This is a genomic window from Nodularia chucula CCY0103 (assembly GCF_963923915.1).
Taxonomy (GTDB): Bacteria; Cyanobacteriota; Cyanobacteriia; order Cyanobacteriales; family Nostocaceae; genus Nodularia; species Nodularia chucula.
The window spans coordinates 1-57671 of the sequence record NZ_CAWUOL010000021.1 but is presented as its reverse complement, the minus strand read 5'-3'; the positions used below and the strand labels follow the sequence as shown (position 1 = coordinate 57671).

The following is a 57671-nucleotide window of genomic DNA, read 5'->3' as shown; positions in this document are numbered from 1 at the left end:
TCTGGGAATTTTTGAGATTCATCTTCCCTGTCTAAATATCTCGCCGATTTTGGCGTTTCGGGAATCTTTTCTGACTCTTGAGGTGGAGAATTGTTAGCACCATTCAGGGTTTGATCAGGTGTAGATAACAAAGAATCTTCTTTATATGAAGCACACACCTCTGGTAGCATCTTAACATTTTTCAGATGGGAATAATTATCTGAAGAAGTAGAGGAATGAGATAATAAAGCATCTACATGATCAAGCTGTTCACGTGCCTGTGTGTATAGGCTTTCATACTCTTTAACGAGGCTAGCATAGTAGTCTCGTAACTCTAATAGTGGAGATAGAAAGGCTTCCGGGGTTTCTAATGGTAATAGGTTATTCATCAAACTAGAAATCATCCTAAATCAATATCACTTTTGTAAGTCATGGCTCTAGGTTTGGCTTTTTGAGATGACTGATGGGATTTTTTAGGTGCTTGCGGTGGTCGGCATTGTTCGCAATATAATGGACGGGGGCCAAAAGTTTCCCGTTGTGTAGTTTGGTCACACTGCTTACAGACAAAATGGAAAACACGAGTATGAATCTGTCTTTTATGAGCGCGGACAGTATATTCCCTAACATCAATGAATTTACTAGGCATAATCCCAAAGAGTGAATTTTATTCCTATCAATATAGCTATTCAAGCAAATGAAATCTGATCAGTGTATCTTCTGTAAGTTTTATTCCCATAAGTAATTTAGATGAAGATAGTTTACAACTGAGCAGTAGAGTATCTATTGAAAATACATATAGTTAATTATCACCATTCAAGTGTCTATCTCTTCTATATCTTTGGGGTACTAAATAGATAAATTAGGCATATTTTTAGCAAAATTTATGACAAATTGGCTGCATTCTTCATGTTGCATTGGAATTGATTGGTTTTTGTGCTGGTGATATAGCTAGGGAGTGGGGAGTAGGGAAAAAGCCTTTCAGTATAATAAAAAACCGCCTGCTGCGATTGTGAGGCGGTGATTTCATTAAACATGATTGTTTCGTAGCCAAATGTCTTTCCCATTACAGTAAATAGCTGAACTTAACAACTGTTATTAGGGTATTCCCGATTTCTTCAGGAAATGGGGGAGCTATAGGACTCCTATTTGATTTCTGTTGGCGTAGTCTGCGCTTTACGCTTACAACTGAAAAAGCTGTTTTCTATTCCCTACTCCCCTGCGATCACAGATGTTTAGGTTTCATCGGCAAAATTGCCAGTTTCGGGGGTTAATGTTGATGACTCCGCTTGTATTTTAGTCTCGGTAGTAGAGATATTTTCTTCTACTATATCTGTCTGTGGTTTTTCCTTGCCTTTCACTTTCTCAATAGCTTTCTGAAATCCTGATTTAACATTTTCTAATTCCTGTTTAGTGCGTTGATAATCTTCTTGGATAAATTCCGTAGCTTGACTAATTTTTTCATTGAAATTAACCTGACCAACAGCTTTTTGTAATACTGGTTTCACACCTTCTAAATCTTTTTTGGTGCGTTCGTAATCTTCTTGCACAAATTCTGTAGCTTGAGTAAATTTTTCACCCAATCCCTCATGATACTTCTGAGGATTATCCACAGCTTTTTCTAAAACAATAACGCGCTTATCGCCTACACTGGAAATCATAATTGGCGCAAGTAAATATGTACCTTCCATTAATCCTTGCCAACCATTGGGGGAAAACATATAGTTAACCACTTCCCCTGTTTCTTTATGAAATAGCAAGTCGATAATTTTTCCGACTTTGTTACCATTATTAGTCCACACTTCACTACCCAGGACTGGGTTGATTGATTCGGTGATAGTTGAGGTGTGATCGTCTTTATGTTTAACTATCAGGCTATCAGCACCAATGGCTTCAATTTCTTTCCAGGCGAAGGTTTTTTTTTGATTACCCAATAATCCTGATTTACAGGTAAAGCCTACAACTCTTTGTCCCTGACTATCTAGTAAAAATCTTGACACACGACCAACTTCTTCCACTGTTTCACGGTCAAGGACTAAACGATTTAACACTTCACTGTGCTTGACAACTTGAGATAGTGTAGACATATTAAAAATACCTACCAATGATTAATAATTTATGATAACATTATACTCGCAATTTAATACTGATGTATTTTGTATTAAGTTCTGAGAATTTTGGGTAAAACAATTGCCAAACTAGTCACTATAGCTAGAGGTCATCATTAACAATGCAGGTATTTTCGATTATTGCCGTCTTGGTCGCCTTATTAGCTGTAGTTTTTGCATTTCAAAATGCTGTTCCTATTGCTGTAACTTTTTTCGATCTTAATTTTCAGGCTTCATTAGCAATTATACTAATTTGGACTTTGGGGATTGGGATTCTCATCGGGTTATTAGTGTCAATTCCCAGTGTGGTGCAACGAAATTTAAAAATTTCTAAACATAGGGCAAAAGTTGCAGAACTAGAGAATGAGGCGAATAAATATCTAGAGACAATCAACCATCAAAGACAAAGAATTGAAAATCTGGAAAGGCATTTAAGTTCCCAGGAGAATAGCTAAATATTATACCAAATTAATATGAAGTTGCACATTATTTTCACCCCTCCCAGCCTCCCCTTACCAAGGGGAGGAGCCGAAGGCCGTGGGGTTCTTTCTATGCGTCTTTATATAAAACAGGTATTAGCTATGATGATGTTGTGAATAATTCAACTATGAATGGTATTTTTTGTCTTCAGTTCTTTAGCAGTTGCTATAATTGGCAATTATCGGGACAATAGTTGATAGTTGATTTGAGCTTTGTCTAGTAGTTCACGAACTTGAGCATCTGTAGTTTGGGGAAAGTCTTTGTACCATAGACCAACACTATAGAAGGGTTCGGGTGTGGTGACACAGAGGATTTCGTCTACTCTAGTTTGTAATTTTCGACAAGTGGTTGGAGCGGCTACGGGTACAGCAATGATGATGCGGGCTGGGTGTTGTCGTCGTACAGAAGCCACGGCGGCCCACATAGTTGCACCTGTGGCTAAACCATCATCGACTAAGATGACTGTGCGTTTTTGTAAATCAGGGAAAGGGCGATCGCCCCGATAAAGGTGTTCCCGACGTTCTAATTCTCGTTCTTCTTGCGCCGCTACTCTGGCAATTTTTTCTTCTGATATCTTCAATGAGTTAATAATATATTGATTAATAATCCGCACGCCACCAACTGCGATCGCACCCATTGCTAATTCTTCTTGCTCAGGTACACCCAGTTTCCGCACCACCAGCACATCTAAGGGAGCCTTTAATGCTTGAGCAACTTCAAAGGCGACGGGTACACCACCCCTGGGAAGACCTAATACAATTACATCTGAGCGATTGGTATAGTTTGTTAATTTCTCAACTAACATTTGACCTGCTATTGTGCGATTTTGAAATAGCATGGTGGTTTTCTCCTGATATTTGTCTCAGAAACGATATTGTAGAGCGATCGCCCTCAACAAAGGTTAAGATTTTGCTCAAGTTTTGCTCTGATTCCTTAATTGATCCTAAAAAGCTATACGTGAGATGACATCTGACTAACGAGACGACATGATCAATGTCTTGATCTATCTAATGGAAGATATAGCTGGGGACTGGGGATTGGGGATTGGGGACTGGGGATTGGGGATTGGGGACTGGGGATTGGGGATTGGGTAGCCGCAAACCCTAAGTATTAAAACGGACTTGATATAAAAATTTAAAGTTGAACAAAAAAACCCGACTAGGAAAATTTAGCTAGGCTGATTTTCATAATCGGGGGAGTTTAAAAATTTGTTTGAGAAATGGGGAAGGAGTAAATTTGCGATTTTTTACCCCTAATACCCGTGATATTACGGACGTTCTTCAATTACACGGTCAATCAAACCGTATTCCTTAGCTTCAGCAGCAGACATGAAAAAGTCCCGATCCATGTCTTTTTCAATCTTCGATATATCCTGACCAGTCTTTTCAGCATAAATACCGTTAAGCTGGTGACGGATTCGCAGAATTTCTCTAGCTTCAATTTCGATATCGCTAGCTTGTCCACGAGTCCCACCAGAGGGCTGGTGAATCATAATCCGAGAATGGGGTAATGCCATGCGTTTACCCTTGGTGCCGGCTGCTAGGAGGAATGATCCCATTGAGGCGGCTAAACCTACACAAATTGTCACCACATCTGATTTGATATGTTGCATGGTGTCAAAAATTGCCATGCCGGAAGTCACCATACCACCAGGGGAATTTATGTATAAATAAATATCCTTACCTGGATCATCGGAATCCAGATACAGCATGACGGCAATAATTTGGTTAGCAATTTCGTCATCAACATCTCGTCCCAAGAAAATAATCCGTTCCCGGTAGAGACGATCATAAATACTAATCCAATCTGTATATTGTCCTCCGGGCATCCGGTAAGGAACTTTAGGAACACCTATAGGCATCTTCGTTACTCCGTGTGTAATTTAGTTATGAGTCATTAGTTATGGGTAAATTTCCCCAAGGATAATGACTATCCACAGTTCTTAGAGAACACTGGCAGGTAATGGGGGATTGGCAAGTTCTTCTTTCTCAAAAACTCGGTCAATCAAACCATATTCCTTCGCTTCATAAGGAGTCATGTATAACAGACGATCCATGTCCTTGGTAATTTTTTCGGGTGCTTGTCCGGTAGTTTTACCCAGAATATCAACTAAGGAAGTTTTGTTGATCAGAACTTCCCTTGCCCGAATTTGAATATCCGTTGCTTGACCTTGGGCGAAGCTTTTTGGTTGATGCAGGATAATAGAGGAGTGGGGCAAACTAGCGCGGCAACCTTTTGTACCTGCACTGAGTATCATGGCAGACATACCCATTGCCGAACCAATGCAAATGGTGTGGATGGGAGGCTTGATGTATTTCATGGTGTCATAGATGGCGAAGGCTTCGGTTTCAAAGCCAACTGGTTCGCCACTGTATCCGGAAGTACCCGTGGAGTTGATGTAGATTTTGATGGGTTTTTCGGGATCTTCGGACTGTAAATAAAGCAATTCGGCGATAATTAATTCCGTAACCGCAGGCACTAATGGCATTCCCAGATATACAATTCGTTCCTTCATTAATAAGGAAGGTAAATCTGGCGGCGGTGTCCGGTAAAAACTATCACCTTGATAAGGGGCTTGCACAGCCTTGATTGGGGAATTGTCCATAGCAACTGATCGCCTGAAACTACGCCGTTAACTGTAATACATCCTAACGCGATGCTAGCGCACATCAAGTGTGGATTTCTCGCTAATTAGGGGAATGGGGACTGGGGATTGGGGATTGGGGATTGGGGACTGGGGATTGGGGACTGGGGATTAGGGACTGGGGATTGGGGAATGAGAACTGGGGAATGAGAACTGGGGATTGGGAAGTTACAATCTTTTCCCCCCTGCACCCTGCCCCCTGCCCCCCTGCCTCTTCTCCCCTGCTCCCTGCACCCTGCCCCCTGCCTCTTCTCCCTACTCCCTAATTTTTCCGTAGTGCTGATGTGGCGGTTTGAAGTTATTTATATAGATATGCTAACTAGGAATTTTAGGTTATGAAGGTCAATTTGCAGCCTATCTTGAATGATGGTAATTTGGACGCGCATCAACCCAGCAGTCAACGTCAGTTGTCAATATCGATTTCCGCGATCGCAGAAATTACAGATAGTCATGTCCCTCTGAATTTATGCTTAATTCTCGATCACAGTGGTTCGATGCATGGACAACCTCTGGAGACTGTGAAGCAAGCGGCCATTGGTTTGGTGGATAGACTTAAGCCGGGCGATCGCCTGAGTGTTGTGGCTTTTGATCACCGTGCTAAGGTCTTGGTGAATAATCAAGCCGTTACCAACCCAGATCAAATTAAAAAACAAATTAAAAGTTTATCAGCAGACGGTGGGACGGCTATTGATGAAGGTTTGCGTGTGGGAATTGAGGAATTAGCTAAGGGCAAAAAAGAAACTGTTTCTCAAGCCTTTTTATTAACCGATGGGGAAAACGAACACGGAGATAACCAACGCTGTTTGAAATTGGCTCAACTGGCCACTGGCTATAATTTGACTTTAAACACGTTAGGATTTGGTGACAAATGGAATCAAGATATTTTAGAAAAAATCGCTGATGCTGGCTTAGGTAGTTTGTCCCACATTCAAAAACCGGAACAAGCCGCAGATGAGTTTAACCGCTTGTTTAGCCGGGTGCAAACGGTGGGATTAACGAATGCTTATTTGCTGATTTCCCTGAAACCTTATATCCGCCTAGCAGAACTCAAACCCATTGCCCAGGTTGCCCCAGAGACGATTGAGATCCCTATGCAGCAAGAAGCAGATGGACGCTTTGCTGTGCGCTTGGGTGATTTAATGAAAGATGCAGAAAGGGTGATATTGGCTAATATTTATCTGGGACAGTTGCCAGAAGGTAGACAGGCGATCGCTGATGTGCAAGTTCGCTACGATGACCCGGCTCAAAATAAAATGGGTTTATTGACTGACAAAATTTCAGTATATGCCAATGTCACCCCGGCTTATCAACCACAGATAGATTCTCGTGTGCAGAAGTCGATTTTGGCATTAGCTAAATACAGACAAACCCAGTTAGCTGAGGCAAAATTACAGCAGGGCGATCGCGCCGGGGCGGCCACAATGCTGCAAACTGCCGCTAAAACTGCTCTGCAAATGGGGGATCAAGGCGCGGCCACAGTGTTACAAACCTCTGCCACTCAACTCCAATCCGGTGGTGACTTATCCGAGAGCGATCGCAAGAAAACCAGAATTGTCTCCAAAACCGTGTTGCAAGATACTCCTCCCCAATGAAAGTTCAATTGCTCTGTGCCTTAAATGATACTAATGTTGATGCGGCTCAAGCGAGCAACCAACGTCAACTATCTATTTCAATTTCGGCGGTTCCTGATGAATTGCACCAGCATTTACCATTGAACCTCTGCTTAATTCTGGATAAGAGTGGTTCCATGCATGGTAAAGCCATCACCACAGTAATTCAGGCAGTAGAGCAATTATTAGACAGGCTACAGCCAGGGGATCGTATTGCGGTTGTAGCTTTTGCTGGGTCTGCTGAAGTGATTATCCCCAACCAAACAGTACAGAACCTGGAAAGCATTAAAGCCCAGATTCACAAGAAACTCAAGGCTAGCGGCGGCACATCCATAGCCGAAGGCTTACAGATGGGAATCACAGAACTAATGAAAGGGACAAAAGGCGCTGTTTCCCAAGCATTTCTGCTCACAGATGGTCATGGGGAAACTGGCTTACGGATTTGGAAATTGCAAATTGGCAAAGATGACAATCAACGCTGTTTACAACTAGCACATAAAGCCACTAAAATCAACCTGACTATCAATACTTTGGGTTTTGGTAATGATTGGAATCAGGATCTATTAGAAAAAATTGCCGATGCAGGAGGCGGGACTTTAGCCTACATTGAAAGTCCAGAACAAGCAGTGGATCAATTTCAGCATTTATTGCGGCGGATTCAGTCTGTGCGGCTCACTAATGCCTACCTGTTGCTATCTTTAGTTCCTGATGTCCGCCTCGCAGAATTTAAACCCATAGCCCAAGTTTCCCCAGACACCATTGAGTTACCAGTAGAAACAGAAACTCATGGCGGCTTTGCCGTGCGCTTGGGTGATTTGATGCAAGATATACAAAGGGTGGTTTTAGCTAATATTTATCTGGGACAATTACCAGAAGGTAAACAGGTGATTGGACATTTACAAATTCGCTACGATGATCCCTTTGGAAATCAACAAAACTTAGTTTCACCAATGGTACCGATATATGCAGATATCGTCAGAGATTATCAACCTGCACTCAATTCCTTAGTGCAGCAATCTACATTGACATTAGCTAAATATCGACAAACTCAGTTAGCAGAAACCAAACTGCAACAGGGCGATCGCACCGGGGCTGCTACAATGTTACAAACTGCTGCTAACACAGCCTTACAAATCGGAGATCAAGCCGCAGCCACAGTGTTACAAACCTCCGCCACCCGGCTGCAAGCCGGAGAAAAACTTTCGGAAGCAGACCTGAAAAAAACGCGCATGGTATCCAAGACAGTCTTACAAGATTCCTAAGCATAGGGTGGGCATCTCGCCTGCCCTTTTAATATTGTATTGTATTCATCAACTAGTTATTGTTTATTCTGACTACAAATATTCAAACAAATTTTTACGTAAACGTTTGAGGATTTTTTATTCTTAATGAAAATTGCTCAAGAAATATCTTTAATTAGTGCTGGGGATTTTGAAGAATCAAATGATTGGTCTATTATTCGCAGTGAAATCCGTGATGCTATCTCTCTAATTGTGCATCCGCCTGGTACATCGAGCTTTAAAATTAACCCCACAAGGCATGGTAATGGTGTCAAGCCAATTAAGGAAGCATTAATTTCACCTTTAGTGCTTTAGCTTGAGTTTATATACTCTATTTACTATTGTCAACAGAGTTGCCACCAGAAGTTGTACTACGGGGTTGATAAGGTTTTCCTGTAGGCAGATTTTTATATCTCTCAACTTCAGCAACTTCTATGTAGTAATAACGCCCTAGTTTGGAAGCTATGATCTGTTCATTCTTGATTAAGTCATGTACTCGTTGACGAGTTATACCAAGTATCTGGGCAGTTTGAGTTATGGAGAGTAATTTAGAAATATTGTGAGAACCAGAGTCTGTCATAGGTATCTATTTATTTTTTAAGCGCTTTCCAAGTCCCACCGTAAACATAAAATGGGTTATTTTCACTCACACCCACCCAACATTGACGACACACAAAAATCCAGTTACCTGCTTTTTCCCACTTCACCCTAAACAAAATCGGTGCAGATTGACTACACCGATCGCACAACTTAACTCGATTTTTACCTGACATTGACCCTCACGCCAAAGCTGAAGCTTGGGGTTTAGCAAAAATCATCCGTCCGGCGGTGGTTTGTAAAGCACTTGTCACCACTACCCGAACTTCACCACCGACATAATTTCTACCTTCTTCCACCACAACCATTGTGCCATCATCTAGGTAGCCCACTCCTTGACTGGGTTCTTTGCCTTCCTTGAGAATCTTCAAGTCAAGATTATCACCGGGCAAGTAAGTAGAACGCACAGCATTCACTAAGTCATTGACATTTAAAACAGGGACTTTCTGCACACTGGCGACTTTCGATAAGTTGTAATCATTAGTCAGTAGTGTACCGTTAATTTCTTGGGCAAAGCGCACTAGTTTAGCATCTACTGTGGCTGTATCTTCGTAGTCAACGGGGTGAATTAAAATCCGGTCTGGGTACTCTTGTTTAATCCGGTTAAGGATTTCTAATCCCCGCCGTCCCCGTACCCGCTTTTGATCTTTACTCGCATCGGCGACTTGTTGCAATTCCTGCAAGACAAACTGCGGGACTAAAATTTGTCCTTCGAGAAATCCGGTTTCCAGTAGGGATTCTATGCGCCCATCAATAATGCAACTAGTGTCTAAAACTTTAGTATTGGCAGGTTTTAGCGTCCCTTCCACTACCATTGTCTCTACGGTGTTGGGATTAATGAATCTTAATAAACCGCGTCCGTGGGTGTCTGCTAAATTCATCCCCGTCACAGCCAGGATAATACTGCCAACAACTGCTACCAATGGCTTAATAAAGCCAAAATCTGTGGGGATAGGGAGCAAGAATAATGGGGCTAACATTAAGTTAGCTAACAATAACCCAATTACCAAGCCAATGGCACGAGTTAAAATCATTTCTAGGGGCATTTCTCGGACTTGTGCTTCTAAGCGCCGATAGGACGTTTGGAAACTTAAACCGACTGCGCCGCCAATAATAGAGGCAAATACGGCAACAACTAGGCGTAAAGCGTCTAAATTTGTTACCCCATCTAGGGAACCATCGGGTAGTAGTTCAATGCTATAGAACCCTATTCCCGCAGCAGCGAGGATGAATGAGATAATGATAATGGCATCAAGCATAGTTTTGTGGTTTTCCTGCGATTATGTGACCCTATAAAGTCAAGTATTTTTCATCGGTAAGAGTGATTAATCAATATTGACTTACACTAGGCGTTGCAGCAGGGAATATCTGCAAATATTATAACCAAAGTCATTTCTCTTAATATTTTTCATGATTTTGTTGTTAAACGATAAAAATTTGGAAAAAATTACTTATTTTGCCTGTTTCTAGTTTTTAGTTGAGTTATTTAATTCTGGCTCACAATGAATCACCAAGTTAATAGTTTTGGGATTGCTAGTTCTGCTTATATACACATTCCTTTTTGCCGACGGCGGTGTTTTTATTGTGATTTTCCGGTTTTTGTGGTGGGCGATCGCCTCCGGGGAGAAACATCTGGTACAATCTCTCAATATGTTGAGGTACTCTGTCAAGAAATTGCCATGACGGGGGGTACTGGTGAACCTCTGAAAACAATTTTTTTTGGTGGTGGTACTCCTTCTTTACTTTCAATAGAACAGTTACAACGGATATTAGCAACCCTAGAAAAACATTTGGGGATTGTGGCTGGTGCAGAAATTTCTATGGAAGTAGACCCAGGAACCTTTGACTTAGCACATCTATCTGGCTACTGTAGCGCGGGGGTGAATCGGGTTAGTTTGGGTGTACAGGCGTTTCAACCAGAATTATTGCAGCTTGCGGGGCGATCTCACACTGTTGAAAACATTCTCACATCTGTAGACTTAATTCACCAAGTCGAAATTGCCGAATTTAGCTTAGACCTAATCTCAGGTTTACCGCATCAGTCTTTAGAACAATGGCAAGATTCTTTAAATCAAGCTGTCAAGCTGATGCCTACTCACATATCTATATATGACCTTACCATAGAAGCAGGAACAGCTTTCGGTCGTTATTACAAACCTGGGGATCAGCCATTACCAACGGATGAAACCACAGTCAAAATGTACGAAACAGCGCAACAAGTTTTGACAAGTGCAGGTTATGAACATTACGAAATTTCTAATTATGCCCTTCCCAGTCATCAATGTCAGCATAATCGAGTGTATTGGGAAAACCGCCCTTATTATGCATTTGGGATGGGTGCGGCCAGTTACACAGATGGAAAACGCTTTACTCGTCCGCGCAAAACTCAGGAATATTACCAGTGGGTGAAAGCTGGAGGTGTAATTGATTGCGAAGTGACACCACCAGGAGAGGTATTATTAGAAACTTTAATGTTAGGGTTACGTTTGGCTGAAGGTGTGAGTTTGGCAATGTTGGCGCAGAAGTTTGGGGAAGGAAAGGTAAAAGAGATTCACCAATGTTTACAGCCTTATTTAGACAAGGGTTGGGTGGAAGTAGTTGGGGGAAGGTTGCGTTTATCTGATCCCCAAGGGTTTTTGTTTTCTAATGTGGTGTTAGCTGATTTATTTGAAAAGTTGGGTTAAAGAGAAACGAACCGCCAAGACGCAAAGGACGCAAAGAAAGAAATCCTCAGTAGGGTGTGTATTATGTTAACTACTCATCCAAAAAATTAAAAAAATATTTGATCGCGCCAAGCGCGAGACGGGAAGAAGGGCAAAGAAAAAAGAGCAGAGTGCATAGGGCTAAAGTATCCTCGCCGAGGCACCACTATAGACAACCCGAAAACCCATAAGGCTGCACGCGTGGACTGGGAAGTTGTAGCCGCGACTGGCAGAACGGCAGCAGGAAGGGTAGGAGTTCCACGAACCACCGCGCAGCAGATATTTATTATGATTACCAATTAACCAGGCGCTACCGTCTCTGGGTGGATTATTACTATAATATCCGTGCCACTCATCCCGACACCATTCACATATATTACCACACATATCAAATAAACCAAAGGGGTTGGCAGGAAATTTTCCCACATCGGTTGTTTGTTCTCGATATTCACCCTTTGGGGCAAGACCATAGGTGTAATTGCCGTCGTAATTTGCCAAATCTGTGGTAATTATTTCACCAAAATAAAACGGCGTAGTCGTTCCCGCCCGACAAGCATATTCCCATTCAGCCTCACTGGGTAAGCGATAGGTTTTTCCAGTCCTTTGAGATAGTCGGGCGCAAAACTCCACAGCATCGTACCAAGAAACCGTTTCTACAGGTCGATTAGCACCTTTAAACTCAGATTGGTCGTCGGGATTTAAATTAATTTTCACCTTATCAAAAGCCGCAACGACTGCCCATTGAGCTTGAGTGACGGGAAATTTCCCCATAAAAAAAGGTTGAATGGTGACGCTGTGCTGGGGACTTTCACTGTCACTTCGTCTTGGCTCATTTTCTGGCGAACCCATGAGAAATTTACCCCCAGGAATTGCCACCATATCTATAACTACACCATTACCCAAGTCTTCTGTAAAAAACTCCGCACGTCCCCGACTGCGGTTAATATCATAGCTTTTCCCTATCCCGAAAAAACCTTTACTTGTTACCGTTATGGTAGCCGTTTCAAATTCAAAAGGCTGAGTTTGAATACTTGGGCGAGAAGGAGTTTTATTTTGAATATTTGGGCGAGAAGGAAGTTTAGATGATTTTCCTTCCACTTGTTGTCTCACTTCTGCAACAGACTGAAAACGATGCTTGGCGATGGGATCGGCTAACTTTTCCAGAATCTTACCCAATTCATCACTGACCACATTCCCATTCAAGTAATCCCGCCATACCCATTCTCCTTCTAGAGGACTATATAAATCAAAAGGGCTAATTCCTGTTAATAAATGTAGACAAGTTACCCCTAAACTATATAAATCACTGATAAAAAAGGGTTTCCCCATAGACTGTTCAGGAGCGCAATATTCCGCCGAACCGATAATTGTTCCTGTAGCTGTGCGTTGCTGTTGCTGGACTACCTTAGCCGCGCCAAAGTCTACTAAAAATAACTTGTTGTCACTGCTGCGCCGGATGATATTCTCTGGTTTAATATCTCGGTGAATTACTTGTTTACTATGGACAAATTCTAAGATTTCTAAGATTTCTAATAATAATGCTCTAATCTGTTTTTCGGTAAATACACGATTGTGATTTAACTCAGCTTGTAGGGTGTTTCCTTCCACAAATTCTTGCACTAAATATTGGCGATTATCTACGATAAAATAAGCCATCAATTCAGGAATTTGCGGATGTTTTCCTAACTCTTCTAATCGTTGTGCTTCCTGTGCAAATAACTGAGATGCTTTTTCAATGGTATCTGTCCCTTGCGCCTGGGGTAAAAATTGTTTAATTACACAATAGGGTTGGGACGGTTTATATTGATCTGTAGCTAGAAATGTGCGACCAAAACCACCTTGACCTAAAATTGAGCGGGGTATATACCTTTCTGTCAGCACTAATTTACTTCCGCATTTCTGACAGTATTGAAAATTGTCGGGGTTGGGGTGCAGACAGTCTGGGTTCAGACAATAGATCATGTTTATCATGTCTGGGGGTGAGGATTTTGGGGATTCCGTGAGGGTGGTGATATTTTGATACCCAAAAACATTATATACACAATCTCAGTGATATTAGCTACCGCATTACTGCCAAAGCACTAGGCGAGGGGACTGGGTACTGGGGATTGGGGACTGGGTACTGGGGACTGGGTATTGGGAAGTAACCATCTTTCCCCTGCCTTTTCTTCCCACACTCCCCACACTCCCCACACCCTGCCTCTGCGCCTCTGCGTGAGATCAATTAAGGTTCAATTGGAGTTTCAGGAGGTGTTGGCGTTGGTTCTCGTGTAGGTTCTGGTGTGGGCGTTGGCGTTGGTGTAGGTTCTGGTGTGGGCGTTGGTTCTGGTGTGGGCGTTGGTTCTGGTGTAGGTTCTGGAGTAGGCGTTGGCGTTGGTGTAGGTTCTGGTGTGGGAGTTTCCGCCGTAATAGTGAGTTGATAACTGAGGGGTTCTGATGCTGTGGAAGCAATCACAAATTCATAAAATCCCGATTCTGGTAACTTAGCTGATAAATTCCGTTCTGTGGAATCTTCTAAGAGTTTGACTTGACCTGAAGGAGAATAAACGGAAAGCAAAATTTGAGAATTTGCTTGTAAATTAATTTCTAATAATTGATTTTGGGCGAGGTTAGCAATGAAAACTTTACCCCCAGCAGGGTGAACAGCAGGTTGGAGATTTCCGCTCATTGTTCTACTGGTAGCACCTTGATCAAATTGGATGCGTTCAAAAGCTGTCCCAGAAACAATAGCGTTGAGTTTATCGCTCACAAATCCGTGCCAAACTTGACCAATGGGTTGATTAATAAAGTCCTGGCCTCGCTGTTGGGGAAATTGGTTGAAAAAGGCTGCATCTCCTAAATCATATAAAGATGTACTACTAACATTGCGTTTGTTGACTTCTACTAGCCAACGTTCCCGTTCTGCTGCTGTGTAAGTTCCCAATTGCTGGCGCACATTACCACTTAATGGCGCGAGTTTTTCTAATAATTCGGCGGCTGTGTTGTCCCATTCGGCTCGCAAACTTTCATCTTGGGGTTCGTCGCTGAGAGTCTTTCCCCGTAAGTTGGGGTTATTATCCCAAAATATTTGATTGACTACGTTGACGTAAAATCTAGAGTCGATATTCAATTGTTGACGACGGGCGTTTAATCTGCGTTTGCGTTGTTGTTCTTCTGGGGAAAATTGATTGGAGGATTCTGTGGGTTGTTCGACTACGGGTGTATCAGTTTCGACTTGGGGGCGATTTCTGCTGAATCCCCACAAAATTCCGCCAGTTGTACCCACAATTAATAGTAATGCGATTAATCCTGTGATTGGTGTTAACCAAGATGATGGTTCGGGATCTGTGGGATAGGCGGGGGATGGGGAAGATGAACGGGGCGGCGGTGCGGGTGAAACTGCTACTGTGGCAGATGTAGTTGGTGGTTGCGGGTATTGGGTAGGGGGATGGCTGGCTGCTGTGGGGTTGAGGGCTGCTAAGACGTGACGGGCTGATTGATAGCGATCGCCTGGTCTGGGAGAAAGCATTTTATCTAATATCTGTCCCAAGGGCGGATTGAGATTTACTTCTCGTCGCCATTGCCAAGTTAAATTATAGTTATCAATTAGTTCTGCTGGTTGTTTCCCGGTTAATAACACCAGCATTGTCACAGCTAAGGAATACAAATCACTGTGAGTAGCAACTAAACCAGTTTGCATCTGTTCTGGAGGTGCAAAGCCAATTTTACCTAGCAGGGTGGGCGATCGCTGGGATGAAGATTGTTCTGGTTGATAATATTCTGAAGCTACTGTAGCGGCTACTTGTTTCACACCACCAAAATCAATTAATACTGGTAATTTGTCAATACTCCGCAGAATTAAATTATCTGGGGAGATATCCCGATGAATTACCCCCATTGAGTGGATATATTCCAACACAGGCAAAATTTGTAATAATAATTGCCTAATTTCTGGTTCTGTAAATCGCAAACCTTGCTGTTTACGTGTATCTAATAAGGAACTGTAATTTTGTCCTTCCACATAATCCTGGACTAAAAACAGGTATTCTTGACCTGCTAATTTCATCCGCAGTAGTTCCCGAAACCGGGGAATTTGGGGATGTTGCAGCTTGTAGAGAACACTGGCTTCCCGTTCAAATAATTCTTCAGCTTTTTGAACGACATACTCAGTTTGCACTTGGGGGGAAAATTCTTTTAAAACGCACAGTTCCCGAAAGCGGTTAATGTCTTCAGCTAAATAAGTCCGTCCAAAACCACCTTGACCAATTTGACGGATAATTACATAGCGATCGCCTAAATTTAAACCCGGTTGAATATTATTATTTATATGCATAAGTTATTAAGTTATTAGTTATTCGTCATTTAATTTTTACTTTACTGACTTGATCAGCTGCGATCGCATACCAAACTTGACCAAAAGTTTGCTGATTCAGTTTCCCACGGTCTTGTCCTGGAAACAACTGATCAAATTTTTGATTCGTATCCCTGTTCAGTTCATTGAATGTATATTTTCCCCACTCTCCCCTTCTGGCTTGTTCTCTCCAAATTTTCTCATTCTCTGAACCATAACGCCCTAATTGCTGACGAGCTGCTGTACTCAGATTAGCCTTTTCTATTTGATTCAATAAATTTCCCGCAATCCCAGCCCATTCAGCCCTTAATTTTGCGTCTTCAGCACCAGAACTCAAACTACGTCCCTTTAACTCTGGATTTTGACCATGAAATAAATTATCCACAAACTGAACAAAAAATCCTTCCGGAATGTCTAACTGTTGGCGACGGCGTAAAATTTCCGTAATATTTTCAGAACCCCTCTGACTAACTGGTCTCCCCAGAGGATTGGGAAAACTAGGAATTTCCGGGAGAGAAATAGTAGGAACACTAATAGAAGTCACAGTCCGAACAATAGAATTTACCACAGCCCAAGTTCCAGCGCCAGTTAAAACCACCAAAGTTGTCCCCCCAAGACTCACAGCAAAAGGGCGCAACCAAACTGGCATTGTCACATTTTGATTAATTAATTTAGTTTTACTGTGTAATTTACTGACAATATTAGAGGCTTGTTTTCGTCCCGGAGCCACCACCATAGTTTTCAGCTTAGTCACATAGTTATTCTGGGTTCTGACAGTTGTAGCCCCAGGTAAATCTGCGAGAATATCCGCCGCTTTTTCATAGCGATCACTCGGCTTGTAAGCAAGCATCTTTTTTAACACAGACTCCAACTTACTACTCACCTTAATTTCCTTACCCCAATACCAAACACCCTCATAGCTGTCATAGAGCTTTTGTGGTTCCTTACCCGTCAGCAACACTAAAACTGTAACCGCCAAAGAATATAAATCGCTATTAAAAAATACTTTACCCTGCCTGAGTTGCTCCTCTGGTGCATATCCTTTTTTACCCAACAAAGTATTATTTACACCCAACTGAGTAAACCAAAAACCTTCAGCAGCCGGTAACTGCTTCACACCCCCAAAATCAATCAATATTGGTAAATGGTCAGAACGCCGCCAAATCAAATTATCAGGAGAAATATCACGATGAACCACATCCCGTGAGTGAATATACGACAACACAGGTAAAATTTCCTGCAATATTTTCATGACTTCCTCCTCAGAAAAAGCCGTTCCTTGGGCTTGGCGTTTCTCTAATAACTCCTCATAACTAATCCCATCTATATAATCTTGCACCAAAAAGAAAAAATCCTTACTTCCTATCTCCACCTGTAGCGAAGCGTGAAACCGGGGAATTTGCGGATGTTCCAGAGACTGAAGTACACTAGCTTCCCGCTCAAATAACTCTTTAGCCTTAACTAGATCCTGCTGTGCTTCTACTTGAGGAGCAAATTCCTTCAGCACACAGCTTTGATGTGATTTTTGCTGATCTTCCGCCAAATAAGTCCGTCCAAAACCACCTTGACCCAATTGGCGGATAATGCGATAACGATTATTTACAACCTGTCCAGAAGCCAGAGGTAATGGTTCACCACAGTGGATACAAAAACGATTACCACCGTTGTTTCCGTGTTGTTTACTGCAATATACCTGCATCATAAAGGCTCAACTAAGGTTTTATCACGTTACTACAAGTTGTGCAGTTGCATTTACAGAAAAGTTTTAAACAATTAAATAATGGCTAAAATACTCGCAACATATAACTGCAACTCCATGTACAGCGAATCACCACAAACACGAGCCATAAAAGGATTTGAAGATTTTATATCAACTCCCCTAGAAACTTTACTACAACAACATCTGAATATTTCCACCCAATCAATAGCCCTAGACTTATTTTACGACGTAGCCAGCAAAGTACCTGCTTATAAAGCTTTTTTAGCAGCACAAAATATTGATCCTACAGCTATCCAAACACTTGCAGATTTTCAGCAACTACCTGTAATTGACAAAGAAAATTATATTTCCCGTCATCCCTTAGCCCAACTGTGCCGTTATGGGAAATTAGAAACCTGCGATATGATAGCAGCCTCCTCTGGTTCCACAGGTAAACCCACATTTTGGCCCCGTTTTTTCACCGATGAACTACAAATTACCACACGTTTTGAACAAATTTTTTATGATAGTTTCTACGCAGATACTAGACGTACCCTCGCTGTAATTTGTTTCTCATTAGGCACTTGGGTAGGTGGAATGTTCACCAGCAATTGCTGTCGTTATCTTGCCAGTAAAGGGTATCCCCTCACCGTAATTACCCCTGGTAACAATAAAACAGAAATTTTACGCATTGTCCAGGAAATAGGCGGGGATTTTGACCAAGTAGTATTACTCGGTTATCCGCCATTTCTCAAAGATGTCATTGATACTGGTATTGCTCATGGTGTGCAATGGCAGCAATATCAGATTAAATTAGTGATGGCAGGAGAAGTATTCAGTGAAGAATGGCGGACTTTAGTGGGTCAGAGACTCGGCGCGGAAAATCCCTGTTATAACTTTGCCTCACTTTACGGTACTGCGGACGCAGGTGTATTAGGTAATGAAACACCATTGAGTATTTGCATTCGCCGTTTCTTAGCAGCACATCCAGAAGCAGCTAAAGCGTTATTTGGCGAATCTCGTTTACCCACATTAGTACAATACGACCCCACCAGTCGCTTTTTTGAAGTTAGCGATCGCACATTGCTATTTTCTGGAGATAATGGCATACCCTTAATTCGCTATAACATTATGGATACTGGAGGCATAATTAGTTACACTGCTATGCTGGAGTTCTTAGCAGAGTTGGGATTTGATCCCGTAGCAGATTTGACTTCCCAGACTCAGGATTTACCTAGAGGAATGCATCCCTTACCTTTTGTCTATATTTTCGGACGCTCTAACTTTACAGTCTCCTACTTTGGGGCAAATATTTATCCCGAAAATGTCACCGTGGGATTAGAACAACCGACAATTACCGCCTGGGTGACAGGAAAATTCGTCTTACAGATCAAAGAAGATGTAGATCAAAACAGGATTTTATCCGTAGTTGTGGAATTAGCTCCAGGGGTAGAAGGTAGCGAAGAACAGCGACAAGCCATCACATCCTCCATTTTGACCCAACTTTTGCGCCTCAACAGCGAATTTGCTAACTATGTTCCCCCAGAATATCAAACCCCACAAGTCACCTTAGCCCCAATGGGTGATTCAGAATATTTTCCTATAGGCGTGAAACATCGTTACACCCGCAGATAGTGAATTAAAATCGTCACCGTATACGGTAATTACCTCATTGAAGGTAGAGTTTTTTATTGCATTTCCGTAAATATCTGTTACATTAGTTTACATACAACCGCAATTTTTGCCATATAAAAACTAGGAATACTAACTATGTCAGATACTAAAACTGCAACAACCAACGACCCTAACGCTTTACGTTGGGGATTCACTCCTCAAAGCGAAAACTGGAACGGTCGCTTTGCCATGATTGGTTTCATTTCCGCTATTCTTCTAGAAGTATTTTCTGGTCAAGGTTTCCTCCACTTTTGGGGTATCCTGTAAGTCTCTATAGACTTTTCTAATTCCAGAAACAGTATTAATTTTAAAAGCTCCGAACGAGGCCAAGGCCTTGTCCGGAGCTTCAGTTTTAGTTAGGTTTAATTAGGGCTAGGAAGTAGGTATTAGGGGTAAATTTCTTCTCCCCCATACTCCCTAATAGTGGTTCAGGAAGTTACCAACGACCGCCACCGCCACCGCCACGGCTACCTCCTCTATCTTCTTTGGGTTTAGCTTTATTAACCTTCAGGTCGCGTCCCATCCATTCCGCGCCATCTAGAGCTTCAATAGCTGCTGTTTCTTCAGCATCTGAACCCATTTCTACAAAAGCAAAACCACGTACGCGACCTGTCTCACGATCAGTAGGTATTTGTACCCGTTTAACAGACCCATATTCTGCAAATACCGCAGATAAAGCGTCTTGGGTAACGTCGTAAGAAAGATTGCCTATATAAATTGACATTGATTGTCTCCAAAATCACAAAGATGCAGAGATTTAGATTTCGGAGAGAAGTCTGTAAATACCACAAGGAAAAAGCCTGTCAATACTAAAAACAAACGCTGTCGCCGAATTAATTCTCAAACCTGATTGTGACACATAATTTCCATGAACAGGGGGGAAGTCGAAAAAACTGTTATAAAAAGTTATGTTAAGTTCATGTATATTTATGTTTCTATGTCTACTATCTAAAGATAGATATTTTTAGCCGAGTCCGTGGGGCAGGGGGCAGGGGCAGGGGTGCAGGGTGCAGGGGGGAAGAAGAGGCAGGGGTGCAGGGTGCAGGGGAGAAAGATGATTGTTACTCCCCACACTCCCCACACTTCCCACACTCCCCACACCTCCCACACTCCCCACACCTCCCACACTCCCTACTCCCCACTCCCCAACTTACAAGTCAGGAGGCAAAATCACCTGATCAATTGCGTGTATGACACCATTACTACCTTGAATGTCTGCCTGAACGACGTTGGCATCATTTACCATTACGCCATTAGCACCAACTCTAACTGTGATTGCTCCACCTTCGAGGCTCTGCACTTCGCCAGATGATAGGTCAGTAGATAGAACTTTGCCACTGACGACATGATAGGTTAATAGCTTCAGCAAAATTTCTTTATTTTCTGGCTTCAGCAAGTCTCTGACAGCATCTTGCGGTAGTTTGGCAAATGCGGCATTAGTGGGGGCAAAAACTGTTAAGTTATCTTGTCCTTGCAAAGCGTCTGTTAATCCGGCGGCTTTGAGGGCTGCGGCTAAGGTGGAAAAGTTAGGGCTAGACTCGGCTAATGCTAATAGGGTTTGATTTTGTGTCCCTGCTTCTGGAGTAGTTGTGGGTGGTGTGACTCTGGGTGTGCGTGTACCTGGAGGTGCAGTCTGAGGTTGAGTTCCACGGTTGTAGGGGGGTTCATTGAAAATACTGGGGCGAGGATTGAGAACTCCACTACCAGTCTGGGCGATTAATTGATTGGTGGCTGCGTTGGCTCCAGATGGTAAAGCGAGCAGGAGGCTGATGCTGGCTAGTCCTGCTAACTTGGTGAACAATTTGCTATAATCTACGTTCATAAATTTTGTTTGTCTTTCAGTTCGTACAGGTCACATAAAGATTTATAACACTTTGTTATGGGAAATATGGTGATTAAGGTTGAAGATGTTTGGTGAACAGGATGATGGAGTTTGAATATTAATGCTTTTGTGGCAGTGAATCTGAAAATCCGGTGATTTGAGTATATTTATCTATTAAGTTGGTTTATTTAATATTTTTATGAGTCAATAAATAACTCTTGGCGAAAAATCCCGAATTTACGGCTAATTACTGGATAATTTGGCAATTATAGCTGGATTTTTGTCTCTATTTTTCTCAATTTCTCAGGAAATTCACTTGAAGTGAAGATACAATGAGAGCATTGTAGAATTGGTTTGTTAAAAGTAGAGATTATGTTAGAATTATACCAATGGGAATTATCTCAATACTCAGAAAAAGTGCGCTTAATTCTAGATTATAAAGGTCTAGATTACCGAAAAATAGAAGTGACACCAGGGGTAGGACAATTAGATTTATTCCGGCTGACTGGTCAAAGACAAGTGCCAGTTTTAAAAGACGGAAGTAAATATATTGTAGATTCTACGGAAATTGCCAAGTATTTAGATTTAGAATATCCTGAGCGTCCACTGATACCTGAAGATCCTCACAAGCGGGGTTTGACTTTGCTGATGGAAGAATGGGCAGATGAGTCAATTGGTGTGAAGGGTAGGAAGGCTCTTTTTTCTGCTATTAGTCAAGACCAAGGTTTTCGCAAGTCTTTGTTGCCTAATTCTACACCGGATATATTCAAAACTTTGCTGGAGGGAGTACCTAGTGATGTGTTGAAAGTTTTGGGTTTTGGTGTGGGTTGTAGTCCAGATATGGTGAAATCAGCGATCGCCGACTTGAAACAAGACCTGGAAGCGTTAACACTATTATTGGCGGATAGTCCCTATTTAACTGGTGATGAACCAACTTTAGCTGATTTAACAGTGGCGAGTTTATCTATATTACTGAAGTTCCCCCAAGTGGCTTATCTGGATTTACCAGCAGGCCTGTTAGGAAAAGGTGTCCCAGGTTTAGCAGATAATCCTGATTATGAGCTATTTTTCACCTGGCGCGATCGCCTCTATGCTCAATTCCGCAAACCATTAATCGGTATACCCCCATCTGGAAGCGCACCAACGGCTATTCAAATTGATTGAGTGATGGGATGATGGGAAAATACAGCGTTGTCTACTTCAGTGGAAAATTAAACAAGTTGTAGCTGTCATAATTTTGCTAATTCTCACTGTACAACTACAATTCAATACAGATAGCGCACCCACTTTTCATCTAACTCATGAACTCCTCACAACCATTAGGTTCAGTAATAGAAGGTTCTCTGACAGGGGGATTAGAAGTACGACTACACCCAGACATTTCTGTGGAAGATATGCGGGTAGGTAAATTTTTAGTTGTGCATGGACTGCGATCGCGCTTTTTCTGTATGCTGACAGATGTAGCACTGGGAACAGCAAACGATCGCATTATTGCTAATCCCCCCGGTTGGGAGGATACTTTTTTACGAGAAGTTTTAGCTGGTAGTGGTACTTATGGGACTATCAACCTCTCACCGATGTTGATGTTCACACCGGAATCCGATGAGGATTTGTTTATTGGTAATGGTAAACCTGCTAATGGTTTGGTAGCATCGCCCAATGGTTTAGCATCATTTCAGCCTCAAACCAGCACGACGATGGAGTTACTCCCGGTTAAAACTATTCCCAGTCACTTTAGCCAAGTTTACGAAGCCAGTGTTGATGATTTTCGTCGCGTATTTGGTTGGGAAGATGACCCCCACAGACGCAATTTTTCCATCGGTAAACCCTTAGATATGGATGTACCTGTCTGTATCGATTTAAACCGCTTTGTTGAACGCAGTAATGGCGTATTTGGTAAATCTGGAACAGGTAAATCCTTCCTGACTCGCTTACTTTTAGCTGGGGTAATTCGCAAAAATGCGGCGGTAAATTTAATTTTTGATATGCATTCGGAATATGGCTGGGAAGCAGTCGCCGAAGGTAAAAATGTGAATACAGTCAAAGGCTTAAAGCAACTATTTCCTGGTAAAGTAGAAGTCTACACCCTTGATCCTGAATCTACAAAACGTCGGGGTGTACGTGATGCTCAAGAACTGTATTTAAGTTATGAGCAAGTGGAAGTTGAAGATATCAAGTTATGTAGTCGAGATTTAGGCTTATCGGATGCAGCATTGGATAACGCGAATATTTTATATAGCGAATTTGGCAAATCTTGGATAGTCCAGTTGCTGAATATGACGAACGAAGAAATTGAAATGTTCTGCGACGAAAAGCGGGGACATAAAGGTTCGATTATGGGATTGCAGCGTAAACTTCTTCGCATGGATAGTTTAAAGTATATGCGCGGAGTTTGCCCCCAGAATTATATTAGTAAAATTATTCAATCCTTGGAAGCTGGAAGAAACGTAGTTATAGAATTTGGTTCTCAGTCTAATATGCTTTCTTATATGTTGGTGACTAATATGATCACCAGACGGATTCATGGACATTATGTCAAGAAAGCCGATAAATTTTTACAAAGCAAGAATCCATGCGATCGCCCCACGCCATTAATGATTACCATAGAAGAGGCGCACCGCTTCCTAGACCCCGCCATTGTTCAAAGTACCATCTTCGGCACCATCGCCCGTGAACTGCGGAAATATTTTGTCACCTTGTTGGTGGTAGACCAACGCCCATCTGGGATTGATAATGAAGTTATGTCCCAAATTGGTACACGCATCACCGCCTTACTCAACGATGATAAAGATATAGATGCCATTTTTACAGGTGTCTCTGGTGCGGGTGGTTTGCGGTCAGTATTAGCCAAATTAGACTCAAAGCAACAAGCCTTAATTTTAGGTCATGCCGTCCCCATGCCGGTGGTTGTCAAAACTCGTCCTTATGACGCAACCTTCTATGCAGAAATCGGTGATTCTGCTTGGGAAGAAAAACCAGATGCAGAACTATTTGCAGCTGCGGAAATAGCTAAAGCTGATTTGGGTTTTTAAGGGAGATGTGGGGAGAAGAGGCAGGGTGCAGGGTGCAGGGGGAAAAATTTTTAGTTTCCAATACCTAGTCCCCAATCCCCAATCCCCAGTCCCCAATCCCCAGCTATAAGGAGAAATAAATATGCAAATTCACATTTACGCCGAAGAAGGAAACATTGCCAAAGTTCAACAAGAAATTGCTCATGGTGTTGATATTAATTATCTAGATAAGTATGAATCTCGAACGCCATTAATGTTTGCTGTGTCTAGTCCCCATGCAGATATAGATTTGGTGCGCCTACTGGTGGAAAATGGTGCTGATGTTAATGCTGTAGACACCTATCAAAATACAGTCTTAGCATTAGCTGTACAATCAGGAAATCTAGAAAAAATTCAATTTCTCTTGGATGCTGGCGCTGATATTAATTACCAAAAACCTCACGGTTATGATGTCTTAATCGACGCGATGTATGGGCGAGATATTACCAAAGATGAAAACTTACTGGCAATTATTGATTTATTAATTAAAAGAGGTGCAAAAGTAACCGGTGTCACCGATTCTGGTGAATCTGCACTCAGAAGGGCTTCAGATACAGGCAGATTTGATGCAGTCAAAATATTATTAGCCGCAGGTGCAGATCCACAACAATTAATATGGACAGAATTAATGCACGCCATAGTTTTTGGCAGTTTAGCAGATGTCGAAAAATTAATAACACAAGGTGATGAACTATTTGAAATTGATTATTACGGCAGAAATCCTTGGCTATTAAGTCTTCAGGTAGGAGATTTAGCTAAAGCAGAGTTACTATTAGGAGAAGCTAATTGTCACGAATTTGAATATGGTGGTAAAACTTCACTAATGTATGCCATAGAAAACAATCGATTTCAAATCCTTCAATGGTTAATTGACAAAGGATGTGATGTTGAAGCTACTGATGAATTTGGTACAACGGCGTTAATGGTAGCAGTAGAACGTGATCATCCTGAGTGTGTAAAAATTCTCCTAGAAGCTGGTGCTAAAGCAAATAGAGAAAATAATTATCATGAGAAAGTTATTCAACAAACAAACAATATCGAAATTGTCAGAATGTTGCTGGCTGTAGGTGAAGATATTAATAATGTCAACGATGAGATGCTGCGATTACTCATGGGTGTGAGTAAAAATGACATTCTGCATATATCAAAATCACAGTATTTAGCCGGAAAACATCGGCGATTTGGCAAAAGTAATCCAGAACTGATGGAAGTGGATTTCTGGAAAGCAATGGTCAGTAGTGGCTTTCGGGCTTATAAAGCTCAACAAACTTTTAACGATACAAATTATCATGAATCTCATCAACCCGTATGGTGCTTTGATAGATTTGGGAGAACAGTTACACAGTTACCCGATGGCAAAATAGTAGTAATTGCTGGGGAACATGAAGACTATTATGACCCCAATTTTTGTATTTATAATGATGTAGTTGTTTCTCAAGGTGATGGCAATTTCCAAATTTATGGTTATTCAGAAGATGTTTTTCCGCCTACTGATTTTCATTCAGCAACATTGGTAGGAAAATACATATATATTATTGGCAGTTTAGGTTATTTAAACGAGAGAATTTGCGACCATACCCCAGTTTATAGACTCCATTGTGAGACTTTCACAATCGACACAGTTAAAACTTCTGGAGAAAACCCAGGATGGATTTATAAACACACAGCCTACTATCAAGAACCCAATCAAATCTGTATTAGTGGTGGTAAGATTTTAGCGATAGTGAATCAAAAGCAACAGTGGTTAACTAATGCTAATAGCTACACTTTGGATTTAAAAAAATTTCGTTGGACTCGCATCATATCATCAGATACAGCGTAGTGTAAATAGCGACACTGGCTTTAAGGATTTGATCGGCGATCGCATAGGAGTTAGGCTATACTTTACCCGATAGCGAGACATTCTTGAATTGACAGCAAAGGGTAACATCTCATGAGCCGGACTATTTCTCAATTTATTGAAGAAAATTTTCTACATTTTAACGCCGCCGCCCTGGTTGATGCAGCTAAAGCATACAAAGTCCATCTTGAGGATAACGGCAAGATGATGATTACTCTGGCTGGAGCCATGAGTACAGCCGAATTGGGTATATCTTTAGCAGAAATGATTCGTCAGGATAAAGTGCAGATTATTTCCTGTACCGGGGCGAATCTGGAAGAAGATATTATGAACTTGGTAGCCCATAATCATTACAAGCGTGTCCCTAACTATCGAGACTTAGGCCCCGAAGATGAATGGCAACTTCTAGAACAGGGTTTTAATCGGGTAACTGATACTTGCATTCCTGAAGAAGAGGCTTTTCGCAGAATACAGAAGCACATTTTCCAACAATGGAAGGAAGCAAATGACACAGGGAAAAGATATTTTCCTCATGAGTTTATGTATAAAATGCTTCTGTCTGGTGATATGGAACAATATTATCAAATAGATCCCAAGAATAGCTGGATGCTGGCTGCTGCCGAAAAAGGATTACCAATTATTTGTCCTGGTTGGGAAGATTCCACAATGGGCAACATTTTTGCTTCTTACTGCATGAAAAAAGAACTTCAACCCAGCACCATGAAGTCAGGAATTGAATATATGATGTGGCTGGCGGATTGGTATAAAGAAAATTCTGCTGGTAGAGGGATAGGATTTTTCCAAATTGGTGGCGGAATTGCGGGAGATTTCCCCATCTGCGTTGTCCCGATGTTATATCAAGATTTGAAAATGACCGATATTCCATTTTGGTCTTATTTCTGCCAAATTTCAGATTCCACTACCAGCTATGGTTCTTATTCAGGGGCAGTACCCAATGAAAAAATAACTTGGGGTAAGTTAGATAAAACCACACCCCGTTTTGTTGTGGAGTCTGATGCCAGTATAGTTGCGCCTTTAATGTTTGCCTATATTCTTGAACAATGATCTAGAACTTAGGCACTGTAAAAATTTCTTGTTTTGTGAATTAACAAAAATGGGTAATTTCAGCCTTTCATCAATTATCCCTTGATAAATAGAGCAATCACCTAATGTGAATCTTCGCCCTTATAGGGCGGAGATTGTTAAATCACATCATAGCCGTTGGATATGCAGGGAAGAAAAGTGGAAAAATAGAGTGGAATCTCAAGATAATATTCATGCCTAGAAAACTGAATCAAACTAAAGTTTAGTTTGGTGAACGATAAATAGATGATGGAAATTAAACCAATACAATCACACCAAAGCAAAGAAGTTAAAAGCTTAATTTTTACAGTAGTTCAGGAAATATGGCAAGTTTCAGAGGAGGAAATTAAAAGTTACGATGATATGACTGATATTGATCATGTGCGATCGCAATACTGTGACAATAACGGCACATTCTTAGTGCTATGCGATGATAACAGGATTGTTGGTAGTGGAGCTATCCGGCGTTGCAGTGATGATATTTGTGAACTGAAGAGGATGTGGTTTCTTCGGGATTACCAAGGACGAAGTTTAGGAACGAAAATGGCACAAAAGCTATTAGATTTTGCCAGAAAAAAAGGTTACAAAAAGATTAGACTTGATGTTTTTGATGAAGAAAAACAATCACTAGCCATAAATTTTTATGAAAAATTAGGTTTTTATATGATCGAGCGATATAATGACAGTCCCTGTAATGTATTTATGGAGAAAGTGCTTTAGTTCTAGTTATTTTACGGTGTCAAAGTGGGAAAATAGAGTGGAGTCCCAAGATAATATTCATACTCAGATTGCGCGTGAAGGATTCATGTACTTACCCAAGCGTGGCAAGGGCAGCCATGAGCGTTGGCGGCATCCTCTAATGTAAGTGGGTGAATTGGAATTGATAATTATCTAGAGAAGTGAGACATGATTATTAATCCTGAAAATGTTCCCAGTCGGACAACTTCAAATTATCCCGATAAATTTAAATATGTTGTGTTCGGGAGAGCGAAACAGGCGTTAGGAAATGCGGCAGGATTAAAAAATTTTGGTGTCAATTTAGTGACACTCGCACCGGGAAGTTGTTCTGCTCTCCGACATTGGCACACCCAACAAGATGAGTTTATTTACGTCCTGGAAGGTGAAGTTACTCTAGTTACCGACGCAGGAGCGCAAATCCTCACACCGGGAATGATGGCAGGTTTCCCAGCAGGTGAAGAAGATGGACATCAATTAGTGAATCGCTCCAATGCAGTGGTAGTTTATTTAGAAATTGGCGATCGCCTACGGCGCGGCTTTGCCGATCGCACTCCAGACGATGAAGTGTACTATCCAGACAATGACCTAATTGCTAAATCCAGTGCTGATGGACAGACCATATTCACACACCAAGACGGGACTTTATATGAATAGTATTTTTGGAACTGTCACGACATCTCTACACCACTTTCTCAACCCCAGGATTCAGCACGGGATTAGACGGGTTTAAGCGCAAGTATATCTATTAAAAAAATTTATTGACATCAGCTAATTAAATATGTATCTTCAAAGTATATACGTTAAGCAAAGTTGTTAAGAGTGTTTCACTGCGAAAATCTTAAGTTTAGCGTGTGGATCTCTAACAAAATATTTGGAGATATCTATGACCAGAGTTGTTGCTAAATGGGGAAACAGTTTAGCTATTCGGATTCCCAGATCGGTCGCGGAACAAGCGCAAGTAACCGAAGGAACAAGTATAAATTTTACCGTTGAAGGTAGCAGTATTGTGATTACACCACAAAAAAGGAAAAAATATACCCTTGATGAGTTGCTTGAAGGCATGACTCCTGAAAATTTTCATCCTGAAATGGAAACTGGAAACATTGTGGGGAATGAAGATTGGTAGTTAATTCGTACTTTCCTGATAGAGGTCATATTGTTAAATTAGAATTTGGAAACACGCAGCAATTTACGGCCGATTCGATTAAGCGTGCATTTACCCTGCAAGCGTCAGGAATGTCATTTGATGATATTGCTAGGACATTAAACAATGAATTGCAACAGCAAGGGCGTGAGCAAACAGGCTACCGTCCTGTTCTTGTGGTATCTCCAATTAAATACAATCGAATGGCTTCTTTAGTTCTAGCGTGTCCCATCACTAGTACATCAAAAGGGCTTAGTTTTGAAGTTCCGCTTATTGAGGGAATGCAAACAAAAGGAGTTGTGTTAGCTGACCAAATTAAAACACTAGATTGGAGGGCTACAAAGGTAAAATTTGTTGAAAGTGTTACACAAGATTTAATAGAAGAAGTACAGGCGAAACTCGAAACATTAATTTCATAAAACAAAGCTAACAGTGATTAGCTATTAAAATTTTCCTCTAATCACTGTTAACTGTTAACTGCTTACGCTTCGTCTAAAGCGGCAATTCCAGGTAATGTCTTACCTTCTAGCAACTCTAAACTAGCACCGCCACCAGTAGAGATGTGGCTCATTTGGTCAGCTAAACCAACTTTTTCCACAGCTGCTACTGAGTCACCACCACCGATGATTGTGGTTGTACCAGTTTTGCTAATTTCTGCCAACGTATGGGCGATCGCCTCTGTACCGGCGGCAAATTTATCAAACTCAAACACACCCATTGGGCCGTTCCAAATCACTGTCTTGCAGTCAGCCAAAGCTTCTTGGAAGACTTTAATCGAATCAGGGCCAATATCCAAACCCATGCCATCAGCCGGAATATTTTCAATGCTGACAGTTGTGGCGTTGGCATCGGGAGCAAACTTATCTGCTGAGACGATATCTGTAGGTAAAAGTAAAGCTACACCACGTTCTTTGGCTTTAGCTTCCAAAGTCTTGGCTAATTCTAGCTTGTCTTCTTCCACCAAAGACTTACCAACACTCAAACCACGGGCTTTGTAGAAGGTGAAAATCATCCCACCGCCAATAATCAGCTTGTCGCACTTCTCTAACAGAGTTTCAATCACACCAATTTTGCTAGAAACTTTAGAACCACCAATAATCGCCGCCAAAGGACGTTGGGGATCTTCAATGGCGTTTTGCAGATACTCCAATTCTTTCTCAATTAAATATCCACCCACGGAAGGACTCAAATAGTGAGTTACACCTTCAGTGGAAGCATGGGCGCGGTGGGCTGTACCAAAAGCATCGTTTACATAAAAATCAGCATTAGCTGCTAGTTTTTTTGCAAATTCTGGGTCGTTCTTCTCTTCTTCTTTGTAGAAGCGGACATTTTCCAATAGCAGAACTTGTCCATTTTGTAAAGCCCCAACTTTGGCAGCAACTTCATCACCGATACAGTCATCAGTTTTCACAACTTCTTGTCCGAGTAACTCCGAGAGACGTTGAGCTACTGGGGTTAAACGTAACTTGTCATCCACACCCTTGGGACGACCAAAGTGACTAGCTAAAATTACCTTAGCGCCCTTCTGCATCAAATCTTTGATGGTGGGTAGTGCAGCGCGAATGCGTGTATCGTCTGTGATGTTTCCTTTGTCATCCAGAGGCACGTTAAAGTCAACTCGGACTAAGGCACGTTTACCGGAGATATCAGCAGCAGATAAATTTGCTAAAGTTTTTTTGGACATAGATAGACTCTCCTGATTGCCTTTTTGTTATTGTTTTGAAAGTAGAACCATAAAGATTTTACCGGAGTCAGGGGTGCTAGGTGAGAGAGATGTTTAAAACAGTACTATTTCCAATTGATCAAAGCCGGGAAGCGCGGGAAGCTGTGGACGTAGTTACCAACGTTGTGCAGAAGTATGGTAGTCGCTTAGTGTTGCTGTCTGTGGTGGAAGAACCCCCCGCAGATGCGCCTAGTCCCGACCCGATGATGTCGGCAGAAGTTGTGGCTAAGTTGCTGGAAAATGCCCAATCTCTGTTTTCTCAACAAGGAATTGCATCAGAAATTATCGAAAGGGAAGGTAAAGCCGCTTTTACTATCTGTGATGTTGCGGATGACATTGGGGCAGATTTAATTATTATGGGATGTAGAGGATTAGGCTTAACTGAAGAGGGGGCTAGTGATAGCGTTACCACTCGTGTAATTAATCTTTCCCCTTGTCCTGTGTTGATTGTGCCTTAAGGTGGCGAAGACGGGATTGATCTCCTGTGTAAGAGCCAATTATTGCAACAACTAAGGTAGTTAGGACATGACCAAAGTCCCAAACCTATTCACAAGAAGTATTTGACTTTTGCTATTCCCCGCAATACTCAGAAGTTTTTATTCGACCTCAAATTCCCCACTCTACATAGCTAGGTGTGGTGGAAAGGAGCAAGTTTTGTCTGAGGAAAGCGGGGAACGGTGACATTTCAAATTTTCAAGTTTCGTAACATCACTCCATGTTCTCAGGCTACACAGTTCGGTTATCCGGCTAGTTTTCAGCAACTGAGGAGGGGGTTTTAGCGTCACTATAGATATAGTTAGTCAAAGTGAGGGAATTTATTTCTTTTTCAAGAGACCACTTTTGGATTATAATTGTAAGATTTTTCTGAGATACTTTACTATCCGGTTAATTTGTCTTAATATAAGATAAGTAGAACTCATATCGACTTCACATTGAACAGCTGCGGAGCGCAGCTGAGGATAAAAAGAATTATCACAAATAAGCAAGTGTGCTTGTAAGAGATTCACAAATTTAGGGAAGGTAGAGGAACCTATATCAAGGATGCATCTTCTTGATACTGCATAAGCGGTGTATGAATTGACTTCTTTTGGTAGCGCCCTATGTTCCGTGATATGTGTACTACCTTTCCAGACCTGATTTATTTATTTCAAGATCCGTTGTGTTTACGGAGTAGAGGACAACGCACCAATGGCTATTGTTAACACCAAAACCGAAAACCTGAATACCAAGTTCACTGCCGATATGGTGCGAACCTATCTGCGCGAAATTGGTCGTGTACCGTTGCTGACTCGTGAAGAAGAGATTATTTTTGGCAAGCAGGTACAACAGATGATGATGCTGCTGGAAGCTAAAGATGATTTAGCCAAAAAACTAGAGCATGAACCCAGTTTACCAGAGTGGGCGGCTCATGTTAACCAGTCGGAAACAGAGGTGACACAGAATGTAGCTCAAGGTAAACGAGCTAAACAGAAAATGATTGAAGCGAATTTACGCCTGGTGGTGGCGATCGCCAAGAAGTACCAAAAGCGGAACATGGAGTTTTTGGATTTGATCCAAGAAGGAACTCTAGGTTTAGAAAGGGGTGTAGAAAAGTTTGATCCCACTAGGGGTTACAAGTTTTCCACCTATGCTTACTGGTGGATTCGCCAAGCGATTACCCGTGCGATCGCCCAACAAGGCCGTACCATTCGTTTACCGATTCATATCACCGAGAAACTGAACAAAATCAAGAAAGTACAGCGAGAACTGGCGCAAAAGTTGGGGCGATCGCCTACCCCGGCAGAAATTGCTCAAGAATTGGAACTAGAGCCAATGCAAATCCGCGAGTATCTGAACATGGCGCGTCAACCAGTTTCCTTAGATGTGAAAGTTGGCGATAACCAGGATACGGAATTGCAAGAAATGCTGGAAGATGATGGCCCATCGCCTGAGTATTACACTACTCAAGAGTTCTTGCGTCAAGACCTGAATAACTTGTTAGCAGAACTCACCCCCCAACAGCGAGAAGTTTTAGCCCTGCGCTTTGGCTTAGAAGATGGGAACGAAATGTCCTTAGCCAAAGTGGGTGAACGCTTAAATCTTAGCCGTGAGCGCGTCCGTCAGCTAGAACATCAAGCTCTTGCTCATTTACGCCGTCGTCGCGCCAATGTCAAAGAGTACGTTGCTAGCTAAAAGCAGATGGCTTGCTGTGACGCGCCTCCTGAACGCAGGGGGCGATTTTTTTTGTGATATCGGGGATTGGGGACTGGGGACTGAGGATTGGGGACTGGGGATTGGGTATTGGGTATTAGATAGTAACAATCTTTCCCTACACCTCCCACACTTCCCATACTTCCCACACCCCCCACCTCTTCTCCCACACCAGGGGATCAATATGTCGAAAGAGGTAGAAAGTGGTGAAATTGTAATTTAATGTGCAACCTTAAGGTAGAATTAGAGACAATACTGCGTTTTTTGACACAATTATCCTAGATAATAGAAGTGTAAAATATATAGCACTCTGGGCAGAGCCGAGAACAATGTATATTTGGTTAGGGTTTAAGTAAGTAGTAGAGGGAATAGTTGATTTTTTGACAGGAGGAATCAGGTGCTTAACAAAATAACTAAATTATTCTCCGTAGGTCAGTGGAGACTTCCTCTTTTAAGCTTACTTCTGACACTAGGCGTAGTGGGTGAACAAACTACACCAGTATTAAGTAACCAAATCCAAAGAACATCTACTGCTATACCTTTAGATGCTCATGTAGGTTCCAGTAATCAAACACCTGTATTGTCTCGCCTGAGACAAGTTCGAGAACACAGAAATCTGATTCGCAAACTTGCTATTGAAAGAGAAAATAGAAAAAATCTCTCACAGTCCCAACTGCAAACGACAAATCCGGTAAAGGGTGAACTTCAACAGCGTTCTAGATTGATCTTTTCCACCCAGTTACTAAGGAATATTAATACTCCGGCTCTCAATACCGGGCTATTTAGTCGTACTCCAGTACGGACAAGAGGGAATTTTCCCACTGAAGATGGGACTTATCTTTATGGTCAATCACCAATATCTGACCAAGTTGGGCAAGGGTATATCCTGTTTGAGAAGCGCCAAGGTAGGATAACAGGGGCGTTATATATGCCACAATCAGAGTTTAGTTGCTTTCAAGGTGCTATTGAGCAATCGGGAGAGTTGGCGATGACTGTGACAACTTCTCCCGGTGAAATTGGTGTGAATCCAGTCGCCACAGGTAATCAATTCCAAATACCTAGCTACAATGATGACCAAACCAGGAGCTATCCTTATTCCGTGACGCTGGAAGACTATCATCGCATTGATTTAATCAGCGCTAACGACGAAGGCATTTTGGAGAATTGTAAACAATTTTACAGCAGTGTAAATTAAAACTCGATCCCTGGTTGCGCCTTCACTCCTTGATCCCGGAATGGATGTTTTATCAAAGTCATTTCGGTAACTAAATCAGCTTTTTCAATTAAAGCAGATGGTGCGCCTCTACCAGTGAGAATGACGTGCTTATTTGCTGGTTTTTCTGCCAAACCTGCTAAAACTTCATCTACTTGTAGATAGGCCATTTTCAGGGCGATGTTAATTTCATCTAACAGCACTAGTTGAAATTCGGGATTGCGGATATATTCTAATGATTTTTGCCAAGCGGCGCTGGCTTTATCTAAATCCCGATCGCGGTCTTGAGTTTCCCAGGTAAAACCTTCCCCCATAGCGTGAAATTCGATTTGGTCTTCCCACATACTAAACACTGCTTTTTCTGCGGGTTCCCAAGCGCCTTTGATGAACTGAATGATTGCTACTTTATAACCATGACCGAGCGATCGCAACACCATTCCCAAAGCCGCAGTCGTTTTACCTTTACCGTTACCAGTATTAACTATAATTAACCCTTTTTCTGGTACAGCGTGCGCTATCCGCCGTTCTTGGACTTCCTTACGGCGCTGCATCTTTTTCCGGTACTGTTCATTTGTGAGGTCAGTTAGGGTTGAGGACATTACTTCATCTATTAAGCGTTCAATTTCTTTATCTGAGTTTAACTCTTCTGGTGTATCACTTTTCATCAACCTTACCTGAAAATAGCTGCTACAATCAGTAGAATGTGAATTTTTTCGGCTACCCTAAAACACTCCAGGCGCATCAGGGCGGAAACTTAGTTTTGAGAATTTTCGATTGCTTATTTTAAGTTTAAGCAGTTTCTGATTTTGATTTGGCTGGTTAAATATACAAAAATAATATCACGTCTGTTTGAATAGTTCTCATATTTGAGAGGGTTGGGAATAGGGAATAGATCACAGGAAAAAGTTGATGACAAATAATTAGCCAGACATAATATAAATCATTGTTTGATAACTTGTTGGGGAAAATTGACAAAATTTGGTCTCTGTTCAATACCTATTTTTGCCTTAATGAGCGATAATTTGGAAATCCTCTGTTAAGTCATAATAATATGCCTTTAAAATCACTAAAAATGTTGAATAACTACATTTTTAAATTATTTGATTAACTGAAAAATTACAGAATGCTTTTTGAATAAATATTCAGTAAAAAAGTGATTTGATATTTAATGAAATGCTGACAAAGATGTGTAAGTGTCAACCTTAATCTACAATTTGAGATTAAACACGCTCCCAGGTAGTTATGTTATTGACATTCCTAATTCCCAATTAAACTTACCTAATGGTGATGTTGTCAGTCAAGAAAACCCCACGGCGGGAATTACGGATATGTTTTACCTGGGAAATTAGCGGGAACACTTCGTTCTCATCTTTTAGTTCGCATCCCTCCCACACCTGTGGATTTATCTCAGTAGACAGTGTAACAGTGGAGCAATACCTTTGATAGTATTGAGCATCAGTAGTCATGATATTCTAGCAATAATTACTAACAAAAATGCTTTTGTATTAATGACTGAGGAACTGTCAAGAGCCGATAATGATAGCCCCTGGAAAGAAATTTTAGAAGCATACTTTCCCCAAGCTATGCAATTTTTCTTTCCCCAAACAGCAGCATTAATTGATTGGGAACGTCCCCACGAATTTCTCGATAAAGAATTTCAACAAATCGCCCGTGATGCTGAACAAGGTAGACGCTATGCAGATAAATTAGTTAAAGTTTGGCAAATTAACGGTGAAGAAGTTTGGCTATTAATTCATGTGGAAATCCAAGCCAACCGAGAAGAGACATTTGCTGAGAGGATGTTTTCTTACAATCTGCGAATTTTTGACAGATTTGGTCAACCTGCAATTAGTTTAGCGATTTTGTGTGATGCTGACCCCAAATGGCGACCAAACCAATATAGTTATAGTTACCCCGATAGCAGTCTGGATTTTAAATTTGGCACCGTCAAGCTGTTAGATTATCAGAACCGATGGCAAGAATTAGAAGCCAGCGATAATCCCTTTGCTACAGTGGTAATGGCGCATTTAAAGACGCAGCAAACCATTAAAAAGTCAGGAGAACGCAAAAGTTGGAAATTTAGCTTAATTAGGCGATTGTATGAATTAGGCTTTCAGGAAAGGGATATTCGTAACCTGTACCGATTTATTGATTGGGTTATGATTTTACCAAAAGACTTGGAAACAGAATTTTGGCAAGAGTTTAAACAATTCGAGCAGGAAAGGACTATGAGCTACATTACCACAGGTGAGCGCATTGGCTACGAGCGGGGACAACAAGAACTGGTGATCAGGCTACTACAAAAAAGGGTGGGAGAATTACCAGAAGAGGAGAAAACAGATATTCAAGCTCTTTCACTAGTACAGTTAGAAGCACTGGGAGAAGCTTTATTAGATTTTACCGATTCTGACGATTTACTTCACTGGTTGCGAGCAAATCGAACAGCTTAGAAATTTTCTCACGGGGTATGGTTGATGAAACCTCAGCCTAACCCTCTCCTGATTAAGAATTTTTTTTCTACTTGATCAGGATGGGGCGCATCCCAGGAGGAAACAATGTATAATTTTTACAGCCATAAATAACACATCAGTGGTTGTGAATCTATGCGTCAATGTCTGAATCCTGAATGTCTGCACCCCAACCCCGATAATTTCCAATTTTGCCAAAAATGCGGGAGCAAATTACTCCTCAGAGAAAGGTATGCACCACAGTCAATTTTAGGACAAGGGGGTTTTGGGCGGACATTTTTAGCCATTGACGAAGATAAACCCTCAAAACCTTTTTGTGTGATTAAGCAATTTCTCCCCCAAGCACAGGGGACAGATAGTATTGAAAAGGCTTCTCAGTTATTTGCACAAGAAGCAGAACGTTTAGAAGAGTTGGGAAAACATCCGCAAATTCCCGAATTAATGGCGTATTTTACCGCCGATAACCGCCAATATTTGGTGCAAGAATTTGTCAAAGGGGAAACCCTGGAAGCGGAGTTAAATAAAAATGGGGTTTTTTCGGAAAAGCAGATTAGAGAATTATTAATAGAACTATTAGAGATTTTGCAGTTTGTTCATAGTAAACAGGTAATTCATCGAGATATTAACCCAGAAAATATCATTCGTCGCAGTTCTGACAACAAGTTATTTTTAGTGGATTTTGGCGCAGCGAAGGTAGTCGAGCAAAAACAGCGCACAGTTACAGTTACAATTATCGGTTCTGCGGAATATTGCGCCCCGGAACAGTCAATGGGAAAGCCTAAATTTATTAGTGATTTATATAGTTTAGGGGTAACTTGTCTACATTTATTAACTGACATCAGTCCGTTTGATTTATATGATGTGATGGAGGGGGAATGGGTATGGCGCGATTATCTGAATGGGAATGTTGTCAGTGATGAATTGGGTAAGATTCTGGAAAGGTTAGCAAGTCCTTTACCCAAACAGCGTTATCAGTCTGTTGCGGAAGTTGTGAATGTTTTAAATCCTGTTTCATTTAATAGAAGAACCCCACCCCCTAACGCCGCAAACCCAGAAAGAACAACCCCACCCCCTAACCCCGCAAGCGAGGAGGGATTAAAATCACCAGTGGGGATGGACTATAGGAAGTTGCGTGACTTACTCGCTGGGGGAATGTGGGAAGAAGCAGATGCGGAAACAGCACGGGTAATGTTAGCTATAGCGAAGCGAGAAAAAGAAGGTTGGTTAGATGAAAAAAGTATTGATAACTTTCCCTGTGCAGACCTCCGCACTATTGACCAGTTGTGGGTAAAATATAGCAATGGGCGCTTCGGTTTTTCTGTGCAGAAACGCATTTATCAAAGTTTGGGGGGAACAAGAAAATACGACAAGGAAATATGGGGAGCTTTTGGTGACAGGGTAGGATGGAAAAAAGGAGGAGACTGGTTTTCAACGTTGTTAGGATGGAAAAAAGAAGACAACTCGTTGCACTACAGTGATATTTACAACAAGAAAATATGGGGAGCTTTTGGCGACAAGGAAATATGGGGAAAAGGAGGAGACTGGTTTTCAACGTTGTTAGGATCGCAAAAAGAAGAAAACTGGTTGTACTACAGTGATATTACTTTTGATATAAAAGCACCAGTAGGCCATCTTCCGTGGATCAGTCACCTTCCGCACCGTGAAGATTTGTATAATTGCTGGGGTTTAATCTCTCTTATCTCGCATCTAGACTTGTAAACTGTAAGATTTAAATTAACGGTAGGTTGGGTTAATGGTAGGAAACCCAAGATTATCGCTGGCTGAAAAGTTAGAGGTAACTAAGTTAAAGGATAAAATCAGGGTTTAATTACTTCTCCACAGTTGATTTTTCATCAAAGATGCACTGGGTAAAGGATTATTTTTTTAACACAAACTCACAAATAGGTTTCTCTTGGCGTTCTTTGGGTCTTGGTGGTTTTTTTAACACGAAGTCACGAAGTAGAGATACGCTGAAGTTAAGGTAATATTAAGTAAAAATTCTGTGTGAGGGAATATAGCATCAGAAGTATTGCTAAAATCCTAATAATTTTACCGAAATATTGATACCTGATTCCTATGAATGAAGCTGTCCTAGAGGTTCGTAATCTACAAGTTGAATTTGCCGGTGATGGTAGCACGGTGAAAGCTGTGGATGATATATCCTTTGCAATTAATCGTGGTGAAACTCTAGGGATAGTGGGGGAGTCGGGTAGCGGTAAATCGGTGACGGCTTTGGCTGTGATGGGTTTGTTGCAAAGTCCGGGTAAGATTAGCGGTGGTGAGATTTGGTTTCGTTCTCAGCCTGGTGCAGAAGCGGTTAATTTGGTGAAGTTGTCTGCTGAAGAAATGCAGCTACACCGAGGCGGTGATATTGCTATGATTTTTCAAGAACCAATGAGTTCTCTAAATCCAGTGTTTACCATTGGGTTTCAGATGGTTGAAGGAATTAGGCGACACCAGAATGTCTCGGAAACTGAAGCCAAAGGCATTGCGATCGCACTTTTGCAAGAGGTAAAGCTTCTACCTAGTGATGATATTATACTACAACAGTGTATTGCCAATTACGGCCAAGCAGATGATTTCAAGTTGGCTAAATTAGTCAAGCAAGAAAAAGCAGCTATCCTCCAACGTTACCCGCATCAACTTTCTGGAGGTCAGCTACAACGGGTGATGATTGCAATGGCGATTTCTTGTAATCCTTTGCTGTTAATTGCTGATGAACCCACTACGGCTTTAGATGTCACTGTCCAAGCAACTATTCTGGATTTGTTGGCAGAATTGCAACAACGCCGTGAAATGGCGATGATTTTTATTACCCACGATTTGGGATTAATTTCGGAAATTGCTGACCAAGTAGGGGTGATGTACAAAGGGAAAATTGTGGAATACGATGCAGTTGCACAAATTTTTAGTAGTCCTCAACATCCCTATACTAAGGGTTTGGTGGCTTGTCGCCCTACACTCAACCGCCGTCCCCACAAACTGCTGACTGTTTCTGACTATATGAGTGTGGAAGTAACTCCCAATGGTGAGGAAGTTATTCGGGGGAAAGAACCTCCACATCCCCCAGAAATTAGCCTTGAGGAAATATCTCAACGATGGGAAAACCTGAATAGGAAATCACCTTTATTGGAAGTGCGTCACCTCCAGGTGGGTTTTCCGGTGCGGGGAGTCTTTGGTATGATCAATAGCTACAACATGGCGGTAAATAATGTCTCCTTTGATGTTAAGCCTGGGGAAACTCTGGGTTTGGTCGGAGAATCTGGTTGTGGTAAAACTACTCTGGGTAGAAGTTTGCTGCGCTTAATTGAACCGATGAGTGGGGAAATTATCTTTGAGGGTCAAGATATCACTAAACTCCGGGGTGAAGCGTTGCAGAAGTTGCGCCGAGAAATGCAAATTGTTTTCCAAAATCCTTTCAGTTCCCTAGACCCCCGGATGAAAATTGGCGCTGCGGTAATGGAACCTTTGTTAATTCACTCTGTGGGTCAAACTAAGGAAAAACGCCGAGACCGTGTGGTGGAACTTTTAGAACGGGTGGGTTTAAGTGCAGATGCAATCAACCGCTATCCGCATCAGTTTTCTGGTGGTCAACGTCAACGGATTTGTATTGCGCGGACTTTGGCTTTAAATCCTAAGTTTATTATTTGCGATGAGTCGGTTTCGGCTTTGGATGTGTCTGTACAGGCGCAGGTGTTAAATTTGCTGAAGGAATTGCAAGAGGAATTTCTACTGACTTATATTTTCATTTCTCATGATTTAAGTGTAGTTAAATTTATGAGCGATCGCATTTTAGTGATGAATCGTGGTCAAATTGTAGAACAAGGAACGGCTGAGAGTATTTATTTAGAACCCCAGGAAGAATATACTCAAAAATTAATTGCTTCTATTCCTACTGGTAGTGCTGAACGGTTACGCGCTAGACAATTACGGTCACTGTAGGAATACTATTATCGAACCGCCAAGTCGCCAAGTTCGCCAAGAGAAGAGAAGAAGGAAAGAGGTGACAAAGTAGAGACGCATGGAACGTGTCTATAAGGATTATGGGAAATTTATCTTTAATTTTGGTCAATGTCTAATGAGTCCTCAAAAGAGTCAAAAATTTGCTTGGTTAGGAAAAGTTCTTACCTTCATTGAATATGTGGGAAATAAACTCCCTGACCCACTGACACTATTTCTCCTTTTATCTTTAATGGTAATTGCAGTCAGTGCGATCGCAGCTGCTTTTAACCTTTCTGTCCTCCATCCCGGAAACGGCGAAACTATAGTTGCAGTATCTTTACTTACTCCTGAAGGTATCCGCCGCATTTTCACATCTGCTGTCAAAAACTTTACCGAGTTTCCCCCACTAGGTGCTGTATTAGTAGCCATGTTGGGGGTAGGTGTTGCCGAATATACTGGCTTGCTGGCAGCATTACTCCGCAAAGTTGTATTAATTGCCCCTAGTCAATTTATCTGTCCCGTGGTAGTGTTTGCAGGTATCATGGCTAACCTCGCTGCTGATGCAGGTTATGTGGTACTTGTACCCCTGGGAGCAATTATTTTTTTAGCTTTTGGGCGACATCCTTTGGCGGGTTTAGCTGCGGCTTTTGCGGGGGTATCTGGGGGATTTAGTGCCAATTTACTCATCAGTACCCTAGACCCGTTACTGGCGGGATTAACTAAAAGTGCAGTGGAATTAATTAATCCTAATTATCAAGTCAATGCCACTGCTAATTATTATTTTATGGTAGTTTCCACATTTTTAATTACGGCAATTGGCTGGTTAGTCACAGAGAAAATTGTGGAACCAAGATTAGGTAATTACACAGGAGAAGTTGATTTACCCAGGACTCAACTCAGTGCCTTAGAAAATAAAGCTTTACGCTGGGCTAGTTATGGTTTATTAGCATTTATCGGCTGTGTGCTATTCCTGATTTTACCACCCCAAGGAATTTTAAGACATCCAGAAAACTTCACAATTATTCCCTCACCTTTTCTGGATAGCATTGTGTTAATTATTTCCTTAGCTTTTCTGATTCCAGGGATTTTTTATGGTAAGGTTGCCGGAACTATTCACGATGATAAAGATGTAGCTAAAGCCTTGAGTCATTCCATGAGTGCGATGGGATATTATATAGTTTTAGCATTCATGGCGGCTCAATTCATTGCCTATTTTAACTGGAGTAATTTAGGGGCAATTTTATCAATAAATGGGGCGAAGTTTCTCCAGTCTACAGGAATTACAGGCGCACCGTTATTGCTCCTATTTATTTTAGTCAGTATGATTTTGAATTTATTTGTGGGTTCAGCTTCAGCAAAATGGGCAATTATGGCTCCTGTATTTGTACCCATGCTCATGTTAATGGGATATTCACCCGAACTAACCCAAGCTGCATATCGTATTGGCGATTCTACAACTAATATTATCACCCCATTGATGCCTTATTTTCCTTTAGTCGTCGCCTTTGGGCAAAAATACGATAAAAGTTTAGGAATAGGGACATTAATAGCGATGATGTTACCCTATGCGATCGCCTTTTTGTTAGGGTGGTCTATGTTATTAATTATCTGGTTTATTTTCGGTTTACCTCTTGGTCCTGGGGCTTTGATGAGGATTTAACGAACGAACCGCATTCGCGTAGCGTCTCCCCTTGGGAGAAGGACGCAAAGTACACAAAGAAGTAGGGAGGGAAAGGGGATGAGGAGTTATGTTGAGGAAGTGGCTTTGTTGTTGGGTTTACAGCTTGGGGATGAATATATTGATGGGGTAGTGCAGAATTTTGAGATAATTAGTGCGATCGCGCAATTAGTGAATGAGTTTCCTTTATCTGAGGATGTCGAACCTGCGCCTGTGTTTGAACCATGAATGATGTTGTATCCATCGCTGCTGCTGTACATCGTGGGGAAGTAAGCGCAGTAGAAGTTACCCAAGCTGCTTTAGCTAGAATTTCAGCCCAAAATCCGCAACTCAATTGTTTTACAACCATCACTGCGGAAACAGCTTTAAGAGATGCGGCGAAAATTGATCAAGAAATCGCCCAAGGTAAAAATCCCGGTGTGTTAGCTGGCGTGCCTTTTGCGGTGAAAAATCTTTATGACATCGCTGGTTTAACAACTTTAGCTGGGTCGAAAATTAACGCCGAAAATCCTCCCGCAAGCCAAGATGCGACAGCAGTAGCAAGGTTAAAACAAGCCGGTGCGATACTAGTGGGCGCTTTAAATATGGATGAGTACGCCTATGGGTTTGTTACCGAAAATTCTCACTATGGTGTGACTCACAACCCCCACGATTTACAGAGAATTGCTGGCGGTTCCTCCGGTGGTTCGGCTGCGGCTGTAGCGGCGGGTTTAGTCCCTCTAACCCTGGGTTCTGATACTAATGGTTCAATTCGGGTTCCGGCGGCTTTGTGTGGCGTGTTGGGCTTTAAACCCACTTATGGGCGGTTGTCTCGTGCTGGGGTGGCTTTATTTTCTAGCAGCCTTGACCATGTTGGCAGTTTTGCCCGTTCAGTACAAGATATTGCTACGGTTTTTGATGTCCTCCAAGGTGAGGATGACCGCGACCCGGTTTGTACACAACGCTCTCCCGAATTATCTATACCGCAACTATATCATGATATCTCTGCTGTGAGAATGGCGATCGCCGATGATTATTTTACTCAAGGTGCTTCATCCCAAGCCTTAGCCGCAGTACAAAAAGTAGCCGAGGCTTTAAGTGTAACTGACTATGTAACTCTACCAGAAGCCCACCGCGCCCGTGCAGCCGCCTTTGTGATTACCGCCAGTGAAGGGGCAAATCTGCATTTAGAAAACTTAAAGTCACGTCCCCAGGATTTTGACCCCGCAACACGCGATCGCTTTTTGGCAGGGGCATTAATACCGAGTAGTTGGTATTTACAAGCACAAAGATTTAGAACGTGGTATGGCGATCGCCTGCGGGAAATCTGGCAAAATGTAGATATAATTCTCGCCCCCACCACACCGATATCTGCACCGCTAATTGGTCAAAAAACCATGATTTTAAACGGGGAGGAAATTCTCGTGCGTCCTCATTTAGGTTTATTCACTCAACCCTTATCTTTTATTGGCTTACCTGTTTTATCAGTCCCAGTTCAGCTTCCTGATAGTTTACCTTTAGGTGTACAAATCATCGCCGCACCCTACAATGAGGCTTTAATTTTACGAGTTGCAGCTGTATTAGAATCTCAAGGTGTGATTTCTGCAAAAGTAGCCGTTGGCTAATAAAGTGAATTAATATCAACCTACGTTAACACTAAAATACTTTCTAGTGTACTATCTCCAAAGTTACTGATAATTTCAAAATTATTTCGCAGAATTTCGACAATTTTCGATGTGGGGCTATTACCAATGCGAAGATAGATAAACTTCGGGGGATAACCATAAAGCAGACTACGCTGGTGGAAATCCGAATCTTTGGAAACAATTATAAAGTCATTGATTTTAGCATACTCCCAAATGACTAAATCATCTGTATTGGTAAGCCCCAAAGTTTTGACATGAAAGGAATTGGGGTAAAAATCCAAAATTTTTGGAATAATCCGATCAGAGAGGTTTTCGTCCAAAAGCAGTTTCACAACGATGCTACAAATAATTTTTTCTCACGATCAGCAGCAAAAGCAAGACAGGCTTTAATATCCTCTGAATTAAGTTCTGAAAAGTCTGCTAAAATTTCATTTTCTGTCATGCCGCTTGCGAGATATTCTAAAATATCATAAACAGTGATTCTCATTCCCCGAATGCAGGGTTTGCCACTGCGTTTACCAGGTTCGATTGTGATAATTTCGTGGTAGTCCATTTTCACCTCTTGACTCTGTGTTATCTGTGGTTAGTTGTTTCTTATTTTACCCAACCCAATAATGATCCTAACTTAATTTTAGTCATGAGGATGATCGCAGCAATGGTGTTTCGCCTCTGGTACTGGGTCGTAACCACCAGGATGGAAGGGATGACAACGCAAAATCCGCCGGGTAGCCATCCACCCACCGCGTAACACACCAAATCGCTCAATGGCTTGAATTGCATACATCGAACAAGTGGGTTGAAAGCGACAAGAGGGGGGAAACAATGGCGAAATAAACATTCTGTAGCCTTTAATCAAGGAAATAAATAATAGTTTCATCGCGATCGCCTAAAATTTTATTATCCCAATATATTATGTAGTTTCTTTGTTATCTCTAGCTCTCGATTCCACCTCAATTTACCCTTTGTGGCTGCAAATTACCGTAGTTGGTGTTTGGGTGTCACTCATCCTCCTGTTAGCATGGGTTGTACATCGCTTTACTCAGGCTGAAACAGAAATAGTTAGAAAAATAGTGCATATTGGTACTGGTAACGTGATTATGCTGGCTTGGTGGCTTGATGTTCCGGCTATTTTAGGGATTACAGCTTCCATTGTGGCTAGTATCGTTACCTTATTATCATACCGATTTCCCATCCTTCCCGGTATTAATAGCGTCGGTAGGCAAAGTTTAGGAACTTTCTTTTATGCGATCAGTATGGGAGTTTTAGTAGCTTGTTTCTGGCACATACAACAACCCCAATACGCCGCTATCGGTATCATGGTTATGGCTTGGGGAGATGGATTAGCAGCCTTAATTGGACAACGCTTTGGTGAACATAAGTATAAAGTATTCGGCGCTCAAAAAAGCTGGGAAGGTTCCTTAACTATGGCCTTAGTCAGTTTTGTGATCAGCACTTTAATTTTACTGGGTGCAGAAGGTGACATGGGACTAAGTTTAATTGTGTCCTTAGCGATCGCCTGCGTCGCCACTAGTCTAGAAACTATTTCATTTTTAGGTATTGATAATTTAACCGTACCTCTAGGTAGTGCATCTGTGGCATTTTTATTAATTAATCTGCTATCGCACCATTAACCCTAACTACTAAAGATATAACTTTTTTTACACAGTAGATCATACAACACTTTCTCTTAGTCAGAATATTAATTATCATCAATTGCCGAGATGCGATCGCCCAGCCAGATCATAAAAAACCTAATTATTTGATCACAAAGTCACAAAAACTGCAATATTGTCTATTTATTTCTCAAAGGATGAATTTTTCAGCAAAAAATTTAGACTTTATATCTACTTTAAGGAGTAAATTTACAACATTGATTTATGTCTAGAGATTTATGAATTACTCAGAGACAGTGCTTATAGTTAAGTTCTTAGGTGATAGCAACCCAAGTAAACGTAAGTGAGGCACACAATCATGTCAGATGCAATCTTTACATCAGACTTGTACGTCATTTTATCCGACCAGGAACAGCAACTTCTCACAGGTGGTGCAGACTTTAAAGTCTCTGAGAGCAACTTTGCTCAAAAACAAGCCAACTTAGAAGGAACCACTAATGCTGGACTAGAGGGTAGTGATAGCAACGGTACAAGTGATATTACAGCTATTAACACTGCGGCAACAAACCTCTTAGGATTGGGTGCAGCATCAATTCCAAACTTTGAGCCTTTGGGACCTGCACCAGTGCTTAACAGTACAGAGAATGGTAATGGTGAATAACCGCAGCTAGCCCAACTGTGGAATCATTCCCATCCTTGAGTACAAAAACTGACTGATCTATTATCCTCAAAGTTTGCATCCATGTCAGTAGTTAATAGTATGTAGAAGCAATCACAGCAGTTTTCATGTATTTAGCGCGCCGATATCTATATTTCTTTGCGCCTAGATATAAAGATGTAGTTCATTTCGCTACAAATCGCTGTAAACAATTCCCCACCCCAAATTTAGAGTTACAGCAGGAAATAGGCTGGAAACTTTTGTGTAAAAATTACCTAAATCAGGCTAAAAATCATGAACAAACAAACTCTAGTATCAGAATTATGTGTGGCGTTATCCCCAGAGGAACAACAACTGCTAGCTGGTGGCGTTGACTTTAAACTCAGTAGTAGTAATTTCGCTAACAGAATTGCCAGTTTACAAGGAACAGTCAGTTCTGGCCCCAGTGGTAGCACTACTAACTCTGTAGGTCAGTTGACAGCTATTAACACTGCGGCACAAGATTTATTAGCATTAGGTGCGGAGAGTCTTCCTTCCTTTGAATCTTTAGGCCCAGCGCCAGTTTTGAATAGCATAGCTAATAACGTTGGTGAAAACGATAATGATAATGGTGATTAATCTGTGAAGTTTCACCCCACTAAGTAGGTCGGCGTAAATAATTATTGTTGGATGGAATAAGGCAGGGTGCAGGGGGAGAAAGAGTTTTAGCCTTATTTACTTTTCTTCACATAGTTTGGTTTTATCGCACCGACTTACTTAGATAAATCTGCAATTGCTATCTTCAATAATTGATGATTGCATAGATAGCTATTTCCAGTTTCACACTTCCATCAAAATGGATTCCGGAGCTTTGATGTAATTAATGTTTGCATAACTTGATTATTGGGCTGAATATTCAAGATAAACTGCATTGACTAGTCAGTTTCTGGAATCCTTTATTTAAAGTTACTTGAAGTTACTTGCAGAGATCAAAAAGGGTAGAGAAAAGATAGGACGTTACGAATTTGAAGTATGAACAGATTTAATGCAAATCTCATCCAAGGTATAGTAACGTGAACTCCTTTTTTCACAAAAATAACCAGTTTTGGCAACAATTTACAGAGCCGAACCCAGAAGAACTGAATTTAGTGGAAGCTAACGAGTTTCTACCGCAAATTAGTAAATGGACAAGCATTGGTGCAGGAGTATTACTAATTACGTTTATGACTGCGGTGGCTTTATCATCTGTGTTTAAATATAACGTTACAGTCAAAGTTCCTGCGAGTATTAGACCAGAAGGACAACTGGGAATTGTGCAATCTGCGGTGATGGGAACAGTGCAGAAAATAGATGTGCAGGAAAATCAGGTAGTGAAACAAGGAGAAGCCATTGCTTACATTGATGATTCCCGGTTACAAAATCAAAAAAGCCAACTAGAAAACAGCATTGAGCAGAGCGAATTACAACTACGCCAAATAGATGCTCAAATTGCTGAAATGGCGACTCAAGCAGCCGCTCAAAGAACCTTAGTTAACCGTGCTGTGATTGCAGCAGAAGCCGAACTTAGTGCTAGTCAACGCAACTATCAGGATGAGTATAAGACAACTTCAGCCGATTTGATCCAAGCTCAAGCTGACTGGAATTTAGCAAAAATTCAACGCGATCGCCTACAACAGAATAACTTATTAACATTCACCATACAAGAAGCCGAAGCAGCTCTTAATTTAGCAAAAATTCAACGCGATCGCTTACAATCAGTAGCCACATCAGGAGCTATTTCTCACAACTTATTAGAAGAACAACAACAGGCGGTAAAATCAGCCCAAGCCAAACTAGAACAAGCCAAAGCCAACGCTGAGGACTTACTGGAAGAAAAGGAACAAGCCTTTAAAATTGCCGAAATTAGATTACAAAAAGCCCAAACTAGTATAAATCCTCATGATGCAGCTGTAATCATCGCCGCAGAAAAAATTCAACAAGAAAAAGCCAGTGGGGAAGCCACCTTAGCAGCTTTGAACAGAGAAAGCAAAACCCTCAACCAACAACGTATAGAACTAGAAAAACAAACTATTCGCACTCGCAAAGAACTACAACAAGTAAAAACTGATCTAAATCAAACTATAATTCGCGCCCCCATTACAGGTACACTGCTGCAATTAAATATCCATAATCCTGGACAAGTAGTACAACCCAGTCAAGCCATTGCTCAAATTGCTCCTCTCCAGAGTCCAATGGTTATCAAAGCCTCGATCCAACCTCAAGATATCGACAAAGTAAAACCTGGACAAAAAGTGCAGATGCAGGTTTCCGCTTGTCCCTATCCAGACTATGGAACTCTGCGGGGAATCGTGAAAACCGTCACACCAGATACACTCCCAGTGGGAAATAACAACGGCGAAACTGGTGTTTCCAGTACAGGCCAGGTCGCTTATGAAGCCACCATCAAACCCCAAACAACTTATGTAGGTAAAGGTGAGCATCAATGTCATCTCCAACCCGGTATGCAAGGTAGAGCTGATATTATTTCCCGTGAAGAAACAGTCCTTAATTTCATTCTCCGCAAAGCCAGATTAATCACTGATTTTTAACAAACTTCTGGGCGGAAATTCTTTAAACCAAAGCCATCAAAAATTTCCTAGCTTTCTCTATCTCAAAATTGAGAATAGAAAGTGCTGTCATTACGAACTACGAATTAAATTATGTTTGGTTTCATTAAACTTCAGAAAAACTATCACTGCGTTTCCCAGTTGAGTGAAGAAGACTGTGGAGCAGCTTGCTTGGCTTCAATTTGCAAACATTATGGCAAATTTTTAAGCATTAATCGCAGCCGAGAATCAGTAGGAACTGGACAACTAGGCACGACTTTATTAGGTCTAAAACGTGGTTCTGAAAATTTGGGTTTTAATGCTAGAGCGGTCAAAGCTTCACCAGAAATTATTGACAGAATTACAGAATTACAGTTACCAGCTATTATCCATTGGCATGGTTATCATTGGGTAGTTTTATATAACCAACAGGGCAAAAAATATGTAATTGCTGACCCATCTGTGGGTATTCGTTATGTCAAGCGAGAGGAGTTATCAGCCGCTTGGAATGGGGTGATGCTCTTACTTGAACCAGACCCAGAACGCTTTTTTGATCAGCCCCAAGATAAACCAATGGGAGGTTTAGGACGCTTTATTAAGCGGATCTTACCTTATCGTGGTTTGTTGGCTCAAGTGTTAATGCTCAACATAGCTTTGGGTATACTAGCTCTGGGTTCTCCAGTATTGATTCAAATCCTCACAGATGATGTTTTAGTTAGAGGAGATGTTCAGCTACTAACTGTTGTAGTCGCCGCCGTTGTAGTGATGACTTTATTTAGTAGCACTCTACAATTCTTGCAATCTACAATGATTGCTCACTTTGGTCAACGACTGCAACTAGGGTTAGTTTTAGAGTTTGGTAGAAAAATCCTGCATCTACCTTTAAATTACTATGAATCCCGTCGTAGTGGTGAAATTACTAGCCGATTACGAGATATTAATGATATTAATCAATTGGTATCACAGATAGTTGTGCTTTTACCTAGTCAATTTTTTATTGCAGTAATTTCATTCTGCTTAATGCTAGTTTACAGTTGGCAATTAACACTAGCAGTGATGTTAATCAGTGTTTTCATGACTTTATCAACACTACCTTTTTTACCTATACTCCAACAAAAAACTCGCAGTCTTTTAGTATTGGGTGCAGAAAATCAAGGGGTGTTAGTAGAAACATTTAAGGGCGCACAAGTCCTGAAAACCACAAATGCTGCTCCCCAATTTTGGGAGGAATTTCAAACTCGTTTTGGTCGTTTGGCTAATCTAACTTTTAGCACTGTCCAAATCAGTATTATTAATAGTACCCTGGCGCGGCTTTTTTCCACTATTGGTGGTGTAGCGTTATTAGGTTTAGGAAGTATGTTGGTAATTCAGGGACAGTTAACTATTGGACAAATGCTGGCTTTTAATGCGCTACAGGTGAATGTTCTCAATTTAATTAATGCTTTAGTTGGCTTAGTAGATGAATATTTTCGCGCCCAAACTGCAATTTCTCGGCTGTTAGAAGTGATTGATGCAACACCAGAGGTTGTGGGAGGTAGTCAAAAGCCGATAGCACAAATTTCTGGTAGTGCAGATATTCACTGTACTCATCTGACATTTCACCACGCGGGGAGAGTTGATTTGTTAGAAGATTTTTCCCTAAAAATTCCAGGGGGAGAGGCGATCGCCTTGATTGGTAAGTCTGGTTGTGGTAAAAGCACCTTAGCCAAATTGTTGGCTGGGTTATATCAACCCAATTCTGGTAATATCCGCATTGGCTCCTTTAACCTGGATGATATCGCTCTTGATTGTCTGCGACAACAAATAGTTTATGTCCCCCAAGAACCCCATTTCTGGAGTCGTTCGATTTTAGAGAATTTTCGTTTAGGAACCCCTTATATTGCTTTTGAGGAAATTGTCAAAGCTTGCGAAATCGCGGATGCGGATAGCTTTATCAGTCAACTTCCCAATAAGTATCAAACTGTGTTAGGTGAATTTGGGGCGAATCTCTCTGGTGGACAAAGACAACGATTGGCGATCGCCAGAGGAATTTTAACTAATCCACCAGTCCTAATTTTAGATGAAGCCACCGCCGGACTCGACCCAGTTAGTGAATCTAGCGTATTAGATGCTATTTTGGCATACCGCCAAGGCAAAACTACAGTTTTAATTACCCATCGTCCCAGCGTGATCCATCGAGCTAATTGGATTGTAATGTTAGACAAAGGTCAAGTGCAATTACAAGGTAATTTAGCAAGTTTTTTAGCACAAAAAGGAGAGCATCTTAAATTTTTATCCCTATAATTAAGTTTGCGAGGATAAAGCTAACTATGTGACCTAATGTAAAAATACTGTAATTTATCCCTGACTACAAACCTTTAATTATTTACGATGAGCTATACCATTTCTTGTCCTCGCTGCGGAGAGCGATGTGGGGTTAAAGTATTTCAATACTAAAATCTAATTGGCAAATTAAAAGTATCCATATTAATAGGATAATCTTCTTTTTAAAAGGAGATTTTTTTGTTGAAACTTATCATAGCTTCTCAACTCATAATAAATAAATTATAGCTGGGGAGTAGGGAGTGGAGTAAAAGCCTTTCGGTGTATAACTTTTATGATCAATTTATGTCCTAACGTCGTTGGCGGTTGCTATAACAATTTTAATTGCACCTAAAGAAGTAAATTGATTTGTTATTTATCTAACCCTAGACTAATTAAAATAACTCTTGAATATTTAATAATAAAAGTATCAGGTAATTCCACACCTGAAGTAAGTAAGCGAGGTTTAAAATTATGTCATTTGTCATGACTAAATCTGAATTTCTGGAAGATTTATCTCCTACTCAACAACAGCTTTTAAGCGGTGGACAATCTAACGATGATGAAGAAACAAACGATTTTGATGATGAGGAAGAATCACTCGATGATACCCCACCTAGAGCAAGTAAAAAACGTGTTGTTCGTATTCCTATCCGCTTAACTGGTGTTCTGCAAGTTTTAAAATAAACATCCTCTAATAGTCTTGTCTTATTAGCCAAGATATTGTTTACGGTACAACCTAAAAACTGAACCGTAATTTTGCACCTAGCCAGGAAATTTTCTGGTATAGGTGCTACCTAACATTTATTTACTAGATTGAGGTAATCAATTATGTTGGAACCAATCATTCAAACTGATTTATTTGTGGAGTTATCCACAGAGTCACAAGAACTTATCTCTGGGGGTCAACAAATTCAATTCGGTGGAGGAACTAGACCTGATATTACTGTAATTGGTACTCTCATTGATTCTCGTGGTCAACGTATCCCTGTGCGGATTTTTGGCTTTGCAGCTCAACCACAAGGTTTTGGCGGTGGTTTCTAATCAGTCTGGTAAATAAGTCTTTTAGCACTAAATACCAAATTCCTAGAAACCTAACTAAACTTTCCTCTCTTCTCTAAATGAAAGGGGATATTGAAAACCTCTCTTCTTATAGAAGAAAGGTTTTTAAGTATGTTTTGTATTTGATGAAAAATCTGCTTAGATTTATTGTCTGCCTCTGATTGAAGATATACATATTATTTTTAGTTAGATGAGAATATCTTTTTTATATCAACTGCAATAAACCCCATAAAAATTAGGATAAAACACCAAAAATAAGACAAAAATATTGATTTTATTGATCATAATTTATCTAGCAATGTTCAGGAAAATTTATATTGAAATTAAAACTAAATTTTACATATATCCAAAGATGTATTTTCCCATGATTTATTTATAACTATGGGGTAATTTAATCACGAGTAAATATGTTTAGAAATAAAAGCATAAGTACAACACTTCGGTTTTTTTTGTTGAAGTGTGTACCAAATACAAACGAATTTGAGGTAACAATTATGTCTGTTAAAGACCTCCAATCTAATTTGTTGATGGATTTATCTACACAAGAACAGCAAAATGTTTCTGGTGGCTACGGTTTCGGTCGCGGTGGTTTCGGTGGCTGGGGTCCTGGCTTTGGTCGCGGTGGCTGGGGTCATGGTTTTGGTCGCGGTGGCTACCGTCGCGGTGGCTGGTTCTAATTACGTGCCATTCGCCTACACCTATCGGTCAGGTAAGTGTAGGCAGTTCACGCAACTAAAAAGCCTGTACCCGCAGGTTTTATTGAAGCCTTTGCAGGCTTCTTTTTTGTCTCCCACTTATTTATTGCTAATTAGAGGAATAGCGGCTTTGCGGATTAGTAATCCAATCTTGTAAAATGGGGTTGACTAACTCCGGTGCTTCATCTTGGGGGCAATGTCCCACCCCTTCTAAGGGAATAAACTTGACCACTTGGGGATAGTTGGCTAGTTCTCTACCTAAATCTATGGGTTCCCAGGGGTCGGCTGTTCCCCAGAGAATAATGGCAGGACAAGCTAACAGAGGCAAAAGGTCTTCTGCTAGAGGACCTGTAGAATAAGAGGTAAAAGCCAGAAACACTGCTACAGCCCCGGGATCTTTTGCTGGTGCTGTGAGAATATCTACCAACTCATCTGTAACTATCTCTGCGTTTGCGTAAGCTTGCAATAATATCTTGCGGACTGTTTTGGGTTGAGCAATTTGATTGAAGAAAAACTTACCCACTGGTTTGATAGATAATATTTTCTGGAGAATGGGCGCACCGAAACGACGAGACCAAGGTAATGTTTCCCGTTTGCGATCGTGTAACAATCTGAGTGAACAGTTGATTAAGGCTACACCTAAAGCCATATCCGGGCTACTGACTGCTGCTTGTAAGACGACAATACAGCCAATGGAATTTCCCACTAAAAAAGCAGGTTCACCCACTACTTCCCGGCAAAAGTCGGCTAACTGCTGTCCCCAGGTTTCCAGGGTGTAGTTCATCTGTGTTCCTGGTTCTGGTTTAGCGGAAGCACCAAAGCCAATCAAATCGATGGCATAAACACGACAATTTTCTGCTAATTGGGGAATATTTTTCCGCCAGTGCCACCATGAGGCTCCAAAGCCATGAACGAGAACAACTGCAGGACCAGTGGTTCCTTGAGTCTGATAGCAGATGGGGAAACCTTGCCAAGTCCAAGTTTTTGTTGAGGTAAATGTGTTTGTAAATATAGTCATCTGCTTTGAGTTTTAAAGCTATTTGCGTAGATGGGGAGGGGGTAAGAATAGGCATTCGTAGGGGTGCAGACTTCACAAATATAAATCAAATAGGAGTCCCATATCTGAAGATCAGTAAATATCAAAAATATGTTTATAGCTGGAGTCAAAATTGATTGTCCTGACCGACAGAAAAATGTCTGAAATTCTTAAATCATTGAGTAAATATCAGATATGGGTCATTGACTGTAAATTGTTAATTGTCAATATCTACCAGATACTCTTGCTGTTTTGAGATGGGGATATGATGTCTATGATACTTGACATTTTGTAGTCTGGCCGGATATCAATGATCAAGATGGGCAAAATAAGTAAAAAAAACTTATCTCGAACTCAAACCTATATTTACCAAGCATTCAATAGCCCCTGTTTTTTTTGAGGAAAATTGCTAGGATATGATTTTGTATGATGTTATGCAATGATAGTTGTTAGTAATTTCAGTAGTTTTACAATTTACTGTGCCTCTATTAGTATATAAGATCATAGGCTATAGAGGGTTGACTAACAATTGATTCACAAGCAAAAAATTTCCCATAAATCTGACATTAACTTTTTTTTCTCAGTTCCTTCCGCCTATAGAGTATGAATATACTAGAAACGATTAATACACCTATTGGTAACTACGCGCCAGATTTTGAGCTTCCAGGAATTGACAATCAAGTACACCATCTCAGCCGTTATTTAGAAAAATTTCGCGCAGTTGGGGTAATCGCTATGTGTAACCATTGTCCTTACAGCAGATTGTATTTAGACAGATTGAAAAAGATCCAAGCACAATTCTCTGAAGATGGCTTCACATTAATTGGGATGAATGGTAGCAGTTCTACCCAACACCTGAGCGAAAGTTTTGATGAGATGAAAAGTTTTGCTGAACGTCACCAGTTGAATTTTCCCTATGTATGGGATTCAACCCAAGATGTCACCAGGAGCCTGGGAGCAAGTAAAACGCCAATGGCTTTTCTGGTAGATAATCATGGTATTGTGCGGTATAAGGGACAAATTGACAATCATCCTCAAGAGCCGGTATCTCTGGGAGAAGATTATTTGCGGAATGCGATCGCCTGCCTATTGAAAGGTCAAGCAATTAACCAATCCGAAACAGAACCAATAGGAACTACATTGATTTGGCGAAATTAAACATATGTAGTCGCGGTACTGTTATCTTAAGTTGGAGGCAATTGCAACTTTTTTGATAAGCGTAACTTCATGGGAACGAATTACCGACGGGTTTTACTTAAACTAAGCGGTGAAGCCTTAATGGGCAACATGGGCTATGGTATTGATCCAGAAGTGGTTAAGGAAATAGCTCAGGAAATAGCAGAAGTAGTAGCTACTGGCGTTCAAATCGCTATCGTTGTAGGCGGTGGCAATATTTTTCGTGGCGTAAAAGCAGCGTCGTTGGGGATGGACAGGGCAACTGCTGACTACATCGGCATGATTGCTACGGTAATGAATGCCATGACGCTACAAGATTCCTTGGAACGAATAGGGGTACAGACGCGGGTACAAACTGCGATCGCTATGCAAGAATTAGCGGAATCATATATTCGTCGTCGCGCTATCCGCCACTTGGAAAAAGGGCGGGTGGTAATTTTTGGGGCTGGTTCGGGAAATCCCTTCTTTACGACTGACACCACCGCAGCGTTAAGAGCCGCAGAAATTGATGCGGAAGTGATTTTTAAAGCCACTAAGGTAGATGGGATATATGATGCTGACCCTCATATTGATCCTAACGCCAAGCGTTACACCAGTATCACCTACGCTCACGTTTTGGCTAAAGATTTACGCGTCATGGATAGTACCGCGATCGCCTTGTGTAAAGACAACAATATCCCCATACTAGTTTTTGATTTAACAGTGCGCGGTAACGTCCGCCGAGCTGTATTGGGAGAAAATATCGGTACCCTTGTGGGAGGTTCATGTGAAATTATCTGAAGCTGAGAGTACGATGCAAAAGACGGTTGAGGCAACTCAGCGCGCCTTTAACACCATTCGCACTGGCCGCGCCAATGCGAGTTTACTAGATAAGGTATTGGTGGACTACTACGGTTCGCCCACATCCTTAAAATCACTGGCAAACATTAGCACACCAGATGCCAGCACCATCTTGATTCAGCCTTACGACAAAGGCAGCTTAAACCTAGTAGAGAAAGCAATTTCTCTCTCAGACATTGGTTTAACACCCAGTAACGACGGTTCTGTAATTCGGTTAAATATACCACCATTAACCAGCGATCGCCGCAAAGAATTTGTCAAACTTACTGCTAAATATGCCGAAGAAGGTCGCGTAGCCATTCGCAACATCCGTCGTGATGTCCAAGACACCATTCGCAAAGAGGAAAAAGCTTCAGAAATTTCTGAAGACGAATCCAAAGACCAACAAGATAAACTGCAAAAACTCACCAATAAATACACAAGCAAAATAGATGACCTGCTAGCAGAAAAAGAAAAAGACATTACAACTGTCTAAACCTCTTTGCTGCTTCTAGAGCAGAGTATGATTAACTTTTCAGGCTGGAGAATGTTGTTTAATTTCTTCAGCCTTTCTGCTAGATAATGGGGAGTGGGGAGTGGGGAGTGGGGAGTAGGGAGTGGGGAGTGGAGTAACTTTTATGATTAATTTATGTTCTAACGTGTATGCGTAGTGCTATAAAAACTCAACTACTCACCCTGGTAATTTTTTTTGTGCTATGCTTTAGCCTGGTAAGCGTGCCTTCACTGGGGCAAACAACTATGATATCAGCACCCCATCTGCTGACTGACCCATTTTTGCAACTACCAACAGCTAACTCAGTTCGAGTAGTTTGGTTTACAGAGTTTCCTGGAAAGCAACACGTAGTTAACTACGGGGAAAATCTCGAAAAATCAACCTTGGCCAGAACTACTAAACTCAGCCGCACCAGAGAAGACCAACAATCAAAAGTCACAAATCAAACTATTAATCAACCTGTAAACCGTGACATTTGGCGACAGGAAGCCGAGGTGACAGGGTTAACTCCCGGTGTAACTGTTCCCTATCATGTGATCAGTCTGCGTGAAGATGGCGCAAGTGTCAGCAGTAATGTTTTTACCCTCACACCTACCCCAGAACCAGGACAAGCACTGAAGATTTTGTTGACTTCAGACCATCAGTTAAAACCAATGACAGCCGCAAATCTGCAAAAGGTGGTGGAAACAGTAGGAAAAGTGGATGGGGTGTGGTTTGCTGGTGATTTAGTTAATGTTAGCGATCGCGCCTCAGAATGGTTTGATGATAGTCGGGGTGGTGCATTGTTTCCCGCTTTACAAGGTCGTGCTAATTATCAAATGACCCACAATGGTGTTACCAGCGTTTATACAGGTGGTGAAATCATTCAACACGCCCCCATGTTTACAGCCATTGGTAATCACGAAGTTATGGGAAGGTTTACTAGAACCAACAGTTTAAACAATGAATTTAATTATCCCATTCCCCGTGATGTGGCTCAAAAGTTCTATAGTGGTAAATCTTTAATAGATAATTCTTTTAATACACTGACCTACGAAGAAATTTTCACTTTACCCCAAAGTAAACCAGGGGGAAAAAAGTATTATGCAGTGACTTTTGGTGATGTCCGTCTAGTGGTACTTTACGTCACTAATACATGGCGCACTCCCAACTTAAATACAGCATATAAAGGTAGATATCAAGAAGCAGCCCAGGATTTAGAAAATCCCGAAAATTGGGGACATGGACAGTTAATTTTTGAACCAATTACCAAAGGTAGTCAGCAATATAATTGGTTAGAAGCGGAATTGAACAGTCCAGAATTTCAACAAGCCAAATATAAAGTTGTGATGTTCCATCATCCTCCCCATACATTGGGTGATAACATCGTTCCTGCTTATACAAATCCGGTGCAGATCATAGAACGTGATCCAGAAGGTAAAATCACAGGAGTCCGTTATGAATACCCCAAAGACTCAGATTACATTCACCGTGATTTAATACCATTACTAGAAGCGGCTCATGTGCAGTTCGTATTATATGGACATTCTCACCTATGGAACCGCTTTGTTAGTCCCAGTGGAATCAGGGTCAGCGCATCTCAAACCCTGTTGACAAGAGGACTTGCCTAATCAGCAA

At 41.3% G+C, this 57671-nt stretch carries 56 protein-coding genes and 1 pseudogene (1 of these 57 running past the window's edge); 37 read left to right on the top strand and 20 right to left on the bottom strand.

Going from position 1 to position 57671, the window contains the following annotated elements; genetic code table 11:
- The 3 genes from ACM0OP_RS08800 to ACM0OP_RS08790 form a co-directional block, all read right to left on the bottom strand.
- On the bottom strand, positions 1–368 hold the 5' portion of the coding sequence (locus ACM0OP_RS08800; RefSeq protein ID WP_414528020.1) for a hypothetical protein. Its footprint begins 604 nt before the window's first position; the window shows 368 of its 972 coding nt (coding positions 1–368); the start codon lies at positions 366–368; its stop codon lies off the left edge, out of view.
- An 11-nt stretch (positions 369–379) separates the two neighbouring features.
- On the bottom strand, positions 380–625 hold the full coding sequence (locus ACM0OP_RS08795) for a hypothetical protein (RefSeq protein ID WP_239727315.1): 246 nt from the start codon (positions 623–625) through the stop codon (positions 380–382).
- Positions 626–1211: 586 nt separating this feature from the next.
- Entirely contained in the window at positions 1212–2063 is an 852-nt protein-coding gene (locus ACM0OP_RS08790; protein ID WP_414528019.1) for a PRC-barrel domain-containing protein, read from the bottom strand.
- 143 nt (positions 2064–2206) lie between these two features.
- Here ACM0OP_RS08790 and ACM0OP_RS08785 point away from each other — a divergent pair, with 143 nt between their 5' ends.
- Positions 2207–2539, top strand: a complete 333-nt coding sequence (locus ACM0OP_RS08785) for a lipopolysaccharide assembly protein LapA domain-containing protein (RefSeq protein WP_414528018.1) — start codon at positions 2207–2209, stop codon at positions 2537–2539.
- 203 nt (positions 2540–2742) lie between these two features.
- Here the strand turns inward: ACM0OP_RS08785 and ACM0OP_RS08780 are convergent, their stop codons facing one another.
- The 3 genes from ACM0OP_RS08780 to ACM0OP_RS08770 form a co-directional block, all read right to left on the bottom strand.
- Complete coding sequence (locus ACM0OP_RS08780; protein ID WP_414528017.1) at positions 2743–3402, bottom strand: phosphoribosyltransferase; 660 nt, start codon at positions 3400–3402, stop codon at positions 2743–2745.
- A gap of 429 nt (positions 3403–3831) precedes the next feature.
- Positions 3832–4425 (bottom strand): ATP-dependent Clp protease proteolytic subunit, encoded by a 594-nt coding sequence (locus tag ACM0OP_RS08775; protein ID WP_006197617.1) that lies wholly within the window; start codon positions 4423–4425, stop codon positions 3832–3834.
- Between the two features lie 81 nt (positions 4426–4506).
- Complete coding sequence (locus tag ACM0OP_RS08770) at positions 4507–5169, bottom strand: ATP-dependent Clp protease proteolytic subunit (RefSeq protein WP_414528016.1); 663 nt, start codon at positions 5167–5169, stop codon at positions 4507–4509.
- Positions 5170–5543: 374 nt separating this feature from the next.
- Here ACM0OP_RS08770 and ACM0OP_RS08765 point away from each other — a divergent pair, with 374 nt between their 5' ends.
- The 3 genes from ACM0OP_RS08765 (at position 5544) to ACM0OP_RS08755 (ending at position 8413) form a co-directional block, all read left to right on the top strand.
- Positions 5544–6800 (top strand): vWA domain-containing protein, encoded by a 1257-nt coding sequence (locus ACM0OP_RS08765; RefSeq protein WP_414528015.1) that lies wholly within the window; start codon positions 5544–5546, stop codon positions 6798–6800.
- On the top strand, positions 6797–8080 hold the full coding sequence (locus tag ACM0OP_RS08760) for a vWA domain-containing protein (protein ID WP_414528014.1): 1284 nt from the start codon (positions 6797–6799) through the stop codon (positions 8078–8080). The genes ACM0OP_RS08765 and ACM0OP_RS08760 overlap by 4 nt, the downstream gene beginning before the upstream one ends.
- 126 nt (positions 8081–8206) lie before the next feature.
- On the top strand, positions 8207–8413 hold the full coding sequence (locus ACM0OP_RS08755; protein WP_414528013.1) for a hypothetical protein: 207 nt from the start codon (positions 8207–8209) through the stop codon (positions 8411–8413).
- Between the two features lie 16 nt (positions 8414–8429).
- Here ACM0OP_RS08755 and ACM0OP_RS08750 read toward each other — a convergent pair whose 3' ends face one another.
- Genes ACM0OP_RS08750 through ACM0OP_RS08740 form a run of 3 tightly spaced genes read right to left on the bottom strand, consistent with a single transcriptional unit; the run spans position 8430 to position 9954 of the window.
- A complete protein-coding gene (locus ACM0OP_RS08750) occupies positions 8430–8678 on the bottom strand; it encodes a helix-turn-helix domain-containing protein (protein WP_414528012.1) in 249 nt (82 codons plus the stop codon).
- 10 nt (positions 8679–8688) lie between these two features.
- On the bottom strand, positions 8689–8871 hold the full coding sequence (locus ACM0OP_RS08745) for a hypothetical protein (RefSeq protein ID WP_414528011.1): 183 nt from the start codon (positions 8869–8871) through the stop codon (positions 8689–8691).
- A 6-nt stretch (positions 8872–8877) separates the two neighbouring features.
- Entirely contained in the window at positions 8878–9954 is a 1077-nt protein-coding gene (locus tag ACM0OP_RS08740) for a PIN/TRAM domain-containing protein (protein ID WP_414528010.1), read from the bottom strand.
- Positions 9955–10197: 243 nt separating this feature from the next.
- Between ACM0OP_RS08740 and hemW the strand changes: the two genes are divergently transcribed.
- Positions 10198–11379: a radical SAM family heme chaperone HemW gene (gene hemW, locus ACM0OP_RS08735; RefSeq protein WP_414528009.1), complete on the top strand. Its 1182-nt coding sequence runs from the start codon at positions 10198–10200 to the stop codon at positions 11377–11379.
- A 159-nt stretch (positions 11380–11538) separates the two neighbouring features.
- On the opposite strand, the gene ACM0OP_RS08730 is transcribed toward hemW, so the two are convergent.
- The 3 genes from ACM0OP_RS08730 to ACM0OP_RS08720 all read right to left on the bottom strand — a co-directional run bounded on the left by ACM0OP_RS08730 (position 11539) and on the right by ACM0OP_RS08720 (position 17426).
- A complete protein-coding gene (locus ACM0OP_RS08730) occupies positions 11539–13359 on the bottom strand; it encodes a bifunctional serine/threonine-protein kinase/formylglycine-generating enzyme family protein (protein WP_414528008.1) in 1821 nt (606 codons plus the stop codon).
- A 262-nt stretch (positions 13360–13621) separates the two neighbouring features.
- Entirely contained in the window at positions 13622–15709 is a 2088-nt protein-coding gene (locus tag ACM0OP_RS08725) for a protein kinase domain-containing protein (protein ID WP_414528007.1), read from the bottom strand.
- A gap of 25 nt (positions 15710–15734) precedes the next feature.
- Entirely contained in the window at positions 15735–17426 is a 1692-nt protein-coding gene (locus ACM0OP_RS08720) for a protein kinase domain-containing protein (protein ID WP_414528027.1), read from the bottom strand.
- 117 nt (positions 17427–17543) lie between these two features.
- Here ACM0OP_RS08720 and ACM0OP_RS08715 point away from each other — a divergent pair, with 117 nt between their 5' ends.
- Positions 17544–19061 (top strand): phenylacetate--CoA ligase family protein, encoded by a 1518-nt coding sequence (locus tag ACM0OP_RS08715; RefSeq protein WP_414528026.1) that lies wholly within the window; start codon positions 17544–17546, stop codon positions 19059–19061.
- A gap of 135 nt (positions 19062–19196) precedes the next feature.
- On the top strand, positions 19197–19367 hold the full coding sequence (locus ACM0OP_RS08710; protein ID WP_414528006.1) for a high light inducible protein: 171 nt from the start codon (positions 19197–19199) through the stop codon (positions 19365–19367).
- Between the two features lie 169 nt (positions 19368–19536).
- Here the strand turns inward: ACM0OP_RS08710 and ACM0OP_RS08705 are convergent, their stop codons facing one another.
- Positions 19537–19824: an RNA recognition motif domain-containing protein gene (locus ACM0OP_RS08705; RefSeq protein ID WP_414528005.1), complete on the bottom strand. Its 288-nt coding sequence runs from the start codon at positions 19822–19824 to the stop codon at positions 19537–19539.
- A gap of 426 nt (positions 19825–20250) precedes the next feature.
- A complete protein-coding gene (locus ACM0OP_RS08700) occupies positions 20251–20922 on the bottom strand; it encodes a fasciclin domain-containing protein (RefSeq protein ID WP_414528004.1) in 672 nt (223 codons plus the stop codon).
- Positions 20923–21294: 372 nt separating this feature from the next.
- On the opposite strand from ACM0OP_RS08700, the gene ACM0OP_RS08695 reads away from it, so the two are divergent.
- The 8 genes from ACM0OP_RS08695 to ACM0OP_RS08660 all read left to right on the top strand — a co-directional run bounded on the left by ACM0OP_RS08695 (position 21295) and on the right by ACM0OP_RS08660 (position 29196).
- Positions 21295–22086 (top strand): glutathione S-transferase family protein, encoded by a 792-nt coding sequence (locus tag ACM0OP_RS08695; protein ID WP_414528003.1) that lies wholly within the window; start codon positions 21295–21297, stop codon positions 22084–22086.
- A 137-nt stretch (positions 22087–22223) separates the two neighbouring features.
- The gene (locus ACM0OP_RS08690; protein WP_414528002.1) at positions 22224–23954 is read left to right on the top strand and encodes a helicase HerA domain-containing protein; all 1731 of its coding nucleotides are present in this window, start codon (positions 22224–22226) and stop codon (positions 23952–23954) included.
- 121 nt (positions 23955–24075) lie between these two features.
- Positions 24076–25794, top strand: coding sequence for an ankyrin repeat domain-containing protein (locus ACM0OP_RS08685; RefSeq protein ID WP_414528001.1), 1719 nt, complete (start codon positions 24076–24078; stop codon positions 25792–25794).
- Positions 25795–25905: 111 nt separating this feature from the next.
- Positions 25906–26877, top strand: coding sequence for a deoxyhypusine synthase family protein (locus tag ACM0OP_RS08680; RefSeq protein ID WP_414528000.1), 972 nt, complete (start codon positions 25906–25908; stop codon positions 26875–26877).
- A gap of 264 nt (positions 26878–27141) precedes the next feature.
- Positions 27142–27615 carry a GNAT family N-acetyltransferase gene (locus ACM0OP_RS08675; RefSeq protein WP_414527999.1) on the top strand — a complete coding sequence of 158 codons (474 nt, stop codon included), beginning with the start codon at positions 27142–27144 and terminating at the stop codon, positions 27613–27615.
- Positions 27616–27801: 186 nt separating this feature from the next.
- Entirely contained in the window at positions 27802–28287 is a 486-nt protein-coding gene (locus tag ACM0OP_RS08670; RefSeq protein ID WP_414527998.1) for a cupin domain-containing protein, read from the top strand.
- 229 nt (positions 28288–28516) lie between these two features.
- Entirely contained in the window at positions 28517–28759 is a 243-nt protein-coding gene (locus tag ACM0OP_RS08665; protein ID WP_414527997.1) for an AbrB/MazE/SpoVT family DNA-binding domain-containing protein, read from the top strand.
- Positions 28753–29196, top strand: coding sequence for a type II toxin-antitoxin system PemK/MazF family toxin (locus ACM0OP_RS08660; RefSeq protein ID WP_414527996.1), 444 nt, complete (start codon positions 28753–28755; stop codon positions 29194–29196). The genes ACM0OP_RS08665 and ACM0OP_RS08660 overlap by 7 nt, the downstream gene beginning before the upstream one ends.
- Before the next feature lie 62 nt (positions 29197–29258).
- Here the strand turns inward: ACM0OP_RS08660 and ACM0OP_RS08655 are convergent, their stop codons facing one another.
- Positions 29259–30461, bottom strand: a complete 1203-nt coding sequence (locus ACM0OP_RS08655) for a phosphoglycerate kinase (RefSeq protein ID WP_414527995.1) — start codon at positions 30459–30461, stop codon at positions 29259–29261.
- 89 nt (positions 30462–30550) lie between these two features.
- Here ACM0OP_RS08655 and ACM0OP_RS08650 point away from each other — a divergent pair, with 89 nt between their 5' ends.
- The 3 genes from ACM0OP_RS08650 to ACM0OP_RS08640 all read left to right on the top strand — a co-directional run bounded on the left by ACM0OP_RS08650 (position 30551) and on the right by ACM0OP_RS08640 (position 33885).
- Positions 30551–30958: a universal stress protein gene (locus ACM0OP_RS08650; RefSeq protein WP_414527994.1), complete on the top strand. Its 408-nt coding sequence runs from the start codon at positions 30551–30553 to the stop codon at positions 30956–30958.
- A gap of 730 nt (positions 30959–31688) precedes the next feature.
- Positions 31689–32672 (top strand): RNA polymerase sigma factor, RpoD/SigA family, encoded by a 984-nt coding sequence (locus ACM0OP_RS08645; protein WP_414527993.1) that lies wholly within the window; start codon positions 31689–31691, stop codon positions 32670–32672.
- Positions 32673–33087: 415 nt separating this feature from the next.
- On the top strand, positions 33088–33885 hold the full coding sequence (locus tag ACM0OP_RS08640) for a hypothetical protein (RefSeq protein WP_414527992.1): 798 nt from the start codon (positions 33088–33090) through the stop codon (positions 33883–33885).
- Here the strand turns inward: ACM0OP_RS08640 and cobO are convergent.
- Entirely contained in the window at positions 33882–34568 is a 687-nt protein-coding gene (gene cobO / locus ACM0OP_RS08635; protein WP_414527991.1) for a cob(I)yrinic acid a,c-diamide adenosyltransferase, read from the bottom strand. The genes ACM0OP_RS08640 and cobO overlap by 4 nt on opposite strands.
- A gap of 528 nt (positions 34569–35096) precedes the next feature.
- Between cobO and ACM0OP_RS08630 the strand changes: the two genes are divergently transcribed.
- The 7 genes from ACM0OP_RS08630 (at position 35097) to ACM0OP_RS08600 (ending at position 43595) form a co-directional block, all read left to right on the top strand.
- The gene (locus ACM0OP_RS08630) at positions 35097–35252 is read left to right on the top strand and encodes a hypothetical protein (RefSeq protein ID WP_414527990.1); all 156 of its coding nucleotides are present in this window, start codon (positions 35097–35099) and stop codon (positions 35250–35252) included.
- Positions 35253–35411: 159 nt separating this feature from the next.
- Positions 35412–36353 carry a DUF4351 domain-containing protein gene (locus ACM0OP_RS08625; RefSeq protein ID WP_414528025.1) on the top strand — a complete coding sequence of 314 codons (942 nt, stop codon included), beginning with the start codon at positions 35412–35414 and terminating at the stop codon, positions 36351–36353.
- Between the two features lie 153 nt (positions 36354–36506).
- Positions 36507–38090, top strand: a complete 1584-nt coding sequence (locus ACM0OP_RS08620) for a GUN4 domain-containing protein (protein WP_414527989.1) — start codon at positions 36507–36509, stop codon at positions 38088–38090.
- A 357-nt stretch (positions 38091–38447) separates the two neighbouring features.
- The gene (locus ACM0OP_RS08615; protein WP_414527988.1) at positions 38448–40313 is read left to right on the top strand and encodes an ABC transporter ATP-binding protein; all 1866 of its coding nucleotides are present in this window, start codon (positions 38448–38450) and stop codon (positions 40311–40313) included.
- A 136-nt stretch (positions 40314–40449) separates the two neighbouring features.
- Positions 40450–41973, top strand: a complete 1524-nt coding sequence (locus ACM0OP_RS08610) for an AbgT family transporter (protein ID WP_414527987.1) — start codon at positions 40450–40452, stop codon at positions 41971–41973.
- 78 nt (positions 41974–42051) lie between these two features.
- The gene (locus tag ACM0OP_RS08605; protein WP_414527986.1) at positions 42052–42219 is read left to right on the top strand and encodes a DUF4089 domain-containing protein; all 168 of its coding nucleotides are present in this window, start codon (positions 42052–42054) and stop codon (positions 42217–42219) included.
- Positions 42216–43595: an AtzE family amidohydrolase gene (locus ACM0OP_RS08600; protein ID WP_414527985.1), complete on the top strand. Its 1380-nt coding sequence runs from the start codon at positions 42216–42218 to the stop codon at positions 43593–43595. The genes ACM0OP_RS08605 and ACM0OP_RS08600 overlap by 4 nt, the downstream gene beginning before the upstream one ends.
- A gap of 20 nt (positions 43596–43615) precedes the next feature.
- On the opposite strand, the gene ACM0OP_RS08595 is transcribed toward ACM0OP_RS08600, so the two are convergent.
- The 3 genes from ACM0OP_RS08595 to yidD form a co-directional block, all read right to left on the bottom strand.
- Positions 43616–43948 carry a DUF5615 family PIN-like protein gene (locus ACM0OP_RS08595; RefSeq protein WP_414527984.1) on the bottom strand — a complete coding sequence of 111 codons (333 nt, stop codon included), beginning with the start codon at positions 43946–43948 and terminating at the stop codon, positions 43616–43618.
- Complete coding sequence (locus tag ACM0OP_RS08590; protein ID WP_414527983.1) at positions 43945–44169, bottom strand: DUF433 domain-containing protein; 225 nt, start codon at positions 44167–44169, stop codon at positions 43945–43947. The genes ACM0OP_RS08595 and ACM0OP_RS08590 overlap by 4 nt, the downstream gene beginning before the upstream one ends.
- 78 nt (positions 44170–44247) lie before the next feature.
- Positions 44248–44493: a membrane protein insertion efficiency factor YidD gene (gene yidD / locus ACM0OP_RS08585; RefSeq protein ID WP_414527982.1), complete on the bottom strand. Its 246-nt coding sequence runs from the start codon at positions 44491–44493 to the stop codon at positions 44248–44250.
- Between the two features lie 46 nt (positions 44494–44539).
- On the opposite strand from yidD, the gene ACM0OP_RS08580 reads away from it, so the two are divergent.
- The 8 genes from ACM0OP_RS08580 (at position 44540) to ACM0OP_RS08545 (ending at position 52491) form a co-directional block, all read left to right on the top strand.
- On the top strand, positions 44540–45247 hold the full coding sequence (locus ACM0OP_RS08580) for a diacylglycerol/polyprenol kinase family protein (protein ID WP_414527981.1): 708 nt from the start codon (positions 44540–44542) through the stop codon (positions 45245–45247).
- 340 nt (positions 45248–45587) lie between these two features.
- Positions 45588–45890: a CTB family bacteriocin gene (locus ACM0OP_RS08575; RefSeq protein ID WP_414527980.1), complete on the top strand. Its 303-nt coding sequence runs from the start codon at positions 45588–45590 to the stop codon at positions 45888–45890.
- 291 nt (positions 45891–46181) lie between these two features.
- Entirely contained in the window at positions 46182–46505 is a 324-nt protein-coding gene (locus ACM0OP_RS08570; protein WP_414527979.1) for a CTB family bacteriocin, read from the top strand.
- A 434-nt stretch (positions 46506–46939) separates the two neighbouring features.
- On the top strand, positions 46940–48454 hold the full coding sequence (locus ACM0OP_RS08565; RefSeq protein WP_414527978.1) for an HlyD family efflux transporter periplasmic adaptor subunit: 1515 nt from the start codon (positions 46940–46942) through the stop codon (positions 48452–48454).
- A gap of 111 nt (positions 48455–48565) precedes the next feature.
- The gene (locus tag ACM0OP_RS08560; RefSeq protein ID WP_414527977.1) at positions 48566–50734 is read left to right on the top strand and encodes a peptidase domain-containing ABC transporter; all 2169 of its coding nucleotides are present in this window, start codon (positions 48566–48568) and stop codon (positions 50732–50734) included.
- Between the two features lie 504 nt (positions 50735–51238).
- The gene (locus tag ACM0OP_RS08555) at positions 51239–51439 is read left to right on the top strand and encodes a hypothetical protein (RefSeq protein WP_414527976.1); all 201 of its coding nucleotides are present in this window, start codon (positions 51239–51241) and stop codon (positions 51437–51439) included.
- A gap of 144 nt (positions 51440–51583) precedes the next feature.
- Positions 51584–51796 carry a hypothetical protein gene (locus ACM0OP_RS08550; RefSeq protein WP_414527975.1) on the top strand — a complete coding sequence of 71 codons (213 nt, stop codon included), beginning with the start codon at positions 51584–51586 and terminating at the stop codon, positions 51794–51796.
- A gap of 512 nt (positions 51797–52308) precedes the next feature.
- Positions 52309–52491 (top strand): hypothetical protein, encoded by a 183-nt coding sequence (locus ACM0OP_RS08545; RefSeq protein WP_414527974.1) that lies wholly within the window; start codon positions 52309–52311, stop codon positions 52489–52491.
- Between the two features lie 127 nt (positions 52492–52618).
- Here ACM0OP_RS08545 and ACM0OP_RS08540 read toward each other — a convergent pair whose 3' ends face one another.
- Positions 52619–53527: an alpha/beta fold hydrolase gene (locus tag ACM0OP_RS08540; protein ID WP_414527973.1), complete on the bottom strand. Its 909-nt coding sequence runs from the start codon at positions 53525–53527 to the stop codon at positions 52619–52621.
- Between the two features lie 621 nt (positions 53528–54148).
- On the opposite strand from ACM0OP_RS08540, the gene ACM0OP_RS08535 reads away from it, so the two are divergent.
- From ACM0OP_RS08535 to ACM0OP_RS08520, 4 genes and pseudogenes are all read left to right on the top strand, one after another.
- The gene (locus ACM0OP_RS08535; RefSeq protein ID WP_414527972.1) at positions 54149–54703 is read left to right on the top strand and encodes a thioredoxin family protein; all 555 of its coding nucleotides are present in this window, start codon (positions 54149–54151) and stop codon (positions 54701–54703) included.
- Positions 54704–54772: 69 nt separating this feature from the next.
- Positions 54773–55501, top strand: coding sequence for a UMP kinase (gene pyrH, locus ACM0OP_RS08530; protein WP_414527971.1), 729 nt, complete (start codon positions 54773–54775; stop codon positions 55499–55501).
- Positions 55488–56036, top strand: a complete 549-nt coding sequence (gene frr / locus ACM0OP_RS08525) for a ribosome recycling factor (RefSeq protein WP_414527970.1) — start codon at positions 55488–55490, stop codon at positions 56034–56036. Before pyrH ends, frr begins: the two co-directional genes overlap by 14 nt.
- Before the next feature lie 263 nt (positions 56037–56299).
- Positions 56300–57619: pseudogene (locus ACM0OP_RS08520) on the top strand (purple acid phosphatase family protein); the annotation flags it as partial.
- Positions 57620–57671 lie beyond the last annotated feature (52 nt).

What these genes read in the sequence shown, in the direction of transcription:
- ACM0OP_RS08725 (WP_414528007.1), bottom strand. Translation starts at nt 15,709, where the DNA reads ATGCATATAAATAATAATATTCAACCGGGTTTAAATTTAGGCGATCGC.
- ACM0OP_RS08675 (WP_414527999.1), top strand. Translation starts at nt 27,142, where the DNA reads ATGATGGAAATTAAACCAATACAATCACACCAAAGCAAAGAAGTTAAA.
- ACM0OP_RS08705 (WP_414528005.1), bottom strand. Translation starts at nt 19,824, where the DNA reads ATGTCAATTTATATAGGCAATCTTTCTTACGACGTTACCCAAGACGCT.
- ACM0OP_RS08605 (WP_414527986.1), top strand. Translation starts at nt 42,052, where the DNA reads ATGAGGAGTTATGTTGAGGAAGTGGCTTTGTTGTTGGGTTTACAGCTT.
- ACM0OP_RS08535 (WP_414527972.1), top strand. Translation starts at nt 54,149, where the DNA reads ATGAATATACTAGAAACGATTAATACACCTATTGGTAACTACGCGCCA.
- yidD (WP_414527982.1), bottom strand. Translation starts at nt 44,493, where the DNA reads ATGAAACTATTATTTATTTCCTTGATTAAAGGCTACAGAATGTTTATT.
- ACM0OP_RS08745 (WP_414528011.1), bottom strand. Translation starts at nt 8,871, where the DNA reads ATGTCAGGTAAAAATCGAGTTAAGTTGTGCGATCGGTGTAGTCAATCT.
- ACM0OP_RS08655 (WP_414527995.1), bottom strand. Translation starts at nt 30,461, where the DNA reads ATGTCCAAAAAAACTTTAGCAAATTTATCTGCTGCTGATATCTCCGGT.
- ACM0OP_RS08690 (WP_414528002.1), top strand. Translation starts at nt 22,224, where the DNA reads ATGAACTCCTCACAACCATTAGGTTCAGTAATAGAAGGTTCTCTGACA.
- ACM0OP_RS08715 (WP_414528026.1), top strand. Translation starts at nt 17,544, where the DNA reads ATGTACAGCGAATCACCACAAACACGAGCCATAAAAGGATTTGAAGAT.
- ACM0OP_RS08685 (WP_414528001.1), top strand. Translation starts at nt 24,076, where the DNA reads ATGCAAATTCACATTTACGCCGAAGAAGGAAACATTGCCAAAGTTCAA.
- ACM0OP_RS08645 (WP_414527993.1), top strand. Translation starts at nt 31,689, where the DNA reads ATGGCTATTGTTAACACCAAAACCGAAAACCTGAATACCAAGTTCACT.
- ACM0OP_RS08550 (WP_414527975.1), top strand. Translation starts at nt 51,584, where the DNA reads ATGTTGGAACCAATCATTCAAACTGATTTATTTGTGGAGTTATCCACA.
- ACM0OP_RS08740 (WP_414528010.1), bottom strand. Translation starts at nt 9,954, where the DNA reads ATGCTTGATGCCATTATCATTATCTCATTCATCCTCGCTGCTGCGGGA.
- ACM0OP_RS08665 (WP_414527997.1), top strand. Translation starts at nt 28,517, where the DNA reads ATGACCAGAGTTGTTGCTAAATGGGGAAACAGTTTAGCTATTCGGATT.
- ACM0OP_RS08610 (WP_414527987.1), top strand. Translation starts at nt 40,450, where the DNA reads ATGAGTCCTCAAAAGAGTCAAAAATTTGCTTGGTTAGGAAAAGTTCTT.
- ACM0OP_RS08765 (WP_414528015.1), top strand. Translation starts at nt 5,544, where the DNA reads ATGAAGGTCAATTTGCAGCCTATCTTGAATGATGGTAATTTGGACGCG.
- ACM0OP_RS08625 (WP_414528025.1), top strand. Translation starts at nt 35,412, where the DNA reads ATGACTGAGGAACTGTCAAGAGCCGATAATGATAGCCCCTGGAAAGAA.
- ACM0OP_RS08615 (WP_414527988.1), top strand. Translation starts at nt 38,448, where the DNA reads ATGAATGAAGCTGTCCTAGAGGTTCGTAATCTACAAGTTGAATTTGCC.
- ACM0OP_RS08775 (WP_006197617.1), bottom strand. Translation starts at nt 4,425, where the DNA reads ATGCCTATAGGTGTTCCTAAAGTTCCTTACCGGATGCCCGGAGGACAA.
- ACM0OP_RS08680 (WP_414528000.1), top strand. Translation starts at nt 25,906, where the DNA reads ATGAGCCGGACTATTTCTCAATTTATTGAAGAAAATTTTCTACATTTT.
- ACM0OP_RS08575 (WP_414527980.1), top strand. Translation starts at nt 45,588, where the DNA reads ATGTCAGATGCAATCTTTACATCAGACTTGTACGTCATTTTATCCGAC.
- ACM0OP_RS08695 (WP_414528003.1), top strand. Translation starts at nt 21,295, where the DNA reads ATGTTAGAATTATACCAATGGGAATTATCTCAATACTCAGAAAAAGTG.
- ACM0OP_RS08710 (WP_414528006.1), top strand. Translation starts at nt 19,197, where the DNA reads ATGTCAGATACTAAAACTGCAACAACCAACGACCCTAACGCTTTACGT.
- ACM0OP_RS08570 (WP_414527979.1), top strand. Translation starts at nt 46,182, where the DNA reads ATGAACAAACAAACTCTAGTATCAGAATTATGTGTGGCGTTATCCCCA.
- ACM0OP_RS08785 (WP_414528018.1), top strand. Translation starts at nt 2,207, where the DNA reads ATGCAGGTATTTTCGATTATTGCCGTCTTGGTCGCCTTATTAGCTGTA.
- hemW (WP_414528009.1), top strand. Translation starts at nt 10,198, where the DNA reads ATGAATCACCAAGTTAATAGTTTTGGGATTGCTAGTTCTGCTTATATA.
- ACM0OP_RS08700 (WP_414528004.1), bottom strand. Translation starts at nt 20,922, where the DNA reads ATGAACGTAGATTATAGCAAATTGTTCACCAAGTTAGCAGGACTAGCC.
- ACM0OP_RS08650 (WP_414527994.1), top strand. Translation starts at nt 30,551, where the DNA reads ATGTTTAAAACAGTACTATTTCCAATTGATCAAAGCCGGGAAGCGCGG.
- ACM0OP_RS08780 (WP_414528017.1), bottom strand. Translation starts at nt 3,402, where the DNA reads ATGCTATTTCAAAATCGCACAATAGCAGGTCAAATGTTAGTTGAGAAA.
- ACM0OP_RS08770 (WP_414528016.1), bottom strand. Translation starts at nt 5,169, where the DNA reads ATGGACAATTCCCCAATCAAGGCTGTGCAAGCCCCTTATCAAGGTGAT.
- ACM0OP_RS08795 (WP_239727315.1), bottom strand. Translation starts at nt 625, where the DNA reads ATGCCTAGTAAATTCATTGATGTTAGGGAATATACTGTCCGCGCTCAT.
- ACM0OP_RS08720 (WP_414528027.1), bottom strand. Translation starts at nt 17,426, where the DNA reads ATGCAGGTATATTGCAGTAAACAACACGGAAACAACGGTGGTAATCGT.
- ACM0OP_RS08600 (WP_414527985.1), top strand. Translation starts at nt 42,216, where the DNA reads ATGAATGATGTTGTATCCATCGCTGCTGCTGTACATCGTGGGGAAGTA.
- ACM0OP_RS08545 (WP_414527974.1), top strand. Translation starts at nt 52,309, where the DNA reads ATGTCTGTTAAAGACCTCCAATCTAATTTGTTGATGGATTTATCTACA.
- ACM0OP_RS08590 (WP_414527983.1), bottom strand. Translation starts at nt 44,169, where the DNA reads ATGGACTACCACGAAATTATCACAATCGAACCTGGTAAACGCAGTGGC.
- ACM0OP_RS08760 (WP_414528014.1), top strand. Translation starts at nt 6,797, where the DNA reads ATGAAAGTTCAATTGCTCTGTGCCTTAAATGATACTAATGTTGATGCG.
- pyrH (WP_414527971.1), top strand. Translation starts at nt 54,773, where the DNA reads ATGGGAACGAATTACCGACGGGTTTTACTTAAACTAAGCGGTGAAGCC.
- ACM0OP_RS08730 (WP_414528008.1), bottom strand. Translation starts at nt 13,359, where the DNA reads ATGATCTATTGTCTGAACCCAGACTGTCTGCACCCCAACCCCGACAAT.
- ACM0OP_RS08560 (WP_414527977.1), top strand. Translation starts at nt 48,566, where the DNA reads ATGTTTGGTTTCATTAAACTTCAGAAAAACTATCACTGCGTTTCCCAG.
- ACM0OP_RS08620 (WP_414527989.1), top strand. Translation starts at nt 36,507, where the DNA reads ATGCGTCAATGTCTGAATCCTGAATGTCTGCACCCCAACCCCGATAAT.
- ACM0OP_RS08755 (WP_414528013.1), top strand. Translation starts at nt 8,207, where the DNA reads ATGAAAATTGCTCAAGAAATATCTTTAATTAGTGCTGGGGATTTTGAA.
- ACM0OP_RS08540 (WP_414527973.1), bottom strand. Translation starts at nt 53,527, where the DNA reads ATGACTATATTTACAAACACATTTACCTCAACAAAAACTTGGACTTGG.
- ACM0OP_RS08790 (WP_414528019.1), bottom strand. Translation starts at nt 2,063, where the DNA reads ATGTCTACACTATCTCAAGTTGTCAAGCACAGTGAAGTGTTAAATCGT.
- cobO (WP_414527991.1), bottom strand. Translation starts at nt 34,568, where the DNA reads ATGAAAAGTGATACACCAGAAGAGTTAAACTCAGATAAAGAAATTGAA.
- ACM0OP_RS08555 (WP_414527976.1), top strand. Translation starts at nt 51,239, where the DNA reads ATGACTAAATCTGAATTTCTGGAAGATTTATCTCCTACTCAACAACAG.
- ACM0OP_RS08750 (WP_414528012.1), bottom strand. Translation starts at nt 8,678, where the DNA reads ATGACAGACTCTGGTTCTCACAATATTTCTAAATTACTCTCCATAACT.
- ACM0OP_RS08670 (WP_414527998.1), top strand. Translation starts at nt 27,802, where the DNA reads ATGATTATTAATCCTGAAAATGTTCCCAGTCGGACAACTTCAAATTAT.